Source organism: Streptomyces sp. NPDC001415 (genome assembly GCF_053597395.1).
The window spans coordinates 1-55039 of record NZ_JBSFIE010000032.1; the positions used below are offsets into that span (position 1 = coordinate 1).

Annotated in this window: 57 protein-coding genes (1 of these 57 cut by a window edge); 25 read left to right on the forward strand and 32 right to left on the reverse strand. The window is 71.3% G+C overall.

The window, feature by feature from the left end; genetic code table 11:
• Positions 1 to 80: 80 nt before the first annotated feature.
• Positions 81 to 782: an NACHT N-terminal Helical domain 1-containing protein gene (locus ACWC2B_RS30430; RefSeq protein WP_450722196.1), complete on the reverse strand. Its 702-nt coding sequence runs from the start codon at positions 780 to 782 to the stop codon at positions 81 to 83.
• Positions 783 to 1093: 311 nt separating this feature from the next.
• Between ACWC2B_RS30430 and ACWC2B_RS30435 the strand changes: the two genes are divergently transcribed.
• A complete protein-coding gene (locus tag ACWC2B_RS30435; RefSeq protein ID WP_450722198.1) occupies positions 1094 to 1747 on the forward strand; it encodes a M23 family metallopeptidase in 654 nt (217 codons plus the stop codon).
• Between the two features lie 13 nt (positions 1748 to 1760).
• On the opposite strand, the gene ACWC2B_RS30440 is transcribed toward ACWC2B_RS30435, so the two are convergent.
• The gene (locus ACWC2B_RS30440) at positions 1761 to 2324 is read right to left on the reverse strand and encodes a TetR/AcrR family transcriptional regulator (protein ID WP_450722200.1); all 564 of its coding nucleotides are present in this window, start codon (positions 2322 to 2324) and stop codon (positions 1761 to 1763) included.
• Positions 2325 to 2495: 171 nt separating this feature from the next.
• Here ACWC2B_RS30440 and ACWC2B_RS30445 point away from each other — a divergent pair, with 171 nt between their 5' ends.
• Positions 2496 to 4100, forward strand: coding sequence for an MDR family MFS transporter (locus ACWC2B_RS30445; RefSeq protein WP_450722202.1), 1605 nt, complete (start codon positions 2496 to 2498; stop codon positions 4098 to 4100).
• Between the two features lie 227 nt (positions 4101 to 4327).
• On the opposite strand, the gene ACWC2B_RS30450 is transcribed toward ACWC2B_RS30445, so the two are convergent.
• From ACWC2B_RS30450 to ACWC2B_RS30480, 7 genes are all read right to left on the reverse strand, one after another.
• Positions 4328 to 5569, reverse strand: a complete 1242-nt coding sequence (locus ACWC2B_RS30450; protein ID WP_450722204.1) for a low temperature requirement protein A — start codon at positions 5567 to 5569, stop codon at positions 4328 to 4330.
• Between the two features lie 102 nt (positions 5570 to 5671).
• Positions 5672 to 6997, reverse strand: a complete 1326-nt coding sequence (gene cseC / locus ACWC2B_RS30455) for a two-component system sensor histidine kinase CseC (protein WP_450722206.1) — start codon at positions 6995 to 6997, stop codon at positions 5672 to 5674.
• Positions 6998 to 7004: 7 nt separating this feature from the next.
• Entirely contained in the window at positions 7005 to 7709 is a 705-nt protein-coding gene (gene cseB, locus ACWC2B_RS30460) for a two-component system response regulator CseB (RefSeq protein WP_450722208.1), read from the reverse strand.
• Positions 7710 to 7829: 120 nt separating this feature from the next.
• Positions 7830 to 8492 (reverse strand): hypothetical protein, encoded by a 663-nt coding sequence (locus ACWC2B_RS30465; RefSeq protein ID WP_450722210.1) that lies wholly within the window; start codon positions 8490 to 8492, stop codon positions 7830 to 7832.
• The gene (locus tag ACWC2B_RS30470; protein WP_450722212.1) at positions 8480 to 9037 is read right to left on the reverse strand and encodes a SigE family RNA polymerase sigma factor; all 558 of its coding nucleotides are present in this window, start codon (positions 9035 to 9037) and stop codon (positions 8480 to 8482) included. Before ACWC2B_RS30470 ends, ACWC2B_RS30465 begins: the two co-directional genes overlap by 13 nt.
• Before the next feature lie 254 nt (positions 9038 to 9291).
• Entirely contained in the window at positions 9292 to 10206 is a 915-nt protein-coding gene (locus tag ACWC2B_RS30475) for an A/G-specific adenine glycosylase (RefSeq protein ID WP_450722351.1), read from the reverse strand.
• 88 nt (positions 10207 to 10294) lie between these two features.
• Positions 10295 to 10921: a phosphatase PAP2 family protein gene (locus ACWC2B_RS30480; protein ID WP_450722214.1), complete on the reverse strand. Its 627-nt coding sequence runs from the start codon at positions 10919 to 10921 to the stop codon at positions 10295 to 10297.
• Positions 10922 to 11164: 243 nt separating this feature from the next.
• Between ACWC2B_RS30480 and ACWC2B_RS30485 the strand changes: the two genes are divergently transcribed.
• Positions 11165 to 11980 carry a hypothetical protein gene (locus ACWC2B_RS30485; protein WP_450722216.1) on the forward strand — a complete coding sequence of 272 codons (816 nt, stop codon included), beginning with the start codon at positions 11165 to 11167 and terminating at the stop codon, positions 11978 to 11980.
• Between the two features lie 119 nt (positions 11981 to 12099).
• Here the strand turns inward: ACWC2B_RS30485 and disA are convergent, their stop codons facing one another.
• Positions 12100 to 13224, reverse strand: coding sequence for a DNA integrity scanning diadenylate cyclase DisA (gene disA, locus ACWC2B_RS30490; protein ID WP_450722218.1), 1125 nt, complete (start codon positions 13222 to 13224; stop codon positions 12100 to 12102).
• Positions 13225 to 13314: 90 nt separating this feature from the next.
• On the reverse strand, positions 13315 to 14712 hold the full coding sequence (radA, locus tag ACWC2B_RS30495; RefSeq protein ID WP_053729098.1) for a DNA repair protein RadA: 1398 nt from the start codon (positions 14710 to 14712) through the stop codon (positions 13315 to 13317).
• Between the two features lie 292 nt (positions 14713 to 15004).
• Here radA and ACWC2B_RS30500 point away from each other — a divergent pair, with 292 nt between their 5' ends.
• Positions 15005 to 16678 carry a BACON domain-containing protein gene (locus ACWC2B_RS30500; RefSeq protein WP_450722221.1) on the forward strand — a complete coding sequence of 558 codons (1674 nt, stop codon included), beginning with the start codon at positions 15005 to 15007 and terminating at the stop codon, positions 16676 to 16678.
• A 24-nt stretch (positions 16679 to 16702) separates the two neighbouring features.
• On the opposite strand, the gene ACWC2B_RS30505 is transcribed toward ACWC2B_RS30500, so the two are convergent.
• On the reverse strand, positions 16703 to 17518 hold the full coding sequence (locus ACWC2B_RS30505; protein WP_450722223.1) for a hypothetical protein: 816 nt from the start codon (positions 17516 to 17518) through the stop codon (positions 16703 to 16705).
• Between the two features lie 52 nt (positions 17519 to 17570).
• On the opposite strand from ACWC2B_RS30505, the gene ACWC2B_RS30510 reads away from it, so the two are divergent.
• The 3 genes from ACWC2B_RS30510 (at position 17571) to ACWC2B_RS30520 (ending at position 20073) form a co-directional block, all read left to right on the forward strand.
• Entirely contained in the window at positions 17571 to 18503 is a 933-nt protein-coding gene (locus tag ACWC2B_RS30510; protein ID WP_450722225.1) for a Ppx/GppA phosphatase family protein, read from the forward strand.
• 119 nt (positions 18504 to 18622) lie between these two features.
• Positions 18623 to 19444: a sugar phosphate isomerase/epimerase family protein gene (locus ACWC2B_RS30515; RefSeq protein ID WP_078966775.1), complete on the forward strand. Its 822-nt coding sequence runs from the start codon at positions 18623 to 18625 to the stop codon at positions 19442 to 19444.
• Complete coding sequence (locus ACWC2B_RS30520) at positions 19441 to 20073, forward strand: TetR/AcrR family transcriptional regulator (RefSeq protein WP_450722227.1); 633 nt, start codon at positions 19441 to 19443, stop codon at positions 20071 to 20073. The genes ACWC2B_RS30515 and ACWC2B_RS30520 overlap by 4 nt, the downstream gene beginning before the upstream one ends.
• Before the next feature lie 479 nt (positions 20074 to 20552).
• Here the strand turns inward: ACWC2B_RS30520 and pstB are convergent, their stop codons facing one another.
• The 8 genes from pstB to mshD all read right to left on the reverse strand — a co-directional run bounded on the left by pstB (position 20553) and on the right by mshD (position 30170).
• On the reverse strand, positions 20553 to 21329 hold the full coding sequence (gene pstB, locus ACWC2B_RS30525; RefSeq protein WP_450722229.1) for a phosphate ABC transporter ATP-binding protein PstB: 777 nt from the start codon (positions 21327 to 21329) through the stop codon (positions 20553 to 20555).
• A 79-nt stretch (positions 21330 to 21408) separates the two neighbouring features.
• Positions 21409 to 22485 (reverse strand): phosphate ABC transporter permease PstA, encoded by a 1077-nt coding sequence (gene pstA, locus ACWC2B_RS30530; protein ID WP_450722231.1) that lies wholly within the window; start codon positions 22483 to 22485, stop codon positions 21409 to 21411.
• Between the two features lie 171 nt (positions 22486 to 22656).
• On the reverse strand, positions 22657 to 23655 hold the full coding sequence (gene pstC / locus ACWC2B_RS30535; RefSeq protein WP_450722233.1) for a phosphate ABC transporter permease subunit PstC: 999 nt from the start codon (positions 23653 to 23655) through the stop codon (positions 22657 to 22659).
• A 136-nt stretch (positions 23656 to 23791) separates the two neighbouring features.
• On the reverse strand, positions 23792 to 24937 hold the full coding sequence (gene pstS / locus ACWC2B_RS30540; RefSeq protein WP_450722235.1) for a phosphate ABC transporter substrate-binding protein PstS: 1146 nt from the start codon (positions 24935 to 24937) through the stop codon (positions 23792 to 23794).
• Positions 24938 to 25217: 280 nt separating this feature from the next.
• Positions 25218 to 25646, reverse strand: coding sequence for an NUDIX hydrolase (locus ACWC2B_RS30545; RefSeq protein ID WP_450722237.1), 429 nt, complete (start codon positions 25644 to 25646; stop codon positions 25218 to 25220).
• Entirely contained in the window at positions 25643 to 26755 is a 1113-nt protein-coding gene (locus ACWC2B_RS30550; RefSeq protein ID WP_450722239.1) for a CHAD domain-containing protein, read from the reverse strand. The genes ACWC2B_RS30545 and ACWC2B_RS30550 overlap by 4 nt, the downstream gene beginning before the upstream one ends.
• Positions 26742 to 28967, reverse strand: a complete 2226-nt coding sequence (locus ACWC2B_RS30555; protein ID WP_450722241.1) for an RNA degradosome polyphosphate kinase — start codon at positions 28965 to 28967, stop codon at positions 26742 to 26744. The genes ACWC2B_RS30550 and ACWC2B_RS30555 overlap by 14 nt, the downstream gene beginning before the upstream one ends.
• A 279-nt stretch (positions 28968 to 29246) precedes the next feature.
• The gene (gene mshD, locus ACWC2B_RS30560) at positions 29247 to 30170 is read right to left on the reverse strand and encodes a mycothiol synthase (protein WP_450722243.1); all 924 of its coding nucleotides are present in this window, start codon (positions 30168 to 30170) and stop codon (positions 29247 to 29249) included.
• 297 nt (positions 30171 to 30467) lie between these two features.
• Between mshD and ACWC2B_RS30565 the strand changes: the two genes are divergently transcribed.
• The gene (locus ACWC2B_RS30565) at positions 30468 to 32282 is read left to right on the forward strand and encodes a bifunctional metallophosphatase/5'-nucleotidase (RefSeq protein WP_450722245.1); all 1815 of its coding nucleotides are present in this window, start codon (positions 30468 to 30470) and stop codon (positions 32280 to 32282) included.
• Positions 32283 to 32610: 328 nt separating this feature from the next.
• On the opposite strand, the gene ACWC2B_RS30570 is transcribed toward ACWC2B_RS30565, so the two are convergent.
• The 5 genes from ACWC2B_RS30570 to ACWC2B_RS30590 all read right to left on the reverse strand — a co-directional run bounded on the left by ACWC2B_RS30570 (position 32611) and on the right by ACWC2B_RS30590 (position 38139).
• Positions 32611 to 34008: a sensor histidine kinase gene (locus tag ACWC2B_RS30570; protein WP_450722353.1), complete on the reverse strand. Its 1398-nt coding sequence runs from the start codon at positions 34006 to 34008 to the stop codon at positions 32611 to 32613.
• Positions 34009 to 34034: 26 nt separating this feature from the next.
• Positions 34035 to 34766 carry a response regulator transcription factor gene (locus tag ACWC2B_RS30575; RefSeq protein WP_344372264.1) on the reverse strand — a complete coding sequence of 244 codons (732 nt, stop codon included), beginning with the start codon at positions 34764 to 34766 and terminating at the stop codon, positions 34035 to 34037.
• Positions 34767 to 34880: 114 nt separating this feature from the next.
• Positions 34881 to 36134 carry a S1C family serine protease gene (locus ACWC2B_RS30580; protein WP_450722248.1) on the reverse strand — a complete coding sequence of 418 codons (1254 nt, stop codon included), beginning with the start codon at positions 36132 to 36134 and terminating at the stop codon, positions 34881 to 34883.
• Positions 36135 to 36245: 111 nt separating this feature from the next.
• A complete protein-coding gene (locus tag ACWC2B_RS30585) occupies positions 36246 to 37268 on the reverse strand; it encodes a LacI family DNA-binding transcriptional regulator (protein WP_053729012.1) in 1023 nt (340 codons plus the stop codon).
• A gap of 103 nt (positions 37269 to 37371) precedes the next feature.
• The gene (locus tag ACWC2B_RS30590; RefSeq protein ID WP_450722250.1) at positions 37372 to 38139 is read right to left on the reverse strand and encodes a response regulator transcription factor; all 768 of its coding nucleotides are present in this window, start codon (positions 38137 to 38139) and stop codon (positions 37372 to 37374) included.
• A gap of 243 nt (positions 38140 to 38382) precedes the next feature.
• Between ACWC2B_RS30590 and ACWC2B_RS30595 the strand changes: the two genes are divergently transcribed.
• From ACWC2B_RS30595 to ACWC2B_RS30630, 8 genes are all read left to right on the forward strand, one after another.
• Positions 38383 to 39201 carry an alpha/beta hydrolase gene (locus tag ACWC2B_RS30595; protein ID WP_450722252.1) on the forward strand — a complete coding sequence of 273 codons (819 nt, stop codon included), beginning with the start codon at positions 38383 to 38385 and terminating at the stop codon, positions 39199 to 39201.
• Positions 39202 to 39234: 33 nt separating this feature from the next.
• The gene (locus tag ACWC2B_RS30600) at positions 39235 to 39489 is read left to right on the forward strand and encodes a MoaD/ThiS family protein (RefSeq protein WP_359002968.1); all 255 of its coding nucleotides are present in this window, start codon (positions 39235 to 39237) and stop codon (positions 39487 to 39489) included.
• A 10-nt stretch (positions 39490 to 39499) separates the two neighbouring features.
• Entirely contained in the window at positions 39500 to 40780 is a 1281-nt protein-coding gene (locus tag ACWC2B_RS30605) for a hypothetical protein (protein WP_450722255.1), read from the forward strand.
• Between the two features lie 137 nt (positions 40781 to 40917).
• Positions 40918 to 41667: an LmeA family phospholipid-binding protein gene (locus tag ACWC2B_RS30610; RefSeq protein WP_450722257.1), complete on the forward strand. Its 750-nt coding sequence runs from the start codon at positions 40918 to 40920 to the stop codon at positions 41665 to 41667.
• A 244-nt stretch (positions 41668 to 41911) separates the two neighbouring features.
• On the forward strand, positions 41912 to 41992 hold the full coding sequence (locus ACWC2B_RS30615) for an Ms5788A family Cys-rich leader peptide (protein ID WP_350751515.1): 81 nt from the start codon (positions 41912 to 41914) through the stop codon (positions 41990 to 41992).
• Positions 41993 to 42152: 160 nt separating this feature from the next.
• Positions 42153 to 42998 carry a sulfurtransferase gene (locus tag ACWC2B_RS30620; protein WP_386031879.1) on the forward strand — a complete coding sequence of 282 codons (846 nt, stop codon included), beginning with the start codon at positions 42153 to 42155 and terminating at the stop codon, positions 42996 to 42998.
• A 52-nt stretch (positions 42999 to 43050) separates the two neighbouring features.
• The gene (locus tag ACWC2B_RS30625; RefSeq protein ID WP_030362227.1) at positions 43051 to 43338 is read left to right on the forward strand and encodes a DUF1416 domain-containing protein; all 288 of its coding nucleotides are present in this window, start codon (positions 43051 to 43053) and stop codon (positions 43336 to 43338) included.
• A 54-nt stretch (positions 43339 to 43392) separates the two neighbouring features.
• Positions 43393 to 43731 carry a DUF3099 domain-containing protein gene (locus ACWC2B_RS30630; RefSeq protein ID WP_450722260.1) on the forward strand — a complete coding sequence of 113 codons (339 nt, stop codon included), beginning with the start codon at positions 43393 to 43395 and terminating at the stop codon, positions 43729 to 43731.
• A 20-nt stretch (positions 43732 to 43751) separates the two neighbouring features.
• Here ACWC2B_RS30630 and ACWC2B_RS30635 read toward each other — a convergent pair whose 3' ends face one another.
• The 3 genes from ACWC2B_RS30635 to ACWC2B_RS30645 form a co-directional block, all read right to left on the reverse strand.
• Positions 43752 to 44120: a DsrE family protein gene (locus tag ACWC2B_RS30635; RefSeq protein ID WP_450722262.1), complete on the reverse strand. Its 369-nt coding sequence runs from the start codon at positions 44118 to 44120 to the stop codon at positions 43752 to 43754.
• A gap of 113 nt (positions 44121 to 44233) precedes the next feature.
• Positions 44234 to 44494 carry a DUF397 domain-containing protein gene (locus tag ACWC2B_RS30640; protein ID WP_450722264.1) on the reverse strand — a complete coding sequence of 87 codons (261 nt, stop codon included), beginning with the start codon at positions 44492 to 44494 and terminating at the stop codon, positions 44234 to 44236.
• Positions 44491 to 45351: a helix-turn-helix domain-containing protein gene (locus ACWC2B_RS30645; protein ID WP_450722266.1), complete on the reverse strand. Its 861-nt coding sequence runs from the start codon at positions 45349 to 45351 to the stop codon at positions 44491 to 44493. Before ACWC2B_RS30645 ends, ACWC2B_RS30640 begins: the two co-directional genes overlap by 4 nt.
• Before the next feature lie 179 nt (positions 45352 to 45530).
• Between ACWC2B_RS30645 and ACWC2B_RS30650 the strand changes: the two genes are divergently transcribed.
• The 4 genes from ACWC2B_RS30650 (at position 45531) to ygfZ (ending at position 47908) form a co-directional block, all read left to right on the forward strand.
• Positions 45531 to 45689 carry a hypothetical protein gene (locus ACWC2B_RS30650; RefSeq protein WP_450722268.1) on the forward strand — a complete coding sequence of 53 codons (159 nt, stop codon included), beginning with the start codon at positions 45531 to 45533 and terminating at the stop codon, positions 45687 to 45689.
• A gap of 183 nt (positions 45690 to 45872) precedes the next feature.
• Entirely contained in the window at positions 45873 to 46445 is a 573-nt protein-coding gene (locus ACWC2B_RS30655) for an FABP family protein (protein ID WP_450722270.1), read from the forward strand.
• A gap of 49 nt (positions 46446 to 46494) precedes the next feature.
• Positions 46495 to 46932 carry a Fur family transcriptional regulator gene (locus ACWC2B_RS30660; protein WP_450722272.1) on the forward strand — a complete coding sequence of 146 codons (438 nt, stop codon included), beginning with the start codon at positions 46495 to 46497 and terminating at the stop codon, positions 46930 to 46932.
• 10 nt (positions 46933 to 46942) lie between these two features.
• Positions 46943 to 47908: a CAF17-like 4Fe-4S cluster assembly/insertion protein YgfZ gene (gene ygfZ, locus ACWC2B_RS30665; RefSeq protein WP_450722274.1), complete on the forward strand. Its 966-nt coding sequence runs from the start codon at positions 46943 to 46945 to the stop codon at positions 47906 to 47908.
• Positions 47909 to 47947: 39 nt separating this feature from the next.
• On the opposite strand, the gene dtd is transcribed toward ygfZ, so the two are convergent.
• Complete coding sequence (gene dtd, locus ACWC2B_RS30670; protein WP_189965037.1) at positions 47948 to 48373, reverse strand: D-aminoacyl-tRNA deacylase; 426 nt, start codon at positions 48371 to 48373, stop codon at positions 47948 to 47950.
• A 165-nt stretch (positions 48374 to 48538) separates the two neighbouring features.
• On the opposite strand from dtd, the gene ACWC2B_RS30675 reads away from it, so the two are divergent.
• The 3 genes from ACWC2B_RS30675 to ACWC2B_RS30685 are packed head-to-tail and all read left to right on the forward strand — an operon-like array spanning position 48539 to position 51434.
• Positions 48539 to 49129 (forward strand): RsiG family protein, encoded by a 591-nt coding sequence (locus tag ACWC2B_RS30675; protein ID WP_450722276.1) that lies wholly within the window; start codon positions 48539 to 48541, stop codon positions 49127 to 49129.
• A 60-nt stretch (positions 49130 to 49189) separates the two neighbouring features.
• Positions 49190 to 50149 carry an asparaginase gene (locus tag ACWC2B_RS30680; RefSeq protein WP_450722278.1) on the forward strand — a complete coding sequence of 320 codons (960 nt, stop codon included), beginning with the start codon at positions 49190 to 49192 and terminating at the stop codon, positions 50147 to 50149.
• Between the two features lie 25 nt (positions 50150 to 50174).
• Positions 50175 to 51434, forward strand: coding sequence for a GNAT family N-acetyltransferase (locus tag ACWC2B_RS30685; RefSeq protein ID WP_450722280.1), 1260 nt, complete (start codon positions 50175 to 50177; stop codon positions 51432 to 51434).
• Between the two features lie 160 nt (positions 51435 to 51594).
• Here the strand turns inward: ACWC2B_RS30685 and ACWC2B_RS30690 are convergent, their stop codons facing one another.
• Positions 51595 to 52569, reverse strand: a complete 975-nt coding sequence (locus tag ACWC2B_RS30690) for a zinc-binding dehydrogenase (protein WP_450722282.1) — start codon at positions 52567 to 52569, stop codon at positions 51595 to 51597.
• A 151-nt stretch (positions 52570 to 52720) separates the two neighbouring features.
• On the opposite strand from ACWC2B_RS30690, the gene ACWC2B_RS30695 reads away from it, so the two are divergent.
• Positions 52721 to 53467, forward strand: coding sequence for a class I SAM-dependent DNA methyltransferase (locus tag ACWC2B_RS30695; protein WP_450722284.1), 747 nt, complete (start codon positions 52721 to 52723; stop codon positions 53465 to 53467).
• Between the two features lie 99 nt (positions 53468 to 53566).
• A complete protein-coding gene (locus tag ACWC2B_RS30700) occupies positions 53567 to 53953 on the forward strand; it encodes a hypothetical protein (protein ID WP_450722286.1) in 387 nt (128 codons plus the stop codon).
• Positions 53954 to 54163: 210 nt separating this feature from the next.
• Here ACWC2B_RS30700 and ACWC2B_RS30705 read toward each other — a convergent pair whose 3' ends face one another.
• Positions 54164 to 54637 (reverse strand): hypothetical protein, encoded by a 474-nt coding sequence (locus ACWC2B_RS30705; RefSeq protein WP_450722288.1) that lies wholly within the window; start codon positions 54635 to 54637, stop codon positions 54164 to 54166.
• On the reverse strand, positions 54634 to 55039 hold the 3' portion of the coding sequence (locus tag ACWC2B_RS30710; RefSeq protein WP_450722290.1) for a DUF6228 family protein. The gene runs 50 nt beyond the window's last position; the window shows 406 of its 456 coding nt (coding positions 51-456); the start codon falls outside the window, past its right edge; its stop codon occupies positions 54634 to 54636. Before ACWC2B_RS30710 ends, ACWC2B_RS30705 begins: the two co-directional genes overlap by 4 nt.

The following is a 55039-nucleotide window of genomic DNA, read 5'->3' on the forward strand; positions in this document are numbered from 1 at the left end:
CCAGGGGGTACCCCCATCGAGGACCTTCCGGCGCCTTGCGATCGCACGCACCAGACGCCGCGGTCTGATCCGGACGGGGTTTAGACACAGGCTCTCAGATAGGCGGCGTCCAGGGGCCAGGTGCCGGGGGAGTTGGTGAGGTCGATGCCGTAGATCGTCACCTTGCCGTGCTTGCGGGCGACATGGGCGAGATAGCGGCGCTCGAACGCGACGTCACGGGCGTCCGCGCGCGGCGTCCGGGCCATCAACTCATCGACCTTGGCGTCGAGTTGGGCCTGACGTCGGCTCTGCTGGACGACGGTGGCCGGGACGAACGCCGTCCGCTGGCTGAAGAAGTGCAGGATGTGCAGACAGGTGGCGAGCAGCAGGCGCTCGTAGAAGTGGGCGGCGTCCGCGGAGAGGTGGCGCTCGGGGCGCTCGCCGGCCCGGCGCAGTTCGCGGGCCAGCGCCTCGTGGCCGAGCGCGACCGCCTCGACGTCGCTGAGGCCGAGCTCGCCGAGCGCGTACAGGGTCGCGGTGAGCGCGTCGGCGACGGCCTGTTCCTCGTCGGCCGGGATGGGCCGCTCGCCCGTCCGTACCCCCTCCTTCACCAGGGCGGCCGCGAGTTTGCGCAGGTCGGGTTCGGTCAGGGTGCGTTTCTCGCCGCGGAAGGAGACGTACGAGGAGATGCGGACGGGGCGCTCGACGAGGCCGGCGCCCGCCCCTTCGCTCAGGAAGAGTTTCTTCACCAGCGGGCTGACGACGCTCGTCGCGAGCTTGAGGCCTAACTGCGCGGGATCCACGACGCGAAAGCCTAGCGACGGTGGCCGGGCCATGGTCCCGAAAGGGGTGGACTTGCGGCCCGGTCGCGGTGACAAGGCGCACAGGGGTTTAGGAGCCTACTAGGCGGCTTAGGGGGCGTTGGGCGGGGTTCGGCGGTATTCCCGCTCTGATCGTTACGGCTTTCGGTAGTAGATGGGCGTTTTGGGGGGAGATGGGGGTTCGGGTTACCAAGGTGAGGCCGACCCGGTGTGCCGTTGTGCGTGCCGGGTCCTCGCATGCCGCCGGACCTCGTTCGGAGGCCGCCCCTGTCTCCGTACGGAAGAGCTCCCGCATGCCCCAGCGCACCCCGTCCAAGCCCGCCCGCCCGTCCGCGTTCCGTCTGCGCACCGCGGCCGCGGCCGCAGTCGCCGCCGGAATGGGGGGCGCGATGCTCCTCGGTACGGGTGTCGCGGTCGCCGACGAGGTGAGCGCCTCGTCGCTCGTGACCGCCTCCGCCACCACGAACGCGGTCGCCGGTCAGGCCAAGGCGCAGGCCAAGGCCGCCGCGGCGAAGCAGGCCAAGGCCGCCTCCTGGGTGCACCCGGTCGCGCGGTACACGCTGAGCGCCACCTTCGGCCTGGGCGGCTCGATGTGGGCGAGCAAGCACTCGGGGCAGGACTTCGCGGTGCCCAGCGGCACGAGCGTCGCCGCCGTGCACGGAGGCACCGTCGTCAAGGCCGGCCCGGTCGGCGCCGGTGACGGCCCCGCCTACGGCAACGCGATCGTGATCCGGCACGCCGACAACACGTACTCGCAGTACGCCCATCTCTCGCGGATCGGCGTACGGGTCGGCCAGAGCGTGGCCACCGGCGAGCACATCGCGCTGTCCGGCAACACCGGCAACTCCAGCGGCCCGCACCTGCACTTCGAGATCCGTACGACGCCGCACTACGGCTCTGCGGTCAACCCGGTCGCGTTCCTGCGGACGGTGGGCGTGACCGTCTGACCGCTCGTCCTCGTTATCCGCGCGTGTTGCGGTGGGCCTGGACAACCAGGTCATTGGCGACTTCGAGGATGCTGGCGCGCTTCTCCTCGGGGTCGCCTTCCATGTCCTTGAGGACGAACATCCCCGCGTGCATCGAGAACAGTGCCGTGAAGCAGCGGATGCGGTCGGACATGGCGGCGTCCGGGTCCTTGAGCAGGTCGACCATCGCGTGCATCCGCTCCTTGAACATCTCGCCGATGCTCAGTTCGCGCATGGTCGCCTGGTTCTCCTGCATGAAGCGGAACAGCGGCTCCGCCCCCATGAGGGCCTCGCTGTAGCGGCGCAGGATCTCCTGCTTCACGTCCAGCGTCTTCGGCTGCGTACGGCCCCACTCGATCACCTCGTCCATGGGCCTGGTGAGGTCCTGGAAGAGGCTGATGATGATGTCTTCCTTGGTCTTGAAGTGGTAGTAGAGCGCGGCCTTCGTCACATCGAGCCGCTCGGCGATCTCGCGCAGCGAGGTCTTCTCGTAGCCCTGCTCGCCGAAGAGCTCCAGGGCAACGTCCTGGATCCGCTGGCGGGTGTTTCCTCTGGCCATGCCGCTCTCCCGTAGGCGTACGGCCGCCGTCCCCCGGCGGCCGTGCCGTTTGTCATTTACTTACTTGACGCCCGGCAAGTTGGGGTCTACCTTCCCCAGTGTAGTGGCAACTAGCCGGGCGACAAGTAAGTGCCTCACCCGGTGGACGGCAGGCTCAGGGAGTTGGGGACGATGGCTACGGGGATACCGGAAGAGACGGCGGCCGAGGCGGGGGTGACCGACGGGCCGCAGCCGCGCAGCGTACGGGTCGTGCTGCTCGCTCTCATGATCGCGATGCTGCTCGCCATGCTGGACAACATGATCGTGAACACGGCGATGCCGACGATCGTGGGCGAACTCGGCGGACTTGAGCACCTGTCCTGGGTGGTGACCGCGTACACCCTGGCCACCGCCGCGTCCACGCCGATCTGGGGCAAGCTCGGCGACATGTACGGGCGCAAGGGCGCCTTCCTCACCTCCATCGTGATCTTCCTGATCGGCTCCGCGCTCAGCGGCATGGCGCAGGACATGTCCCAGCTCATCGGCTTCCGCGCGATCCAGGGCCTCGGCGCGGGCGGCCTCATGGTCGGCGTCATGGCGATCATCGGCGACCTCATTCCGCCCCGGGACCGCGGCAAGTACCAGGGCATGATGGCCGGCGTCATGGCGCTCGCGATGATCGGCGGCCCGCTGGTCGGCGGCGCCATCACCGACCACCTCGGCTGGCGCTGGACGTTCTACATCAACATCCCGCTGGGCGCGGTCGCGCTCGCCATGGTCACCGCCGTACTGCACCTGCCCAAGAAACGGGCGCGCGGGCGGATCGACTACCTCGGCACGATCCTGCTGACCGTCGGCATCACCTCGATCGTGCTGGTCACCACGTGGGGCGGCTCGCAGTACGCCTGGGGCTCGGCGATCATCATGGAGCTCATCGGGCTCGGCGTGGCCTCGATCGTCGGCTTCCTCTTCGTCGAGACGAAGGCCGCCGAGCCGATCGTGCCGCTGCACATCTTCCGCAACCGCAACTTCTCGCTGATGTCCGGCATCGGCTTCCTCACCGGCTTCGTGATGTTCGGCGCGATGCTGTTCCTGCCACTGTTCCAGCAGTCCGTGCAGGGGGCCTCGGCCACCAACTCCGGCCTGCTGCTCCTTCCGATGCTGCTCTCCATGATGGTCGTCTCGCTGATCGCGGGCCGGGTCACCACCAACAGCGGCAAGTACAAGATCTTCCCGATCCTGGGCGGCGCGCTCGTCGTGGTCGGCCTGTTCCTGCTCTCCACGATGGACACCACCACGACCCGGCTCATGTCCGGCGTCTACATGGCCGTCCTCGGCGCGGGCATGGGCTTCCTGATGCAGATCACGATGCTGGTCGCGCAGAACAGCGTCGAGATGAAGGACATGGGCGTCGCCTCGTCCTCCACGACCCTCTTCCGTACGCTCGGCTCGTCCTTCGGCGTCTCGATCATGGGCGCGATCTTCACGAACCGGGTGGGCGACGAGATGACTCGCCGCCTCGGCTCGGCGGCCTCCTCGGGCGCGGGCAAGCTGGCCAACGCCCAGCTCGACCAGGCGAGCCTCGCGAAGCTGCCGGTTCCGGTACGTGAGGCGTACCAGTACGCGGTGTCCTCCGGTACGCATGGCACGTTCCTGGTCGGTTCGATCATCGCGGTGGCCATGTTCGTGGCGGCCCTCTTCGTGAAGGAGGTCCCGCTGCGGGGCTCCGCGCCGGCCCCGGCCCCGGAGAAGGCCGCCCCGGCGGACGCGGCGGCCGTCTCGGAGCCGGTGGCCTAGGGGCTGCCCGGCGGCATCCGGCGAGGCTGGGGCTCCGCCTCGGACCTCGACGCGCCTTCCCACCCTCCGCCCGCGCGGCAGGGTGGGAAGGCGTCTTTCGTTTGCGGGGGCTCGGCTCCGCGGGGGCGGTCGGCGACGGGGCCTCTGTACACGCGAGGCCGGCCGGCCCGGACGCCCAGGGGCGGAGCCCAAGGGCACCCTTTTCGTTCCGGGCGCCCCCCGGAACGTCAGGCCGCCTCCTCCACACGGCGCCGGTGGCTCGGCGCCTCCGCTGCCACCGACGCCCCCAGCAGCAGCGCCGCCCCCGCAAGCACCGCCGAGACCGGGGCGCGGCCCGCCAGCGGGACCAGTCCCGCGATCAGCAGCGCCGTCGCCAGGCGGAGGCGTACCACCGGATCACGTACGCCCGTGAAAGCAGCCCGTACCGCCGCCGTGGACAGCAGGAACAGCGCGACCCCGCCCAGGACGCACAGCGCGAGCGCCGTGGTCAGGCGGCTGGCCGAGCCCACGACCGCCGTGCCCACCGCGCCGCCCGCCACCGCGAGGCCGAGCTGCACCGGCAGGTGGCCCAGGACGTAGATGTGCAACAGGCGCGGGTTGCCCGCGAGTTCGGCGTGTGCGCCCGGCCGGGTCCCGCTCGCGCTGAAGTACGACCACCACAGGCAGGCGCACAGCGCGAAGGCCGCCGCGCCCGTCACCATCGCCGACCCCGCCGTCCGCGCCTGGACCAGCCCGTTGGTGAAGCCGAGCACCGACTCGCCGAGCACGATGATCGTGAAAAGACCGAAGCGTTCCCGCAGATGCTCGGTGTGGTGCGGAGCCCGCGCGATCCGGCGGCCCGAGAGCAGCGGAATCGCCAGGTCGACCGCCATCCCACCCGCCCAGATCCCGTACCGCACCGCCCCGGCCGGTGCGAGCAGCGCGCCGCCCGCCCAGAACAGCGCCGAGAACGCCGACCCGGACGCGAAGGAACCCAGCAGCGGGGCGAGCCGCCGGTCCCGCCGGGCCTCAAGCGCGTACAGCGCCGCCACGCCGAGACGCGCGCCGAGGTACGACAGGGCGAAGCCGGTGTCCGCGCTGTCGGAGGTGCCCACGCTGCCCACGAACACCGCGAGCCCGCACACCGCCACGAGCCCGGCCATCGTGAGCAGGCGGTGCGAAGTGACGTCCCGGTCCGCCCGGTTGGCCCGGACCGCGTACAGCACCCACGTCCACCACAGCGGCACGAACAGGGCGGCCGCCGCCGCGACCGAGCCGAGCGTCGGCTCGGAGCTGATGCGGCGGGTGATCTGGCCGACGGCCGCGACGAACACCAGGTCGCAGAACAGCTCGAACCAGGTGGCCCGCCGCTCGGCCTCGGCCCCGGCCTCAGCCGGTGGATCGTCCAGGACGTCCGGCCGGTCCGGAACGCCCGGCGGGCCGGGTATCGGTACGGGATCGGACGGCGAAGTACGTGGGCCCTCATGCATGGTCAACAGTGTTGCCATTGTCGGCCGTTGACGCTCCCCGTACGAGAATCCCGCCTCCCCGTACGAGGGAGCAGGCTCCCGTACGCGTAACGGCTCGGACGACTACATCTGCCGCGCGTCCTTCGCCGACGGCGGCTGCACCGGGAAGCTGCCCGTGTTCGTCGGCGCGTGTTCGGGGAGCCAGAGCACCGCGATCGCGCCGCCCGCGCCCGCCGCGGCCTCGGGGGCCACGTTGCGGAACGTGAGCCGGGCGCCGAGGACCCTGGCCTGGCCCGCGGCGATCGTCAGGCCCAGGCCGTGCCCGTTGCCCGCCCGGTCGCTCGACCCCGTACGGAACCGGCTCGGCCCCTCGCGAAGGAGCGCCTCGGGGAAGCCGGACCCGTGGTCGCGGACCCGTACGACCCGGCCCTCGACGGTGACCTCCACCGGCCCGCCGCCGTGCTTGGCGGCGTTGCCGAGCAGGTTGCCCAGGATGCGTTCCAGGCGGCGCGGGTCGGTGGAGACCCACGACTCGTGGACGACCCGCACCTTCACCTCCGGGTCGAACACGGCCACCCGGCGGCTCACGAACTCGCCGAGCGCGATGTCCTGCAGCTCCGCCCGCTCGGACGCGCTGTCGAGCCGGGCCACCTCCAGGACGTCCTCGACCAGCGTGCGCATGGCCTGCGCCCGGTTGCGCACCAGCTCGGTGGGGCGGCCGGGCGGCAGCAGTTCGGCGGCGGTGAGCAGCCCGGTGACCGGGGTGCGCAGCTCGTGCGCGATGTCCGCGGTGACCCGCCGCTCGGCCTCGATGCGCTCCTGCAGCGCGTCGGTGAGCGCGTCCACGGCGCGGGCGAGCTCGTCGGTCTCGTCGCGTACGACACCGCCGATGGCGTCCCGTACCCGTACCTCCGTGTTGCCCTCGGCGACCTTGCCCGCCGCGTCCGCCGCCTTGCGGAGCCGTCGCGAGATCTGGCCGCCGATGAGGATGCCCAGCGCGCAGCCGCCGAAGACGACCGCGACCGAGCCGATGACCAGGGCGCGGTCGAGGTCGGCCATCACGTTGGAGCTGCGGTCGGTGAAGGTGGAGTGCAGCGACAGGACGTCGCCGTTGCCCACCGGCACGGCGGCCCAGATGTCGGGCGGGCCGCTGCCGTGCTCCTGCACCGAGGAGGCCTTGCGGCCCTGCAGGGCCTTGGACTTCAGCGTGGCCGGCAGCGCGGGATCGTTCAGCTTGGTGCCGAAGCGGACCCGCTTGTTGCTGGTCTCGTAGTAGTTCTGCGCGAAGGTGAGCCGCTCCATCTGCACTTCGCGGGCGTTGTCGAGCATGGAGACGCGGGCCGCGTTGTGCACGACGAGGCTCAGCGCCATCACGGTGAGCGCGCCGACCGCGGTGATGGCGATGCTGATCTTCCAACGGATGCCGGTGCGCAGAGCTGGGCGCCTCACCTGCCCGTCACGCCTTCAACTTGTAGCCGAAGCCACGGACGGTCTCGATCCGGTCCTGCCCGATCTTGGTGCGCAGGCGCTGGACGTGGACGTCCACGACCCGGGTGTCGCCGCCCCAGCCGTAGTCCCAGACCCGCTCAAGGAGCTTGTCGCGGGACAGCACGGTGCCGGGCGCCGAGGAGAATTCGAGGAGCAGCCGCATCTCGGTCGGGGTCAGCGCGACGGTCTCGCCGCGCTTGCGGACCTCCATGCCCTCGGTGTCGATCTCGATGTCGCCGAAGGCGAGCACACCCCGCTCGGGCGCCTCCTCGGGCGGCTCGGCGGCGGCGCCGGGCCCGCCCGCGTGCCCGAAACGGCGCAGCACGGCGCGGATCCGGGCGACCAGGACGGCGCCGTCGAAGGGCTTGGTGACGTAGTCGTCCGCACCGGCCTCCAGGCCGAGGACGACGTCGATGGAGTCGGCCCGCGCGGACAGCATGATGACCGGCACGGTCGACTCGTCGCGGATCCGGCGGCACAGGCTGACGCCGTCGAGGCCCGGCAGCATCACGTCGAGCAGGGCGATGTCCGGCCGGTCGGCGCGGAACGCCTCCAGGCCGGAGAGCCCGTCGGGCATGGCGGTCACGGTGAAGCCGTCCCGCTCAAGGGCGAGCTGGGTGGCTTCACGGATGACGTCGTCGTCCTCGACGAACAGAACATGGGTCTCGGCCATCGCGCTGCTCTCTCAGTTCTCCGGCGGTCTCTTCCGACGCCCGGCACTCGTGCTGCGCGTCGGACGCAGTACCAGTCTGCGGCATGACCACGGCGCCGCTCGCCGATGCGGGCGCCCGGGTCAGGGGGTGGCGGGCACGGGTGCGGCGCTCTCGTTGCCGCCGACCGCCTTGCTGTAGTCGTTCTCCACCTGGTCCTGCTGGGCGAACTTACCGCTCGCGCCGCCCGACCAGTGGTAGGTCGTCACGACCTCGCTGGACGCGAACGCCGGTTTGTCACCGGCCGCGTACATCTGCCGCGTCACCACCAGATCGCCCCGGTCGATCTCGGCGTACACGGGCGTCTCCTCGGCGGTGAAGACGTTGTCGTACGAGGAGCCGGACGCGCGGTACACGTACGCGCCGAGGCCGACGGCGTCCGCGCAGTTCATGACGTTCACGACGACGTCCTGGCCGGTCGTGCCGGTCAGGTGCCCGTACGTCACGTCGATCGGGTACTCGTCCTTGGTGCAGGGCTTGAGCTGGGCCTTGACCCGGGTGCTGACCTTCGGGTCGGCCTTGAGCAGCTGCACCGGGTCGACCTTCGTGAACGGTTCCGGGCTGGTCGCGCTCGGCGACGGCGTGGCGTGGGAGACCTTGTCGGACCGGGGGGCCTCGCCCTCGTCCCGGGTGCCGGTGCCGCCCGTGGAGCAGCCGGCCATGAGCAGCCCGAGGGCGGAGAGCCCGGCCAGTGCCGTGGTCCCCGCCGTCAAAGCGCCCCCGCTGCGCCTGCTCAGGCCGCGCACCGCTCCCGCCCCTTTACCTCGCGTACGTTGCCGTGCTCAAGGGCACGGAAGTCCAGGTCGCGGCTCTCCAGCTCCTGGCGGAGCCGGGCCAGCGCCCGGTGCAGCGTGCTCTTGACCGTGCCGGCCGACATGCCGAGGGCCGCGGCCGTCTCCTCGGTACTCATCTGCTCCCAGTGTCGCAGCACGACGACGCTGCGCTGCTTGGGGGCCAGGACCTTCAGGACGTCCATGAGCAGGGCGCGGTCGGCGCGCTGCTCGGAGCCGTCCTCGACGCGGGCGTCGGGCAGCTGCTCGGTCGGCACCTCTTCGAGCTTGCGGGCCCGCCACCACTCGGTCCGGGTGTTGATCATGACCCGGCGCAGGTACGCGTCGGCGAGCGTCTTGTCGGCGATGCCGTCCCAGCGGCCGTAGGTGCGGGCCAGCGCGGTCTGCAGCAGGTCCTGTGCGTCCACGGGGTCCGGAACGAGCCGCCGGGCACTCCGAAGAAGCGCGTCCTGCCGGGTGCGTACGTACTCCTCGAACTCAAGCACCTCGCCCTGCGCCATACCCAACCGCCTCCGTCGTCCCCGTGAGCTGGTCCCGCTCGTCCTGCTGGTCGCTTACCTGAATGAAGCTACGGAGGACTTGTCACGGGCCTGTGCGGAGGAGCCGTCGGCAGACGCACGGAGAGCCATCGGTTGTGTAACAGCCGAGGTTTACCGCCGTTTTCCAGGGGTAACGCCGCGCTTTCGGACGTTACGGACACACTCGGGCAGGACGGCGCCGGTCGGTGGGGTCAGGACTGGGGCAGGCGTCGCGATCAGGACTGGGGCAGCCGATAGAAGCTGTCTTCGAGCGGCTCCACCAGACCGTCCGCGACGAGACCGTCGAGCGCCCGGGCCCGCTGCACCGGCTCGTGCCACACCGCGTCGAGGGCCGACTGCGGTACGGCACCGGTGGCGTCGCGCAGCACCGCGAGGAGCCGGCCGCGCACCTGCCGGTCGGTGCCCGCATAGGTCTGGCCGCGCCGGGCCGGGCCCTCATGTGCGGGCTTTCCGGCAAGGCGCCAGGCGCACTGGGCGGCGATCGGGCAGCGCAGGCACGTCTCGTTCTTCGCGGTGCAGACCAGCGCGCCGAGCTCCATGGAGGCGGCCGCCCAGCGGGCCGCCGTCGTCTCGTCCTCGGGCAGCAGCGCGCGGGCCAGGCGCCGCTCGGCGGCGGTGGTCGCGGTCGGCGGGTACTGCACCCCGGTGACGGCGCGGGCGAAGACCCGGCGCACGTTGGTGTCCAGGACCGCGTGCCGCTGCCCGTAAGCGAACGAGGCGACCGCGGCCGCCGTGTACTCGCCGATGCCGGGCAGCGCGAGCAGCTGGCCGTGATCGGCCGGTACGTCGCCGCCGTGCCGTTCCGTTATGGCGAGGGCCGCGCCGTGCAGCCGCAGCGCCCGGCGCGGATAGCCGAGCCGGCCCCAGGCGCGGACCGCCTCGCCGGGCGCCTCGGCGGCCAGGTCGGACGGGCGCGGCCAGCGCGCCAGCCACTGCTCGTACACCGGGAGCACCCGGCTGACGGGGGTCTGCTGGAGCATGAACTCGCTGACCATCACGCCCCAGGCGCCCGCCTCGGGGCGTCGCCAGGGCAGGTCGCGGGCGTGCTCGCCGAACCATCCGATGACGGATTCGTGCAGGACGGCGGGCTCGGCCTTCGGGTTCGTCGTGTTCTTCTCGGTCATGGGCATGCTGGGCACGGTGGGCATCGTCGGCAGAGTGTTCATCGCAGAGCCGATCCTGGCATGTTCGGCCCTCGAAGGGGGCGCGCAGCGGCTCTCAGCGGCGCGCGTGCTGCCTGGCGTGGACGCGTGCGCCGGGTCCGGCGAACCAGGCGACCGCGGACACGTCGCTCGTACGCATCGACTCGGCCAGCGACCGCACCGGCCGGGTGCCCACCCTCACGACGAGCAGCGCGACCAGGGTGCCGAGCACCAGGCCGACCGCCACGTCGTGCGGGTAGTGCACCCCGACGAAGACCCGGGAGAAGGCCATCGCGAGCGCCATCGGCACGGTGAGCAGCCAGATCCGGGACCACGCCAGAGCCAGCGCGAGGGCGGCGGCGCCCGCGATGGTGGCGTGGTTCGAGGGGAACGACCAGTCGCCGTGGGCGGGGCAGGCGATCAGCGAGGTCGCCGCGCCCGCCACCGCCCGGCAGGGCCGTTCCTCGTCGATCAGCGACTTGATCACCTCGCTGCACACATAGGCGACCGCCGTCGCGACGGGCGCGAGCAGCGCGAGGGCGAACGACGTCGTGTCCCGGCGGCGGGCCCGCCACCAGGCGCAGACGAACAGCACGCCGAACAGGAGCAGCCCGAGCTCCGTCCAGACCTCGACGAAGCTCTGCACCCAGGACGGCATGTCGTGGGCGAAGTCGGTGATGTTGCGGTAGAGCTCACTATCCATGGTGACCGACAGTATGAATCATGAATGGGCGGCGACAGCGAGCCGACCATGACCTGACCGCGAGGCGACCACGAGCTGAACGTCGAGCCGACGGTGAGCCGACCGCAGGCCGACCGCAAGTCGACCGCAGGGCGGCGACCTCTCCGCGGAGGAACCCGCTCCGGAATGATGATCAGGAAAACTTGGGCTCAGTGGCGGCGGGTGGGGCGGGAGTTGCCCCCGATCTCTCGTAAGGTTCGGTGCGTGGGATCTCTGCGCAATCCGGTCGGGCCGCTTCCCTCCTCCATCTATTGGCGACGGAGGGCGGTCGCGCTGTCCTTGTTCGCGCTGCTCGCGCTCCTCGTCCTATGGGTCGTCACTTCCGGTGGCGGCAGCGGAAACAAGAGCGGCAGCAACGACAAGGGCCCCAACCCCACGCAGTCCATCACCCCGGGCCCGTCGGGCTCCGGTCCCGCGATCAGCACGGCACCGGGCGGCCGCGACGAGTCCAGCGGCTCGGGAGGCTCGTCCGCTTCCGGAGGTTCGGGCGGCTCCAACTCCACTGGCGGCGGTACGAGTACGGGCTCGGGCGGCTCCGGCGGCTCCAACTCCCGTTCCAGCGGCGGTAGTTCGGGCGGCGGCAGCAGCACGGGCATCCGGGTCCCGGCCGAGTCCGGCCTGCCGACCTGCGCGCCGGGCTCCCTGACCCTGACCCTGCGCAGCACCAAGACGTCGTACCGGCCGGGGGAGAAGCCGAGCATCGAAGTCGTCCTCAAGAACAACTCGGCGTCCACGTGCAAGGCGGACCTGGGGCCGAAGGGGGCGGTGGTGACGGTGACGTCCGCCGGGAACGACCGGGTGTGGTCCACGGACGACTGCCCGCCGGGTGACGCGGACGTCTTCTACCAGGTGCCGGGGAGCTCCGCGATCACCCACACCGTGGAGTGGAACCGCGCGAAGTCCGCGCCGGGGTGTGCGACGCCGGGGGCGGGGGCGGTGACGCCGGGCACGTACCTGGTGGAGGCCCACTTCCCGGGCCTCCCGGTGGCGAGGACGTCGTTCGCGCTGTCCCAGGACTGACCCCGGGGCTCCGCCCCAGACCCCGGGAGGCCCGGAGCCATCCAGCCCCGCGCATACGGGATGGGACCCCTGCTCGTTAAGAGCTTGGGGGAGGGTGGGCAAACGCCCCCCGGCCCCACCTACACGTACCGCTCCAGGATCGAAGACTCCGCCAACCGCGACAGCCCCTCGCGCACGCTCCGCGCCCGCGCCTCGCCGACGCCGTCGACGGTCTGGAGGTCGTCCACCGAGGCGGCGAGCAGCTTCTGCAGGCCGCCGAAGTGCTCGACCAGGCGCTCGATGATCGCGCCCGGCAGGCGCGGCACCTTCGCCAGGAGGCGGTACCCCCGCGGGGACACCGCCGAGTCCAGCGTTTCGGGGGAGCCGCTGTAGCCCAACGCCCTTGCCACTATGGGCAGTTCGAGGAGCTCCGCGTGCGTGAGGTCGTTGAGTTCGCGCAGCGCCTCGTCGACCGTGCGGGAGCGCTTGGCGGTGGGCTCGGGCACGTAGTCCCGTACGACCAGCTCCCGCTCGGGCTCGACCCCGGCGATCAATTCGTCCAGCTGGAGGGAGAGGAGGCGGCCGTCGGTGCCCAACTCCACCACGTACTCGGCGATTTCCGTCGCGATCCGGCGCACCATCTCCAGGCGCTGGGCCACCGCCGTCACGTCCCGGACCGTCACCAGGTCCTCGATCTCCAGGGCGGACAGCGTCCCGGCGACCTCGTCCAGGCGGAGCTTGTAGCGCTCAAGCGTCGCGAGCGCCTGGTTCGCGCGGGACAGGATCGCCGCCGACTCCTCCAGGACCCGGCGTTCCCCGTTCACGTACAGCGCGATCAGGCGCATGGACTGCGAGACCGAGACGACCGGGTAGTTGCACTGTTTCGAGACGCGGTCCGCCGTGCGGTGGCGGGTGCCGGTCTCCTCGGTGGGGATGCCCGCGTCCGGCACGAGCTGCACGCCGGCCCGGTGGATCTTGGTGATGTCCTTGTCGAGGACCAGCGCGCCGTCGAGCTTGCACAGCTCGCGCAGCCGCGTCGCGGCGAACTCGACGTCCAGGACGAAGCCGCCCGTGCACATCGAGTCGACGGTCTTGTCGAGGCCGAGGACGATCAGACCGCCCGTGTTGCCGCGCAGGATGCGCTCCAGGCCGTCGCGGAGCGCGGTGCCGGGCGCGACTGCGCTCAGCGCGGCGCGCATCAGCGCTTCGTTACCGGAGCCTGTGCCGGACTTTCCGGGTGCTGATGCCCGGTCGTTGGCTGCCACTGCACTCCTCCGGTGTTGCTCATACGGCGCGTACTGCTCGCGTACTGCTCGTACGGACGGGCGAGACCAGGGCAAAGTCTACCGGCGCGGCTACTCCTCCCGTGGGGCCTGTGCACGACGCCCGCGCGGGAGCACCCGCAGCGCGTCCCCCATGTCGGCGACTTCCGTGACCTTCATACCGGCCGGGACCTTGCCCGGGTCGGTCGGGACAAGGGCGTGGGTGAAGCCCAGGCGGTGGGCCTCGGCCAGTCTGCGCTGCACGCCGGTGACCCTTCTGACCTCGCCCGCGAGGCCCACCTCGCCGATCGCGACCAGGTTCTTGGGCAGCGGAGTGTCGCTGGCCGCCGAGGCCAGGGCCAGCGCGATCGCCAGGTCCGCGGCCGGCTCGGAGAGCTTCACTCCGCCCACCGTCGCGCTGTAGATGTCGCGCTTGCCGAGCGCGGTGATCCGGCCCCGCTGTTCGAGCACGGCGAGCATCATCGAGACGCGGGAGGTCTCCAGACCCGAGGTGGTGCGGCGCGGGGAGGGGATCTGCGAGTCCACGGTGAGCGCCTGGACCTCGGCGACCAGGGGACGGCGGCCCTCCAGGGTGACCGTGAGGCACGTGCCGGGCACCGCCACGTCGCGCCGGGTGAGGAACAGGCCGCTGGGGTCGGCGAGGCCGGTGATGCCCTCGTCGTGCAGCTCGAAGCAGCCGACCTCGTCCGTCGCCCCGTACCGGTTCTTGACGCCTCGTACGAGGCGCAGGCGCGCGTGCCGGTCGCCCTCGAAGGAGAGCACCACGTCCACCAGGTGCTCCAGGAGGCGGGGGCCCGCGATCGCGCCGTCCTTGGTGACGTGGCCGACCAGGAGCGTGGACATGCCGCGCTCCTTGGAGGCGCGGATGAGCGCGCCCGCGACCTCGCGGACCTGCGCCATGCCGCCGGGGGCGCCGTCGATCTCGGGGGAAGCGACGGTCTGGACGGAGTCGAGGACGAGCAGGGACGGCTTCACCGCGTCGAGGTGGCCGAGGACGGCGGACAGGTCCGTCTCGGCGGCCAGGTACAGGTGATCGTTGAGCGCCTTGATCCGGTCGGCGCGCAGCCGGACCTGGCTCGCCGACTCCTCACCCGTGATGTAGAGCGTGCGGTGGTCGTCGGTGGCCGCCTTGGCCGCGACGTCCAGGAGCAGCGTCGACTTGCCGACGCCGGGCTCCCCGGCGAGCAGCACCACCGCTCCCGGCACGAGACCGCCGCCAAGCACCCGGTCGAGCTCGTCGACGCCGGTTGTGCGGGCGGTCGCCTGGCGGCCGTCCACCTGGCCGATGGGCAGCGCGGCCGTGGAGACCCGGCCCGCCGCCGTGGTGCGCACCGCGGGCGCGCCGTACTCCTCGACCGTCCCCCACGCCTGGCACTCGGGGCAACGGCCGAGCCACTTGGCGGTGGTCCAGCCGCATTCGGTGCAGCGGTAGGACGGCCGGTCCTTCGCGGATTTCGTACGGGCAGCCATGGCGTCACCGTATAGGGGGCCACTGACAATCCCGTACGGGCCGGGAAAGCGGGCCGGGAAGCGGGCCCCTGCGCGCGGGCCGGTCTTCCGCGCCCCGCCGTTCGGGTGGATGCGGCCGGGCCCGCGTCGCCCCGACCGGTCGCATCCGTTTGCACAGTGCGTAGCCGGTCTGCCATGGAATGCCAAGGAATTCCGGATTCCTGTCCCCTTTTGAGGGATACGTTCACCCGTAAGGATTAAATGTGCTCAACCGGTACGAAGAAGCCCGCATGCTGCCCCTACGGTCGCTCGCGTGACGAGCAGCAGACTGGATCAACCAGCGCACAACACCGGCGCACACCGGGCGCAGCACCGTGCGCCCCGTACGTTGGCCCAGCGCCCGCCCGCGCGTTACGAGGCCTACCTGGACGGACTGTTCACGTACTGCCTGTCCGTCCTGTGCGACCACGACGAGGCGACCGCCGCCCTCGGCGACATACTCGCCGTCTCCGAGCGCCAGTACGCGCGCTGCCCCTCGGGCGAGGCCGAACGCAAGGCCTGGCTGTACGCGCTCGCCCGCTGGGCCTGTCTGCGCAAGCTGGCCGAGCGCAAGCGCAACCGCCAGGGCGCCCACACCGGACGCCCCGCCCGCACCGCCGAAGAGGCCCCCGCCGTCGAGGTGTCCGAAGAGGAGCAGGAGCGGCGGCAGCGCGAACTCGCCCTGCTCGCCTGGCCCGAGGCCGCCGGCACCACCCCCGAGCAGCGCGAGGCGCTCGAACTCGCGGTCCGCCACCAGCTCGGCGCCCGCGAGGTCGCCTCGGTGCTCGGTATGAACTACCCGGCCGCGCGCGAACTGCTCGCCGCGGGGGCCTGCGAGGTCGAGCGGACCCGCGCCGCGCTCGCCGTCGTCGAGATGGGCGGCTGCCCCACGGTCGCCCAACTCACCGGCGATCACCAGGTGTTGCTCTCCGCGGCGCTGCGCCGCGAACTGGTCCGGCACGTCGACGACTGCCCCCGCTGCCGCCGCGCCGCCGAGCGCGCGGGCGCGTCCGGGCCCTGGCCCGGGTCGACCGTCACCCCCGCCGCGCTGCCGCTGGCCGAGGCGCCGCGGGCCGCCGCCCAGGCCGCGATGCTGCACGTGCCGCGGACGCGCGGCGGGGTCCCGCGGTTCGACCGCGCCGGGTTCCCGATGGACCCCAAGGACCGGGCGGCCCGGCGTGACCGGCTGCGGGCCAGAGCCGTGACCACCACCGTCGTCGCGACCGTCGTCGCGGCCCCCGTCTTCGCGCTCTGGGCCGCCTACCGCGGCGCCCCCGCGACCGGCGAGCCGGAGGGCGGCGCGAAGGTCACCGCCAGCGAGGCCGACGCCCCGGGCGGCCTGAACGGGCATCCGCACGACCTCTACGAGAACGCGGGCAACGCCCGCAGCGAACCCGACACCCGCTTCACCGCGGGCAGCCGCGCCCCCGACGTGTCCGTCGAGGTCATCAGCCCCACGACCGCCCCGGCCGGCCCCGCCCGGCTCGCCGTCGCGGCGAGCTCGGCGGGCGACACGACCGTGCTCACGCTCACCTCGACCGGCGGCGCGCCCGTCGACTGGTCGCTGCGCAGCCACGCCCGCTGGCTCACCTTCAGCCAGAGCGCGGGCAGGCTTGAGCCCGGCCGGAGCGTCACCGTGTACATCGGGGTCGACCACGCCCAGGAGCCGCGCCACGCCTGGTCGGTGCGGGTCGAGGTGGCGCCTTCGGGTGCGGCGGTACGCATCGCGGGCGACGGCACCCCCATCGCGACGCCGTCCTCGCCCGACCCCGGCAGCACGGGCCACCCCGGCCCGGGCGGATCCAGCGCGCCCGCCCCGACCCCGCCCCCGCAGAGCCCGAGCAGCCCGGCGCCCACCCCGACGACGAAGCCGCCGAGCCAGAGCCCCACCCCGACGGCGCCGCCCACCCCCACGGGGACCCCGCCGTCACCGACCCCTAGCGGCTGACAACTGCCGTACGGGACAAGGGAGTTACGGCTTCGGGTCGGCCGGGTGGGGGGCGACGAGCGGCAGCTGGGAGGCGAGCCGCGCCTCGCACTGCTCGACAAGGACGTCGTACGCCTCCTGGCCCATCAGCTCGGTCAGCTCCGGCTTGTACGTCACGTACACCGGCTCGCCCGCACCGTGGGCGGAGGTCGCCGAGGTGCACCACCAGTGCAGGTCGTGGCCGCCGGGGCCCCAGCCGCGGCGGTCGTACTCGCCGATCGAGATCTGCAGCACCTTGGTGTCGTCGGGCCGCTCGATCCAGTCGTACGTCCGGCGCACCGGCAGCTGCCAGCAGACGTCCGGCTTGGTCTCCAGGGGCTCCTTGCCCTCCTTCAGGGCGAGGATGTGCAGTGAGCAGCCGGCGCCGCCCGCGAAGCCCGGCCGGTTCTGGAAGATGCACGAGCCGTTCCAGCGGCGGGTCTGGCGATCGCCGTCCTCGTCGGTCTGGATCCAGCCCGACTCCGTACCGACGTCGTGGAACTGCCACAGCTCCGGAGTGAGCCGCGCCACGTGCCCGGCCACCCGCTTCTCGTCGTCCTCGTCGGAGAAGTGGGCGCCGAGCGTGCAGCAGCCGTCGTCGGCCCGGCCCGCCTCGATGCCCTGGCAGCCGCTGCCGAAGATGCAGGTCCACCGCGAGGTGAGCCAGGTCAGGTCGCAGCGGAAGACCTGCTCGTCGTCGGCGGGGTCGGGGAACTCGACCCAGGCGCGCGGGAAGTCGATCCCCTGCTCGTCCTGAGCCTTGTTCACGGGGTTCTTCGGGGCCTTGGCTTTGCCCGGCTTCGCCTTTTTCGTCTTTGGCACACCACCAGCGTATGTCCGAGGCCGTGTCCGGATGCGCAGTAGCGTTCAGCCCATGAGACTCGGAGTCCTCGATGTGGGGTCGAACACGGTTCATCTGCTGGTGGTGGACGCGCACGCCGGTGCCGCGCCGCTGCCCGCGCACTCGCACAAGGCCGAGCTGCGGCTCGCCGAACTCCTCGACGAGGACGGTGCGATCGGACCGGAGGGCATAGACCGCCTCGTCTCCACGATCAGTGGCGCGCTGCTCTCGGCCGAGGACAAGGGTGTCCAGGAACTGCTCCCCTTCGCGACCTCCGCGGTGCGCGAGGCCAGCAATGTGGACGAGGTGATCGCCCGGGTCCGCGCCGAGACCGGGGTCGACCTGGTGGTGCTCTCCGGCGAGGAGGAGGCCCGGCTCACCTTTCTCGCGGCGCGCCGCTGGTACGGCTGGTCGGCCGGGAAACTCCTCCTGCTCGACATCGGCGGCGGCTCCCTGGAGGTCGCGTACGGCATCGACGAGGAGCCGGACGCGGCGGTCTCGCTGCCGCTCGGCGCCGGGCGGCTCACCGCGGGCTGGCTGCCGGGCGACCCGCCGGACCCGGCCGACGTACGGGCCCTCCGCCGGCACGTACGGGCCCAAATCGCGGGCACCGTAGGGGAGTTCACCCGCTCGGGGCGGCCCGACCACGTGGTCGCCACGTCGAAGACGTTCAAGCAGCTTGCGCGGATCGCGGGGGCCGCACGGTCGAGCGAGGGCGCCTACGTCCAGCGCACTCTGAGTCGTAAATCACTGGAGGAGTGGGTGCCCAAGCTCGCCGCCATGACCACCGAACAGCGCACCACGCTGCCCGGCGTCTCGGAGGGCCGGGCGCCGCAACTGCTCGCGGGGGCGCTCGTAGCGGAGGGCGCGATGGACCTGTTCGCGGTCGATGAGCTGGAGGTATGTCCCTGGGCGCTGCGCGAGGGCGTGATCCTGCGCCACCTCGACCACCTGCCGGTGGGCTGACGGAGCGACGGGGCGGGGCGGGCGCGGGAGTCGGACCCGGAGTTACCGGTGAGTGTGACGTTCGTCGGGCTCACCGGACCGCCTCCCCCCTCGGCGGTGGCGGCCCGTACCCTGTCTCCGTGGCAGAACCAGTGGTGCGCATCCCGGATGCGAAGGTCGCCCTGTCCACGGCCTCGGTCTATCCGGAGTCGACGGCGACGGCCTTCGAGATCGCCGCGCGCCTGGGCTACGACGGCGTCGAGGTCATGGTCTGGACCGACCCCGTGAGCCAGGACATCGAAGCCCTGCGGCGGCTCTCCGACTACCACCAGGTGCCGATCCTGGCCGTCCACGCGCCGTGTCTGCTGATCACGCAGCGGGTCTGGTCGACCGACCCGTGGGTGAAGCTGCAGCGGGCGCGGGCGGCGGCGGAGAAGCTCGGCGCGTCGGCGGTGGTGGTCCATCCCCCGTTCCGCTGGCAGCGCCAGTACTCCCGCGACTTCGTGAACGGCATCTGGCGGATGGCCGATGAGACCGACGTCAGATTCGCCGTAGAGAACATGTACCCGTGGCGCTACCGGGACCGCGAGATGCTGGCGTACGCGCCCGACTGGGACGTGACGAAGGACGACTACCGCCACTTCACCGTCGACCTGTCCCACGCCGCGACCTCTCGTACGGACGCGATGGCCATGGTCGACCGGATGGGCGACCGGCTCGCCCACGTCCACCTCGCGGACGGGCGCGGCTCGGCGAAGGACGAGCACCTGGTGCCGGGCCGCGGCACGCAACCGTGCGCGGAACTCCTGGAGCGGTTGGCGTTGACCGGCTTCGACGGTCACGTCGTCATCGAGGTGAACACCCGGCGGGCCATGTCGGCGGCCGAACGCGAGGCCGACCTCGCCGAGGCACTCGCCTTCACCCGGCTGCACCTGGCGTCCGCGCCGGCCCGCCGCGCATGACGGACTCCGGAGGCGGTACGGGGCCGGCCACCCCGCGCCGCCGCGGCCGCCCCCCGCGGGCCGCCGCCGAAGCGGGCCCCGGCGCCCGCGAACGCATCCTGTCCGCCGCGCGCACGGAATTCTCGGACCGGGGCTACGACAAGACATCGATGCGCGGCATCGCCAAGGCGGCGGGGGTGGACGCGGCGCTGGTCCACCACTACTTCGGCACGAAGGACGAGGTGTTCGCGGCGGCCATCGAGGTCGACTTCGAACCGGCGCTGACCGTGGACGCGATCCTCGGCGACTCCCTGGACGGCGTCGGCGAACGCCTGGCCCGCCACTTCCTGGCCATCTGGGAGAACCCGGCGACCCGCACCCCCCTGATCGCCGTACTCCGCTCGGCCCTCACGCACGACGCGGCGGCGAAGGTGCTGCGGGGCTTCGTCCTGCGCCGCCTGCTTGAGCGGGTGGCGGCCGACCTGTCGGTCCCCGACCCCCGCTTCCGCGCGGAGCTGGCGGCGTCGCACATGATGGGGATCGTGATCATGCGGTACGTGCTGGAACTGGAACCGCTCGCCTCCGCGCCGGCGGAGCGGATCGTGGACCTGGTGGGGCCGACGCTGCAGCGGTACCTGACAGAGGGGTAGCCCCTGGGGCTCCGCCCCCGGGCCCCCGGTTTTCGGCTGCGGCCCGCACGTGGCTGGTCGCGCGGTTCCCCGCGCCCCTAGCAGCGTCCATGCCGGCCCGCACCGGGCACTTCAGCCTGTCCGGCGATTGAGGACGAGCGCCCTTAGAGCCTGTGTCTGAACCCCGCCCGGGCCCGTGACGTCTGGCACGCACTCCCCCAAGGCCTTAAGGGCCAGGGGGGACCCCCATGCCGCGTTGCCGAAACGCCCTAGTAGCTCCTCCCCCAAGGTCTTGAAGACCAGGGGGTACCCCCATCGAGGACGCTCCGGCGCCTTGCGATCGCACGCACCAGACGCCCCGGCCTGATCCGGGCGGGGTTCAGACACAGGCTCTGAAAGCGCAGGCGTACGGAAATGGGCCCGCCCCGGGGTTCCCGGGGCGGGCCCTTCGTCTTGCGGTGGCACCGCCATGCAGCACCGCAGACGTGCGAGGGGGGCGCCTATCCGAAGCGGCCCGAGATGTAGTCCTCCGTGGCCTGCACGGACGGGTTGGAGAAGATCCGCTCGGTCTCGTCGAGCTCGATGAGCTTGCCGGGCTGGCCCACCGCCGCGAGGTTGAAGAACGCCGTACGGTCCGAGACGCGCGCCGCCTGCTGCATGTTGTGCGTCACGATCACGATCGTGAAGCGCTCCTTCAGCTCGCCGATCAGGTCCTCGATCGCGAGGGTGGAGATCGGGTCGAGGGCCGAGCACGGCTCGTCCATCAGCAGCACGTCCGGCTCCACCGCGATCGCCCGCGCGATGCACAGACGCTGCTGCTGGCCGCCCGACAGGCCCGAACCGGGCTTGTTGAGGCGGTCCTTGACCTCGTTCCAGAGGTTCGCGCCCTTGAGCGACTTCTCGACGACGTCCGCCAGTTCGCTCTTCTTGAACTTGCCGTTCAGCCGCAGGCCCGCCGCCACGTTGTCGAAGATCGACATCGTCGGGAACGGGTTCGGACGCTGGAACACCATGCCGACCGTACGGCGCACCGCCACCGGGTCGACCGCGGAGCCGTACAGGTTCTCGTCGTCCAGGAGCACCTTGCCCTCGACGCGGCCGCCCGGGGTCACCTCGTGCATGCGGTTCAGGGTGCGCAGGAACGTGGACTTGCCGCAGCCGGACGGGCCGATGAAGGCCGTCACCGAGCGCGGCTCGACCGTCATCGAGATGTCGTCGATCGCCTTGTGGGAGCCGTAGTAGGCGGAGAGGCCGCTTACGTCGATTCGCTTGGCCATAACAATCACTGCTTCTTTCGAGCGTGGCGAGAGAGGTCGCTGGGTTGGCCGCACGCGCGGTGGAGCCGCAGATGTCGCCTCAGCGACCGTGCTTGGGGGCCTTCCAGCGGGCGATGCCGCGAGCCACCAGGTTGAGGATCATGACGAACGCGATCAGGACCAGGGCGGCCGCCCACGCGCGGTCGTACGACGCGTCGCTGCCTACCTTGTACTGCTCCCAGATGTAGAAGGGGAGCGAGGACTGGGCGCCCGAGAACGGGTTGGTGTTGATCAGCTGGCTGCCGAAGACGAGCAGCATGATCGGGGCGGTCTCGCCGGCGATGCGGGCGATCGCGAGCATCACGCCCGTGGCGATGCCGCCGATCGCGGTCGGGATGACCACCTTCAGGATGGTGCGCCACTTCGGCACGCCGAGGGCGAGGGAGGCCTCGCGCAGCTCGTTCGGGACGAGCTTGAGCATCTCCTCCGTGGAGCGGACCACGACCGGCATCATCAGGATGGCGAGTGCGAGCGAGCCCATGAAGCCCGAGGGCTGAAGGTCGAACATCAGCATCAGCGTCAGGATGAAGAGGCCGGCGACGATGGACGGGATGCCCGTCATGACGTCGACGAAGAAGGTGACGGCCTTGGCGAGCGCGCCCTTGCCGTACTCCACCAGGTAGACCGCGGTCAGCAGGCCGAGCGGCGCCGAGATGAGGGTGGCGAGACCGATCTGCTCCAGGGTGCCGATCAGCGCGTGGTAGACGCCGCCGCCCTTCTCGAAGCCGGGCACTCCGGCCATCGAGTGGCTCAGGAAGTACCCGTTGAGGACCTTGGTGCCGCGGCTGATCGTCGTCCACAGGAGGGAGAACAGCGGGACCACGGCGATGATGAAGCAGACCCAGACCAGGGAGGTCGCCACCCGGTCCTTGGCCTGCCGCTTGTTCTCGACGGCCGAGGTGACCGCGTACGAGATGAGGATGAAGAGCAGGGCGGCTATGAGGCCCCACTGGACCTTGCTCTGCAGGTCGAAGGCGAGGCCGATGACGACGGCGAGGGCCACGGCGGCCACCGCGAACCCGGCACCCGCCCAGCGGGGCAGGGACCGTGCGCTGAGGCCGCCCTTGCGGGGCGCCGGAGCGGCCGGCCGTGCTTCCTGTACGGCGGTGTGGCTCATGCGGGGCTCCCTTCGGGGGCTCGGCCTGCGGGGTGGGGGTTTCGGCGGGGCCGGCCGCGGTGGGCTGCGGCCGGGGGTCCGGGGGTTGTCCCCCGGAAGGTCGCAGCGCTCATGCGGGGCTCCCTTCGGGGGTTCGGCCTGCGGGGTGGGGGGCGGGGGGAGTTACAGGGCTCATGCGTTGGCCCCCGAGTACTCCTTGCGGCGGGCGATGATCATGCGGGCCGCGCCGTTCACCAGCAGGGTGAGGACGAACAGGACGAGGCCCGAGGCGATCAGGGCGTCGCGCCCGAGCTGGTTGGCCTCGTCGAACTTCGCGGCGATGTTCTGCGCGAAGGTGCCGCCGCCCGGGTTGAGCACGTGCAGCGACACGAGGTAGCTCGGGGAGAGCACCGTGGCGACGGCCATCGTCTCGCCGAGCGCGCGGCCCAGGCCCAGCATCGAGGCGGAGATCACGCCCGAGCGGCCGAAGGGCAGCACGGAGAGGCGGATGACTTCCCAGCGGGTCGCGCCGAGGGCGAGCGCCGCCTCCTCGTTCATGCGCGGGACCTGGAGGAAGACCTCGCGGCTGACGCTGGTCACGATCGGCAGAATCATGATCGCGAGCAGGATGCCGACGGTGAAGATGGAGCGGGCGACGCCGACCTCGGTCTTTTCGAAGACGTACGTCCAGCCCAGGTAGGTGTCGAGCCACTCGTTGAGGCCGCCGAGGTAGGGCACCAGGAACAGGGCGCCCCAGATGCCGTAGACGATCGACGGGACGGCGGCGAGCAGGTCGACGACGTACGCGAGGGGTGCGGCCAGCTTGCGCGGCGCGTAGTGCGAGATGAACAGGGCGATGCCGACCGCGACCGGGACCGCGATGACCATCGCGATGACCGAGCTGACGACGGTGCCGAAGAGCAGGACCGCGATGCCGAACGCGGGCGGGCTGCCGGCCGGGTTCCAGTCGAAGGTGGTCAGGAAGTTGCCCTGGTCCTTCGAGATCGCTATGCCGGCCCGCACGCTGAGGAAGATGGCGATGGCCGCCATGACGACGAGCAGGAGGATGCCCGAGCCCCGGGAGAGCCCGAGGAAGATCTTGTCGCCCGCGCGGCCGGTGGACTGCTTGCGGCGCGCTGACGGGGCGGGAGCGGGTGGCGGAGGTGTGTCCGTTGCTATGGAAGAAGCCATGATCTTTCCGGTCTGTGGGCGGGGGCCGGAGGGCCCCCTGGCGGCGGTGCACCGGATGGTGTGTGGCGGGGGCCGGATCGGGGGCCCCGCCCCACGCGAGCCGCCGGGTCTTCGGCCCGGCGGCTCAACTGGGTTGCTACTGGAGCGAGTTGACCGTCGAGACGACCTTGGCGTTGATCTCGGACGGGATCGACGCGTAGCTGGCGTCGGTGAGCAGCTTCTGCCCGTCGGCGCCGGCGGCGTAGGAGAGGAAGGACTTGACCGTGGCGAGCGTGGCGGGCTTGTTGCCCTTGTCGCAGGCGATCTCGTACGTCACGAGGACGATCGGGTAGGCGTTGTCGGCCTTGGTCGCGTAGTCCAGCTTCAGCGCCAGGTCCTTGCCGGTGCCGGCGATCTTCGCGGCGGCGATGGCGGTGGAGGCGTTCGCGGAGCTGGCCTTGACCGGGGCGGAGGCGCCGGTGTTGATGTCGACGGTCTTGATCGACTGGGACGAGGCGTAGGAGAGCTCGAAGTAGCCGATGGCGCCGTTGGTCTGCTTGACCTGGGCGGCGACGCCGGCGGAGCCGGAGGCGGCCTGGCCGCCGGGGGCGGCCCACTTCTTGGCGGGCGCGTACGTCCAGTCGGCCTTGGCCGTGGCGCTGAGGTACTTGGTGAGGTTCTCGGTGGTGCCGGAGTCCTCGGAGCGGTGGAAGGCCTGGATCGCCAGGTCCGGGAGCTTGGCGCCCGGGTTCAGCTTGGCGATCGCCTCGTCGTTCCACTTGGTGATCTTGCCGCTGAAGATCTTGGCGATGGAGGAGGCGTCCAGGACGAGGTTGTCGACGCCCTCGACGTGGAAGCCGATCGCGATCGGGCCGCCGACCATCGGGAGGCTGATGCCCTGGCCGCCGCCCGTGCAGACCTTCTTGGAGTCCTCGACCTGCTGGGCGTTGAGCGGCGAGTCGGAGCCCGCGAACGCGACCGTGCCCTGGGTGAAGGCGACGATGCCCTCACCGGAGGACGAGGACTTGTAGTTGATCTGCGCGTCCTTGCAGGCCGCCATGTAGTTCTTGACCCAGAGGTCCATGGCGTTCTTCTGCGCGGAGGAGCCGGAGGCCAGGAGCTGGCCCTTGGCGCCGTCGCACTTCACGTTGGAGGCGGCTCCGGTGGACGTGCCGCCCGTCCCGCCCGTGGTCCCGCCGCCGCTGTTGTTGTCGCTGCCGCACGCCGTGAGGGCCAGGGCGCTGGACACGGCGATGACGCCGAGGGCGGTGGCGCGGAGCCGGTTCTTGCGCTGAAGCTTCACTTTCGGGTGTTCCTTCCGGGAGCCGCCGGTTTCCGTTCGTTGTACGGCGGCGTGCGTGGATGGGCGATGAGGGCGGGATGCCGTGCACCGTGTAAGGCCGAAATTAGGCAGGACAGGTGAAGCGGTCGGCGGGGGAGAGTTAACGGAAGGTGAACCGTGGCGGGCAGTGCGGTGCCGACCGTTACCGGTTCGTGTTCAGCAGGCATACGGAACCGATTCCGCGGCCGGGCGCGACGCCGTTGGGGCCTGCTTGCAGGCGGAATCCGCCCGCGGCCGGGGCTCAGGCGGAATGCAGCGCGTCGAGCAGCGCCAGGACCAGCTGGCGGTCGCGGGGCTGGGTCAGGCGGTGGTGGGCGGCCGCCGGGGGCAGCCAGAGCAGCCGGTCGACCTCGGAGCTCGCGGTGAACCGGCCCTCGCCCGCCTCGGCGGCCCAGTAGTCGACCCGCTTGGGGCGGCCCTGACCGTCGGTGTAGTGGGCGGTGGGCAGCGGAGCACCGGGCGTGCACTGGTACCCGGTCTCCTCAAGCACCTCGCGCAGCGCACCCGCGAGCGCCGCCTCGCCGCGCTTCAGCTTGCCCTTGGGGTGCGACCAGTCGTCGTACTTCGGGCGGTGGACGAGGCAGACCTCAAGGCCGCCGTCGCCCCAAGGAGAACGGCGCCACAGCACGCATCCCGCCGCGAGGACGGTTCCGTCGGGTGCGGTGCTCATGGTGCGACCGTGGTCGCCGTGGGTGCTGAAGACGTGGGAGCTGAAGACGTGGGTGCTGAAGACGTGGGTGCTGAAGACGTGGGTGCTGAAGACGTGGGTGCAGAGGACGTGGGTGCTGAAGACGAGGGTGCTGAAGTCACCGCCACAGGCTGCCAGATCCGCTGGAAGGCGAAGCGGGCCGCCTCCACGTCGTGCCGTTGGTCGGCGTGGAGCACGCCGAGCGCGTACGCGGTGGCCGGCGCGATCCGGGGGGTGCGGGCCGCGGCGGACGCGGCCGACGCGGCCTCGGCCGCGTCCCGGTGCCGGTCGAGCGCCCTCCCGGCGGCAAGGAGCCGCTCGGGGGAAGCCGGGTCGCCGAGGCCGTGGTGCAGCACTTCCTGGGCGTACCGGTGCAGCCGGAGCAGCAGGCGCACCTGGTGCCAGGGGCTGTCCTGGGACTCGCTCTCCTGGACTAGGGCCTCCGCGTTGTACGGATGGGCGGCGCGGGCCAGCGGCAGCGCGGCCACTGCCCGCTCCAGACGGTCCTCGGCGTCCAGGGCCGCCGGCGCGAGCACCTCGCAGGCGTGGGCGGCGGCCGCCGACGCCAGCGGCACCTCGCTGGCGAGCAGCGCGACCGCGTCCGCCACGGCGTGGAACCGGGACGAGCCGAGCGCCTGGAGCGCCGCCGAGTGGGCCCGGGTGCGGGCCAGGGTCAGCTGGCGGTCGAGCAGCGCGCCGGCGCGGGCGGCGCCCACCGTGAGGGTGCCCGTGTCACCGCGCGGCGGCGGCACCCGGGTGCCGGACAGCCGGTGCAGGGCGTCCATGAGCCGGGTGAGCCGGGCCGAGCAGGCGTGCTCGCCCGCCAACGTGCCGGACAGCCAGGCGAGTTCGGTACGCAGCTGGTCGGCCCACGCCGGGTCGAGCAGCGGGCGGAAGGTGTGGAGGGTGCCGCTGATGCGGCGGGCGGCCGCGCGCAGGGCGCGGGCGGCCTCCTCGGTGGAGTGGTTGTCGGGCCCCGCCTCGCGGTGGAGGCGGAGGCCGCGCAGGAATTCCCCCGCCTGCGCGTGGAGGTAGGGGGCCAGGACCTCGCCCGCCGACTCCTGTCCCGGGATGTTCTCAAGGCGTTGCACGCCGGCGCCTCCGGGCGTCTATCAGCATCTCCTGTACGTTCCGCAGCGGCTGTCCCTCGGCATCGGTCGAGTGCCGGTTCCAGTTCCCGTCGGCGCCCAGGTGCCAGGACGACGTGGTGTCCGACATCCCGGTCTCCAGGAGCCGGCTCAGGGCCGCGCGGTGGGCCGGGTCGGCGACCCGGACCAGTGCCTCGATGCGTCGGTCGAGGTTGCGGTGCATCATGTCGGCGCTGCCGAACCACACTTCGGGCTCGCCGCCGTTCCCGAAGGCGAAGACCCGCGAGTGCTCCAGGAACCGGCCGAGGATCGAACGGACCCGGATGTTCTCGGAGAGCCCGGTCACGCCGGGGCGCACCGCGCAGATGCCGCGTACCCAGATGTCGACGGGCACGCCCGCCTGCGAGGCCCGGTAGCAGGCGTCGATGACGGCCTCGTCGACCATCGAGTTGACCTTGATGCGGACGTAGGCGGGCCGCCCGGCGTGCTGGTGGGCGATCTCCTTGTTGATCCGCGAAATCAGGCCGTCCCTGAGGGACTTGGGGGCGACGAGCAGGCGTCGGTAGGTCTCGCGGCGGGAGTATCCGGACAGCCGGTTGAAGAGGTCCGAGAGGTCCGCGCCGACCTGCGGGTCGGCGGTGAGCAGCCCCAGGTCCTCGTACAGACGGGCCGTCTTCGGGTGGTAGTTGCCGGTTCCGACGTGGCTGTAGCGGCGCAGTGTCTCGCCCTCCTGCCGCACCACGAGCGAGAGCTTGCAGTGGGTCTTGAGGCCGACGAGCCCGTACACGACGTGGCAGCCGGACTCCTCCAGCTTGCGCGCCCACTTGATGTTGGCCTGCTCGTCGAAGCGCGCCTTGATCTCGACGAGGACGAGCACCTGCTTGCCCGATTCGGCCGCGTCTATCAGGGCGTCCACGATCGGCGAGTCGCCCGAAGTCCGGTACAGGGTCTGCTTGATGGCCAGCACGTCCGGGTCGGAGGCGGCCTGTTCCAGGAAGGCCTGCACCGAGGTGGAGAACGAGTCGTAGGGGTGGTGCAGGAGTACGTCGCGTTCGCGCAGCGCCGCGAAGATGTCGGGCGCGGAGGCGGACTCGACCTCGGCGAGGTCGCGGTGGGTGCCCGCGACGAACTTGGGGAACTTCAGCTCGGGACGGTCGAGCGCGGAGATCCCGAACAGACCGGTCAGGTCGAGCGGTCCTGGCAGCGGGTAGACCTCGGCGTCCGAGATCTTCAACTCCCTTACCAGCAGGTCGAGTACGTACGGGTCGATGGACTCCTCGACCTCAAGGCGCACCGGCGGGCCGAAGCGGCGCCGCATGAGCTCCTTCTCCAGCGCCTGGAGCAGGTTCTCGGCGTCGTCCTCCTCGACTTCGAGGTCCTCGTTGCGCGTCACCCGGAACATGTGGTGCGCGAGCACCTCCATGCCGGGGAACAGCTCCTCCAGGTGCGCCGCGATGACGTCCTCAAGGGGTACGTAGCGCTGCGGCGAGGCCTCCAGGAAGCGGGAGAGCAGCGGCGGGACCTTCACGCGTGCGAAGTGGCGGTGGCCGGAGACCGGGTTGCGCACCACCACGGCGAGGTTGAGCGAGAGCCCCGAGATGTACGGGAAGGGGTGCGCGGGGTCCACGGCCAGCGGGGTCAGGACCGGGAAGATCTGCTGCCGGAACAGGGTGAAGAGGCGGGCCTGTTCCTTCTCGGTGAGCTCCGGCCAGCGGATCAGGTGGATGCCCTCGTCGGCCAGGGCGGGGGCCACGTCCTGCTGGTAGCAGGCGGCGTGCCGGGCCATGAGTTCGCGCGAGCGGGTCCAGATCAGGTCGAGGACCTCGCGGGGCTGGAGGCCGGAGGCGGAGCGGGTGGCCACGCCGGTGGCGATGCGGCGCTTGAGTCCGGCCACCCGGACCATGAAGAACTCGTCCAGGTTCGAGGCGAAGATCGCCAGGAAGTTCGCCCGTTCGAGGAGCGGGGTCGCCGGGTCCTCGGCCAGCTCCAGGACGCGCTCGTTGAACGCGAGCCAGCTGCGTTCGCGGTCCAGGAAGCGGCCCGAGGGCAGCTCGTCGCCCTCGCTCTCGTCCTCGTAGGCGTCCAGGTCGGCGTCGATGTCCGGCTCCAGGTCGGACACGGCGGCCGCGAGGGTGTGCGGCCGGTGCGCGGCTATGGAGCCGACGGACGGCTGGGCGGGCTGGAGCGGGACCTCGGCGCTGGGCTGCTGGCTCATGTCCCCATTGTTCCGCGCACCGAGGGTGTCCAGCGCGTCGGAGAGGGCGGGAGTAAGGGCCCGGGGGGATCTCGTGGGCGGAACTGTTCCGTTCCGGGTGGCGGGCGCCGGCGGCTTCATTACGCGAGCGTCGCAAGCGTGTCTGAATAGCCGGTTACGAGGACATGACGTGCGGGCAAGCGAACCCCGGCCCCCGGGCGTCGCCCAGGGGGCCGGTCAGCGGGGCGCGGCCACCAGGATGCGGCGGCCGGCCCGTCCGGGCAAGGGGGCGGGAGGCCCTCAGGACTCCGCGCGGTACATCAGGTCCACCTCGTGGGTGGTGAAGCCGAGGCGCTCGTAGACCGTGACGGCCGCGGTGTTGTCGGCGTCGACGTACAGCATCGCGGTGGGCAGGCCCTCGGCCGCCAGGTGGCGCAGGCCGGTCGCGGTCAGCGCCTTGCCGAGGCCGCCGCCCTGGGCGTCCGGCCGGATCCCGACGACGTACACCTCGCCGAGCCGCTCCTCGGCGTGCACCTTGGTCCAGTGGAACCCGACGATCTCGCCGTCGCGCTCCGCGAGGAAGAAGCCCTTGGGGTCGAACCACGGCTCGGCCTTGCGGTCGTCGAGGTCGCGCTGGGTGAGGGAGCCCTGCTCGGGGTGGTGCGCGAAGGCCGCCGCGTTCACCGCGAGCCAGGCCGCGTCGTCCTCGCCCGGCGTGAAGGCGCGCACGGTGACGCCCTCGGGCCAGACGGGCTCGGCGATGTCGAGGGGGCTCAACGGGCGCCGCAGCTGGCGCAGTTCGCGGAACAGGGTCAGGCCCAGGACCTGCGCGAGGTGGCGGGCCGCCGAGTGGCCGCCGTGCGCCCACACCCGCAGCCGCTTGCCGGTCGCGCCGAGCAGCGCGCTGCCCAGCGCCCGGCCGTGCCCGTGGCCGCGGTGCGCGGGGTGCACGACGAGTTCGGCGGCGGGCGCCTCGACGGGGTCGGTGTCCTCCAGCTGGGCGTACCCGACGAGCGTGTCGCCCACGGTCAGCAGAAAATGCCGCACGCCCTCGCGCCGGCCCCCGCGCAACTGGAGCCGCCCCTGCTCGGAAACGGCCTGCTGCCCGTCGCCGCGGGCGGCGTCGGCGATGAGGTCGAGGACGGCCTGCGCCTGGGAGTGACTGAGCTCGTCGAGCGTCTGGATCTCGCGGGAGGACGGGGCGGGGGCGGCTGCGTCTGTCATGTCTACGAGGGTACGGCGGGGGGTGTCGCGGACGGGGTGCGCGAGCGGACCTGATCGCGTTCGGGTCGCGGACCGGGCCGCCTCCGGGTGCGCGGCTCCCCGTCAGGGCGAGCGGCCCGGGTCACGGTACGACTCGCCTCCCGGCCGTACCCCGCGAGAGCGGCCCCACCGTCCTCCGCCCCGTACGTGATCAAAGGCAACCAGCTCGTGACCCGCCACCCCCTGTTGCGCTACGCGCGTTGACCTTAGGCTGCGCCGAAACCTCACCGGAAACTCACAGGGGACTCGAACAACAACATGCCAGCGAAACCCCACATGAAGCGTGCCGCCACACGAATGTGGGCGGGGGCCGCCGGACTTGCCACCGTCGGAGCGCTCGTCGCCGCGATGCCCGCCGACGCGCACGAGCACGGACACGGGCACCACCCGAAGCCGGACCGTACCGTCGACGTACAACTGCTGTCCTTCAACGACCTGCACGGCAACCTGGAGCCCCCGGCCGGTTCGGCGGGCGCGGTGACAGAGCGTCAGGCGGACGGGACCACCAAGTCCGTGCCGGCCGGCGGGATGGAGTACCTCGCCACCTCGCTGCGCACCGCCCGCCAGGGCCACCCGTACTCGATCACCGCGGCCGGCGGCGACATGATCGGGGCGAGCCCGCTGCTGTCCGGGCTCTTCCACGACGAGCCGACCATCGAGGCGCTCAACAAGCTCAAGCTGGACGTCACGGCCGTGGGCAACCACGAGTTCGACGAGGGCGCCACCGAACTCGCCCGCATGCAGAACGGCGGCTGCCACCCCACCGAGGGCTGCTACGAGAAGGGCAAGAAGTTCCGCGGCGCGGACTTCCCCTACCTCGCGGCCAACGTGACCAGCGAGAAGACCGGCAAGCCGATCCTCAAGCCGTACACGGTGTGGCAGAAGAACGGCGTCAAGATCGGCTTCATCGGCGTGACGCTCGAAGGCACCCCGAACGTCGTCACCGCGTCCGGCGTCAAGGGTCTCAAGTTCGCCGACGAGATCGAGACGATCAACAAGTACGCCAAGGAACTGGACCGCCAGGGCGTCAAGTCCATCGTCGCGCTGATCCACGAGGGCGGCATGCCGTCCACGAACGCGTACAACGACAGCTGCGACAGCCAGGGGCCCGGCAGCGGCATATCCGGCCCCATCGTCGACATAGCCAAGGGCGTCTCGCCCAAGGTGGACGCGCTGATCACCGGCCACACCCACCAGGCGTACGTCTGCACCGTCCCGGACCCGGCGGGCAACCCGCGCATGGTCACCTCGGCGGCCTCGTTCGGCAAGCTGTACACCGACACGACGCTCACCTACGACCGGCGCACCAACGACATCGTGCGTACGGCGGTGAAGTCGCCGAAGTCCGCGAACCACGTGGTCAGGCGGGACCAGCCCAAGGCCGCGGACATGACCCAACTCATCGCCCGCTGGGGCAAGTTGGCGGCGCCGGTCGCCAACCGGCCGCAGGGTTACATCTCCGCCGACATCAACGGCCGCGGCTCCGAGGCCCCCGAGAAGCCGCTGGGCGACCTCATCGCGGACGCGCAGCTGGCGGGCCTGTCCGCGCCCGACAAGGGCGGTGCGCAGATAGCCCTCATGAACCCGGGCGGGATCAGGTCGGACCTGGTCTACAAGGCCTCCGGCGGCGAGGGCGACGGGGTCGTGACGTACGGCGAGGCCTTCACGGTGCAGCCGTTCACCAACATGATGAACGTGGTCGACCTGACCGGGGCGCAGCTCGTCACCGCGCTCCAGCAGCAGGTCAGCGGGCCGAACGCGGCCGACCCGAAGATCCTCCAGGTGTCCAAGGGGCTGACGTACACCCTGGACATGACGAAGTCGGGGGCGGCGCGGGTGGTGGTCGACACGGTGAAGCTGAACGGCGTCGCGCTCGACCCGGCGAAGACCTACCGCGTCGCTATGAACGAGTTCCTCGCGGGCGGGGGTGACGGGTTCCCGGCGCTGGTCGGCACGAACAAGCTGGTCGGGGCGTCCGACCTTGACGTCTTCGACGCGTATCTGGCTGCGAACTCTTCGGCTTCCGCGCCGATGGCTCCGCCGGCGTCGGGGCGGATCACGGTGTTGAAGTAGCAGTCCCCTGCGGGGGGCTGAGGGGCGGCGGGGCCTGTGCGGCCCGCCGCCCCTCTTGCGATCACGGCACTCCGTGCCGGGAGTTGCGGCTGCGGCCCGGTGGGGGCTGGTCGCGCAGTTCCCCGCGCCCCTAACAGCGTTGGTTCCGGCCCGCACCGGTGCATTTCAGCCTGTCCGGCGTTTGAGGACGAGCGCCCTTAAGGCGCGATACGGGGTCTGGGGCGGAGCCCCAGAAGACCTGGCTTCACCCTTTCCAACCCCCGGAGGGTTTCGGGAAGGGGTGGGGTGGGGCAATCCGGGGCCTGGGGCGGAGCCCCAGGGGTGGACCCTACGGGGCCTCCGGTGGCGGGGTCGGCGCGCCCGGCAGGGTGATGGTGGCCAGGGTGCCGCCTCCCGGGGCCGCGGACAGGGTGACCTCGCCCCCCGCGTGCCGCACCGTGCGGGCCACGATGGACAGGCCCAGGCCAGACCCGGGGAGGGCCCGCGCCGAGGGGGAGCGCCAGAAGCGTTCGAAGACGTGCGGGAGGTCCTCGGCGGGGATGCCGGGACCCTGATCGCGGACGGTCAGGACGCCCCGGTCCAGGGCGACCGTGACCGTCCCGCGCGGCGGGCTGAACTTCACCGCGTTGTCCAGGACGTTCACCACCGCCCGCTGCAACGCCGCCGGCTCGGCCCGTACGTACCAGGGCGCCAACTGCGCCGTAATGGTCAGCTCGGGGCCGCGCAGCCGCGCCCGGTCGAGCGCGAGCCGGGTGATGTCGTGCAGGCCGACGACCTCCAGCGGGCCCTCCCGGACCGCGTCCGGGCGCGACAGTTCCTGCAAGTCCCCGATGAGCGAGGCCAGTTCGGACATCTGCGCCGTCACCGACGCCATCAGCGCCTTGCGGTCGGCGGGCGGAATGGCCCGCCCGGTCTCGTCGCTCCGGGCGAGCAGCTCGATGTTCGTACGCAGTGAGGTGAGCGGCGTACGCAGCTCGTGCCCGGCGTCCGCGATGAGCTGCGCCTGCCGGTCCCGGGAGGAGGCGAGGGCGGCGGTCATCGCGTTGAACGAGCGGGACAGGCGCGCGATCTCGTCCTCGCCCTCGACGGGGATGCGGACGGTCAAGTCCTCGGTGCGGGCCACGTGCTCGACGGCCCCGGTCAGCTTGTCCACGGGCCGCAGCCCGGTCCGCGCGACCCAGAGGCCGGCGGCGCCTGCCGCGATCACGCCGATTCCGGCGAGGCCGAGCAGCACCAGCGCCAACTGGTTGAGCGGCTTGGTCACCTCGGTCAGCGGCACCGCGATGGAGACGGCGATGCGCTCTTGGGCGAGACCGCTCTGCACGTTGGCGTACTGGGTGAACACCCGGCGTTCCACACCCGAGCTGTCGGTCGTGGTGTGCATGGCGTCGTTTCGGAAGCCTTTGGCCACCTGAATGTCCGAGTGCTGCACGGGCAGTCGGGCGGACTTCGGGTTGGCGCACACCGAGCCGTCGGCGTACACGACCTGGGTGAGAGGTGTGTTGCCGGGAAGCAGGATGGGACGGGGGTTCACACTGCGGCAGTTCTGGATCAGCTGGGAGGCGTAGTCGGTGCTGGCGCTGCTTCGGCTTTCGGCGCTCAGCCGGGCGTCCAACTGGCTGGTCAGCACGCCGCGGGTGAAGAACCAGCACGCCACGGCGAGCCCCGCGACCGCGACTGCGACCGCGACGGCCACCAGCATCGCGAGCCGGGACCGCAGCGGCATCGCGCGGTACCGGCGCAGCACTGCGTTCACTCCGCGCCGCCCGGCCGGAGCGCGTACCCCACGCCCCGCACCGTGTGCACGAGGCGCGGCTCGCCGCCCGCTTCGGTCTTGCGGCGCAGGTACATGACGTACACATCGAGGGAGTTGGAGGACGGCTCGAAGTCGAAGCCCCAGACGGCCTTGAGGATCTGCTCGCGGGTGAGCACCTGGCGGGGGTGGGCCAGGAACATCTCCAGGAGGGTGAACTCGGTGCGGGTCAGCTCCACCACCCGGGTGCCGCGGGTGACCTCGCGGGTGGAGAGGTCCATCCTGAGGTCCGCGAAGGTGAGGACGTTCCCCGCGTCCTGCCCGGCCGCCCCCGCGTCGACCGCGTACGAGCTGCGGCGGAGCAACGCCCGGATGCGGGCGAAGAGTTCGTCGAGTTCGAAGGGCTTGACCAGGTAGTCGTCGGCGCCCGCGTCGAGCCCGGTGACGCGGTCGCCGACCGTGTCGCGCGCCGTCAGCATCAGGATGGGCGTGGTGGAGCCGGCCGCGCGAAGCCGACGGGCCGCGGTGAGCCCGTCCATCCTCGGCATCTGGATGTCGAGGACGATCAGCTCGGGCCGGTACGCCTCCGCCTTCGCGAGGGCGTCGAGGCCGTCGACGGCGACCTCGGTGCCGTATCCCTCGAAGGCGAGACTGCGCTGCAGCGCCTCGCGGACGGCGGGCTCGTCGTCGACGATCAGGATGCGCTGCGGGTCGTCCTCGGCGGGGCTCATGAGCGGGTTCCTTCTTCTGCGTCTTGCGGCTCGGTGACATCAGCCTCGCATGCGGGCGGTGCTGTGCGGGGCGGCTCGCTGCCCCGCACGGATCGGTGCCGGATCAGGACCGGATCAGTAGCTGCCGGCGAAGCCGCTGCCGGAGCTGTCGCTGCCCTGGTTGCTGTTGCCGCCGGTGTCGCTGCCGCCGCTGCCCCCGCCGCGCAGGCTCGTGAGGTCGGACTTGACGGTGTTGATCGGGATGGCGAAGCCGAGCCCGACACTGCCGGCCGACGAACCGCTCGCGGCGCTCGAACTCGGCGAGTACATCGCGGAGTTGATGCCGATGATGTTGCCGTTCATGTCGATGAGCGCGCCGCCGGAGTTGCCCGGGTTGAGCGAGGCGTCGGTCTGGAGCGCCTTGTACGTGGTCTTGGAGGAGCCGGTGTCGCCGTTGAACTGCTGCCCGCCGAACTCGAACGGCCAGCCGCCGTTGCCGCGCCCCCGGCCCTGTCCTTGGCCCTGGTTGCCCTGCTCCTTGGCGACGGTGACATCGCGGTTGAGGGCGGAGACGATGCCGGAGGTGACGGTGCCGGTGAGGCCCTCGGGGGAGCCGATGGCGACGACCTGGTCGCCGACCGCGATCTTGCTGGAGTCGCCGAGGTGGGCGGGCTTGAGGCCGCTCGCCCCGTCCAGCTTGATCAGCGCGAGGTCCTTGTCGGGGTCGGTGCCGACGACCTTCGCGGTGTAGCTCTTGCCGTTGCTGAGCTTCACCTTGATCGAGGTCGAGCCGGAGATGACGTGGTTGTTGGTGATGATCTCGCCGTTGGCGGTGATGATCACGCCCGCGCCGGTCGACTCGCCCGAGCCGGACGTCGCGTTGATCTCGACGATGCTCGGCATGACGGCCTTGGCGACGCCGGAGACCGTGCCGTTGGTGCTGTTGGAGGCGTTGGTGCCGCTGACACCCGAGCTGACACCGGCGTTGTCGTTGCCGACGTAGTGCTCGACGAGGCTCGCGGTGCCGCCGCCTATGGCCGCCGCGATGATGGCGACGGCGGCGAGGAGCCCGACCGAACGCTTGGCGCGCGGGGGCTTGGGGGCGCCTGCCTCGCCACCGGCGAGGTGCGCGGTCCCGCCGCCGTGACCGCCCCCGTGGAACCCGGCGGGGCCGGGCTCGGGGTGGGCGGCCGCGTTTCCGGGCCACACCGTGGTGCCGGGGCCGGTGGTCACCGGGGTGGCCGGCTGGTACGGGGGCGGCGGCGGATAGGCGGCCGCGTAGGTCTCGGCCTCTCGCCGGGCGTCGTCCTTGGCTCGCTGCCAGGACTCGTCAGAGAGGTTCGGCTGCTGCTCGGGGTACTCGCCGCTGTGGCGGGGGCTCTCGGTCATGTCTATGACGATCGGACGCGTTCATGAGAGCAGTCTGAGGACCGCTTAAGAAGCCCGGCAGAACCGTGTTTGCCCGAAATAAAGACGCCCCGGCGCCCGGCAGTTGGCGGGTTATCCGCAACCGCAGGAGCGGCGTACGACGAGCCGTGAAGGGAACTGCTTGAGGCGTTCGCGGCGCGAGCCCGCCACCCGCAGCCCGTCGTCCAGGACCAGGTCGACGGCGGCCCGGGCCATCGCGGGCCGGTCGGAGGCGATCGTGGTCAGCGGCGGATCGGTCAGGGCCGCCTCCTTGACGTCGTCGAAGCCCGCCACGGCGAGCTCGCCCGGCACGTCGATGCGCAGCTCGCGGGCGGCCCGCAGCACGCCGATCGCCTGGTCGTCGGTCGCACAGAAGATGGCCGGCGGCCGCTGGGGCCCGGCGAGGATCTCCAGGGCCACCTTGTAGGCGTCGTACCTGTTGTACGGGGCCTGGAAGAGGCGGCCTTCGAGGGAGCGGCCGGACTCCAGCATGGCCCGGCGCCAGCCCTCGACGTGGTCGGCCACCGGGTCGCCGACGGCCGGGGTCGACTCGATCCCGCCCAGGCAGGCGACGTACTCGTGGCCGTGTTCGAGCAGGTGGCGGGTGGCGAGCTGGGCGCCGCCGATGTCGTCCGTGACGACCGCGACGTCGTCGATCGCCTCGGGCCGCTCGTGCAGCAGCACCACGCGGGCGTCCCAGGCGTCGATCTCGGCCGCGGCCCGCTCGCTGGGGCCCTGGCTGACCAGGATCAGCCCGGCGACCCGCATGCCGAGGAAGGCCCGCAGGTAGTGGACCTCGCGGTCGTCGATGTAGTCGGAGTTGCCGACCAGGACCATTTTCCCGCGCTCGGACGCGGCCTGCTCGACCGCGTGCGCCATCTCCGCGAAGAACGGCTGACGCGCATCCGGGACGATCATGCCTATGAGGTCGGTACGCCGCGACGCCATCGCCTGGGCGACCCGGTCCGGCCGGTACCCCAGCTCCTTGATCGCGGCGAGGACACGCTCGCGCGTGGCCGGGGCGACCGGCCGGGGTCCGTTGTTGATGACGTAACTGACGACGGCGGTCGAAGTACCCGCAAGTCGTGCAACGTCGTCCCGCGTCACCTTGGCCACGCGCGGCAGTCTACGCGGGGTGACCCGCCTCTGGGCAGGCCATATCGCAGGTCGTACCCCACGCGTGATCTGCCGTTCGGGTTACCCCGCCGAGGAACGCGATCTACCGCTTGTGGGAGCGGGCGGCCGCTTCCTTCGCCTCGGCGGTGGCCGCGTCCACGACCGCCTTCGCCTTGGCGTCCTCGGAGGTGCGCTCGGGCTTCTCGGGCGTCACGAAGCGGTAGCCGACGTTGCGGACGGTGCCGATCAGCGACTCGTGCTCGGGGCCGAGCTTGGCCCGCAGCCTCCGTACGTGCACGTCGACCGTACGGGTGCCGCCGAAGTAGTCGTAGCCCCACACCTCCTGCAGCAGCTGGGCGCGGGTGAACACCCGGCCCGGGTGCTGGGCGAGGTACTTGAGCAGCTCGAACTCCTTGAAGGTCAGGTCCAGGACCCGCCCCTTCAGCTTCGCGCTGTACGTCGCCTCGTCGACCGAGAGGTCGCCGTTGCGGATTTCCATGGGGGAGTCGTCCGAGGTGGCCTGCGCCCGGCCGGTCGCGAGCCGAAGCCGCGCCTCGACCTCGGCGGGGCCCGCGGTGTCGAGCACGACGTCGTCGATGCCCCAGTCCGCGGTGACGGCGGCCAGACCGCCCTCGGTCACGACCAGGATCAGAGGGCAGCCGGGGCCCGTCGAGCGGAGGAGCTGGCACAGCGACCGCACGTGCGGCAGGTCGCGGCGGCCGTCGATCAGGATGACGTCGGCACCAGGGGTGTCGACGAGGGCCGGGCCCTCGGCGGGGGCCACCCGCACACTGTGCAGAAGCAGGCCGAGGGCGGGGAGCACCTCCGTCGACGGCTGAAGGGCATTGGTCAGGAGCAGCAGAGAGCTCATCGCACCCCACCTGCCCAGGTAGTCCGCTTCGGATCGTGCACGGTTCGCTCGCCCATAACGTCGGTTCCTCCTCGGTCCCTGCGAGGACGTTGCGGCACTGCTTCGTACTGTGGTTCTGACGCTCAGGGCCTACTCTCAGGCCCTTTGTGAGCGTTTGTTCACCCGTCCGTAACAACGACCGGGAAACACAAAAGGACCCGGGGGCTACGTTGCCCGGATCCTCTGCCAAGGAGAATAGCCCACATGAATGCCGAGGCAGAGGGCCGATTTCACACTTCAGCTGTTTCCTCGATCACTCCCGGACCTCGGCGCGCAACCCTGTGTACCTCTGACGGTGTCCGGATCGAGGCGGTTTACGCGCCCTGTGTGAAGGGCGCCCGCGACACCGCGATCGTGGTCGCGCACGGGTTCACCGGATCGGCCGACCGCCCCGCCGTACGAAGGGCCGCGGGCGTGTTCGCGCAGTACGCGGCCGTGATCACTTTCTCGTTCCGCGGGCACGGAAAGTCCGGCGGCCGCTCGACGGTCGGCGACCGCGAGGTGCTCGATCTCGCGGCGGCCGTCGAGTGGGCGAGATCACTCGGGTACGAACGGGTGGTGACCGTCGGCTTCTCGATGGGCGGCTCCGTGGTGCTGCGGCACGCGGCGGCGTACGGGGGGAGCGCGAGGGGGCGCACGGATGCAGTGGCGGCGGTCAGCGCACCCGCCCGCTGGTACTACCGGGGCACGGCCCCCATGCGGCGGGTGCACTGGCTCATCACCCGGCCCGCCGGGCGCCTCGTGGGCCGCCTCGGCTTCGCGACCCGCATCCACGCCGAGGACTGGGACCCGGTGCCGCTCTCGCCCGTCGAGGCCGTCCCGCTGATCGCGCCGACCCCGCTGCTCATCGTGCACGGCGACCGCGACCCGTACTTCCCGGTGGACCACCCGCGCATGCTGGCGGCCGCCGGACCTGCGCGGTTGTGGCTCGAACCGGGCATGGGGCACGCCGAGAACGCGGCCGGCGAGGAGCTGCTCGGGCGGATCGCGGGCTGGCTGCTCGCCGCACGGCCCGCCGCGTAGCCCATCATGGAGGGCGACGAAAGGAGCCTCACCATGGCAGCGGGAACCATCCGCTTCTGGGCCGCGGCGAAGTCCGCGGCCGGTGTCGCCGAGGAACCGTACGCCGCCGGGACGCTGGCCGAGGCACTCGACGCGGTGCGCGAACGGCACCCCGGAGAGCTCACGCGCGTACTTCAGCGGTGTTCGTTCCTTGTCGACGGTGACCCCGTCGGGAAGCGGAACCATGAGACCGTACGCCTTGCCGAGGGCGGCACGGTCGAGGTGCTCCCGCCGTTCGCAGGAGGGTGACCCCCACGTCATGAGCGAGCAGTACCCGTATCAGCAGCAGCCCCAACAGCAGCCCCCGTACGACCAGTTCGACCAGTACGGGCAGCCTGTGCAGCCCCAGCCGCCGTTCCCGTACGAGCCGTACCAGGATCAGCAGCAGTACACGCAGACCTGGGAGGGGCAGACCTGGGACACCCAGTACCAGCCCACGATCCCGCCCGCGCAGCAGCCGGTGGATCCCGCGCCGCGCCGGGGCCGCCACGCGCAGCCCGCGCCCGGGCAGCCCTGGCAGGAGGGTGCGGCGGAGCCGGGGTACGCGGCGGACACCGCGTACCTGCCGCCGCAGAACGGCGCGCAGAACGGTGCGGGGACGACGTCCGTGCCGCTGCCGCCGGAGGTGCCGATGACGTCCGGGCCCGCCCCGGCGCCGGTGTACGAGCCGGCCGCGGCCCCCACCCACGTGTCCGTTCCTGTTCCCGATGCGGCCTCTGCTTCCGCCTCCGCTTCCGGCGAGGGGGCGGGGTACAGCTCGCCCAGGACCGCCGGCAACGCGCGGATCACCGACGCCCAGCGGGCCCGCGCCGAGGGCCGCTCGCCGGTCATCGCGCCCGGGATGCAGCCCGCGGTGCTCACCGCCGTACTGGGTCTCCTCCTCGCGGTGGCGGCGCCCGTGGGCCCGTACGCCCTGGCCGTACCGCTCGTCGCCCTCCAGGCCGTGACGGCGGCGGGCTGGTTCCGGCTGAACGGGATGTGGCCGGCCCGGCAGGGCATCGCGCTCGCCTTCGCGGGCGGCCTCGTGGCCGACGTCGCGCTGCTGGCGCTGGGCAGTGAGCACGCGCCCGCCGCGATCCTGGGCACGCTCGGGGTCTGGGTGCTGCTCACGCTCGTACTTCAGCTGCGCTCGCACGCAGAGCCCGACGAGCGTATGTACGGCCTGATGGCGACGGTCGCCTCGGCGGCGCTCGCGATCCTGGCCGGCGGTTACCTCGCGGCGCCGCCGCACGCGGTGTCCGTCGGCGCGGCCGCCGTGGCCGTCGCGGCCCTCGCGCGGGCGCTGCCGCTGCCGTCGGCCGCCTCCGTGGTGGTCGCGCTGCTCGCGGCCGCGGGCGTGGGCATCGCGGTGGGCGGTGCGACCGGCATCGGCGCGAGCGGCGCGCTGCTCGGCCTCGCGGCCGGCGGCTGTGCGCTGATCGGCCTGCGGGTCGCCTCGTACGACTACCCGTCCCGGTTCGTCCACATGACGGCGGGCGTCGCCCTGCCGCTCACCGCGGCCGTGCCTGTGCTGTATCTCATTGGGCGGGCCGTGGCGTAGGGAACCGGGGCTAGGCTCGCGATCGTCATTCCGGAAGATCGATCAATGAGTAATCGATGTATCGATCTTCCGGGGATCGATCGAAAGTGATCGACGACATCGAGGGTCGAGGCCGACTGGTGGGGGACACGTAGGCAATGCGAGCACTGCGAATACTTTTGATCATCGCGATTGTTCTGGGCGGCATCTTCGTCGCGGCGGACCGCATCGCGGTCAACATCGCCGAGTCCAAGACGGCCGACAAGATCAAGAGCAGTCAGCGGCTCAGCTCGACCCCTGACGTCGACATCAAGGGCTTCCCCTTCCTGACCCAGGTGCTCGCCAAGGAGCTGGACGAGGTCGACGTCTCGCTGTCCGGGGTCACCGCCACGGCGGGTGGCCACTCGGTCAACGTCACCGAGGTGACGGCCGAGCTGCACGCGGTGAAGATCGACAGCTCGTTCTCGTCGGCGGTGGCGGGGCGGGCCGAAGGGGCGGCGCAGATCACGTACGCCGATCTGTCGAAGGCGGCGCCCAAGGGGGCGACGGTCGGCTATGCCGGGCCGGAGCGGGCGGCGAAGGGCCAGGTCAAGGTGACCGGCCCGCTCACCGACCTCCTGGAGGGCCAGGGCGTTGTGCTGCCGGCCGCCATCAAGACGCTGCTCCAGGGGCGGACGGTGTCGGCGTACAGCACGGTGAGCCTGAACGGGTCGGGGTCGGTGCAGCTGCGGGCGGAGTCCCTGCCGAAGCTGCCGGTGCCGGGGTTCGACCAGCGGCTGCGCAAGGCGGTCGACTACGACCTGAAGATCGACGGGATGCCGTCGAGCATCAAGCTGAACAAGGTGACGGCCACGGAGGCGGGCCTGCGCTTCTCGGGCGAGGGCACGGACGTCCGCCTCGCCGGCTGACCCGGGGCCCCGCCGAACGCGGGTCGGCCTCGCGAGGGGGCTGCCCGGGGCTCCGCCCCCGCACGCCCCCCGCCCGCATCGTGAGACACCCCTGTCCGCAGGGCAGAAAACGCCTCCGGGATCCGCAACCCCGGAGGGGGCGGGGGTGCCCCGAGGCGAATCTCATATCAGCATGTGGATGATCGAGTCTCAGCATGCGACACACCGGTGACACGCCCCGGTATGCGTCCCTACGATCGGACGCATGAAGCGACAGGCGGACCTCACGAAGCGGCGGGCAGTAGACCTGTGCCGCGTCGCCGCCATGCTCTGTCGCCCCTTCTGAGCGGGACGCTCAACTCCCGCATTCCCCGGGCCCTTTGGCCGTGAGCGACCGCGATCGGGTCGACCGGATCAGGGCCACCCCCGTGCCGCCGTACGCGCGCCGCAGACGCGTATCCGCACACCTGTACCGCCCCCGCAGACTGCCCCGGAGGAGACACAACATGAGCCGCAGCGACGTCCTGGTAGACGCCGACTGGGTCGAGGCCCACATCGAGGACCCGAAGGTCGCCATCGTCGAGGTCGACGAGGACACCTCGGCGTACGAGAAGAACCACATCAAGAACGCGATCCGGATCGACTGGACCAAGGACCTCCAGGACCCGGTCCGCCGCGACTTCATCGACCAGGAGGGGTTCGAGGCCCTCCTCTCGGCCAAGGGGATCGCCAACGACACCACCGTCGTCCTCTACGGAGGCAACAACAACTGGTTCGCCTCGTACGCCTTCTGGTACTTCAAGCTCTACGGCCACCAGGACGTCAAGCTCCTCGACGGCGGCCGCAAGAAGTGGGAGCTCGACTCCCGCGACCTCGTGGACGGCGACCAGGTCCCCAGCCGCCCGGCCACCCAGTACAAGGCCAAGCCGCAGGACGCCTCGATCCGCGCCTTCCGCGACGACGTCGTGAACGCGATCGGCACCAAGAACCTCGTCGACGTGCGCTCGCCCGACGAGTTCTCCGGCAAGCTGCTCGCCCCGGCCCACCTTCCGCAGGAGCAGTCGCAGCGCCCGGGCCACGTCCCGTCCGCCCGCAACATCCCGTGGTCGAAGAACGCCAACGACGACGGCACCTTCAAGTCGGACGACGAGCTCAAGGCCCTGTACGAGGCCGAGCAGGTCGACCTCGCGAAGGACACCATCGCGTACTGCCGCATCGGTGAGCGCTCGGCCCTGACCTGGTTCGTGCTCCACGAGCTGCTCGGCCAGACCAACGTCAAGAACTACGACGGCTCGTGGACCGAGTACGGCTCCCTCGTCGGCGTGCCGATCGAGCTCGGCGCCAACAAGTAGAACCCCGCACAGCCCGCTCAGCCCCCAGACCGTAGACCGTAAGGAAGAACCCATGTGTGGAGCGAAGGCCGGCGGCCCCGACGCCTCGACGATCAAGCCCGGTGAGACCACCATCCAGGGCCAGGTGACCCGCGACGGCGAGCCCGTCACCGGTTACGTGCGCCTGCTCGACTCGACCGGCGAGTTCACCGCCGAGGTCCCGACCTCGGCCACCGGACAGTTCCGCTTCTACGCGGCCGAGGGCACGTGGACCGTGCGCGCCCTGGTGCCGGGCGGCAGCGCGGACCGTACGGTCGTCGCCCAGACCGGTGGCCTCGCCGAGGTCGCCATCGCCGTCTGACCGACGGCACACCGCAGTACCGGCCGGAGGGCCGCACCCCGGGGGTTGGACGCCTTGGAATGGGGTGCGGCCCTTCGTGCCGTCCGCCCGCGTGCCGTTTCCGGCCGGGCCTCGCGGTCGTACGCTGGATTCATGTTGGCCCGGCGCCGGCGCGGCTATTTCTGGATGATGGGCGGCTGCATCCTGCTCTTCGTGTCCGCCTGGGGTTTCGTGCGCCTGTGGTCGATCCCGGTGGCGGTGGGGATGTGCGTGGTCGCCATGGTCATCCCGCCCATCGCCGCCATGGTCGCCAACCGGCGCGGCCCCGACGACCGCTGGTGGGACGACCCCTCCGGCGACCCGAAGTCGGACGAGTGGTGGGACGAGCTGGACGGCAAGAAGCCCCGCCAGTGAGCTGCCCCGGTTGGCCCCGGTCAGTACACGAGGGCCTGTACGTCGTCCCCCATGATCTCCTGCACGAAGACCTGCGCGCCCGCGATCCGCACGCCCTCCAGGACGTCCTTCTCCGTGATGTCCCGCCGGGTCGCGCACTGCGTGCACAGGGTGATCCGCCCGCCCGCGCCCTGGATCGACTCGATGAGGTCGGGCAGCGGCGCGGCATGCGGGAGTGAGAACTCCGCGGCCCGGCCCGGCAGTGCGAACCAGGACGATTCGCCCGTCAGCCACAGCGAGACCTCCACCCCGCTGGCCGCCGCCACCGCCGCGACGGTAAAGGCCTGCGAACACCGCTCGGGTGCGTCGGCACCGGCGGTCACCTTGATCACGAGCTTGTTGTTCGGCATGGGTCGAACTGTAATCCGCAGCGCCGCAACCCCGTGATCAGGTGCCCCATCGCGCCTATCTGCGCGACCTCTTAGTTCTTCGTCAACTCTCTGCGGATGCAGGCGTGTACACCTCACACACGGATGGCAAACCCGAGGAACGCCTCCCAGGCGGCGGCAGGCACCGCGAGGGTGGGGGCGATGTCGGGAGCCTGTTTGGAGTCCCGGATGTGGATGATGGAGGGGCAGGTGGCTATCTCTACGCATTCGCCTCCGTCGCCGCTGCTGTAGCTCGACTTGCGCCAGGTGAGGGCGACCTCGACGCATGCGCCTCCTTCGCCGCTGCTGTAGCTGGACTTGAACCAAGCCAGCTTGGACGGCGCTTCGGTGTTCATGTCTCTCCCCGCAGCTTCTCGACGAATTCCAGCGACTCGCGCGGAGTCAGGGCCTGCGCCCGGAGGATGCCGTACTGCTCCTCCAGCTCTCTGACCGTTGGCCGATCCGTGTAGAGACGACTGTGCTTGTACGCCTCCACGTAGGCGATCCTGCGCTCTTTGCTCGTCTCGATCAAGATGAATGGGCCTGAGAGTCCCGCGTGGTCCTCCCTGTCGTTGGGCATGACCTGGATTTGCACGTTGCGCTGGTGGCCACGGAGCAGGATCTGCTCCAACTGCCCGCGCCAGACGGCACGTCCACCCAGAGGCTTGCGGAGGACCGCCTCCTCAAGCACGAAGCTGATCGTGGGCGAGGGAGTACGAGCGAAGATTTCTTGCCGCGCCATGCGGGCCGCCACTCGCTGCTCGATCGTCTCCTCGTCCAGCAACGGACGCCGCATGGTGAACACTGCTCGTGCGCAGTCCTCGGTCTGCAGCAGACCGCTCAGCACATGCGTGTCGTAAACATGCAGCTCGACCGCCTTCTTCTCCAAGCCCGCCGCATCCTGGAAGAACGCCGGAAACTGCGCCCTCTCCATTTCCTCGATGAACTCGGTCAGCACCCCATGCGCGCCCAGCACCTCGTCGAGCTGCGTGATGCACTTCCCCGACGGAATGCGCCTGCCCTGTTCGTACGAGGCGATGGTCGACGCCGAGTACCCGGTGCGGGAGCCGAGCTGGGCGCGATCCATGCCCGCCCGCACCCGGAACCGCTTCATCTGCCGCCCGAAGATGTGCGCTACGCCCGAACCCGACTCGCCCCCCTCCTCCGTCTCCGTGCCCGTCTCCGGCTCTTGCGTTTCAGCCTCTTCGCTCATGCTCACCCCATTGCCCTCGCACCATGACCGGTCACGGCTCGCGCGCGTACAGCTCGCACCCGTACGCGTACAGCGGGTGAAGGTCGCGGCATCGTCGATGTTCAACGCTACGCACGACCCGGGAGCGTGAGGGCAGGAAGTCGGCAACTTCCCTGGATCGGAATATGTCCCAACTGCCCATGCCTGTGCGTGAGTTCGCGATGTGGTTCACATCCACCCCGAGCGGCGCGCGGCTCGCCGAGGTGGCATCGGGGTCCGGGACGCCGTACGCCGTACGCCTGGAGGCCACCGCCACCGGCGGCGTACCTCACAGAGAGGGCCGGGCTCCCACCCATTAGGCTGGGGGGCGGCCCTGACCGCCCCTACACCCGCTCATGCGAGGAGCCCCCCGTGCTTGAGGCTGTTTTCTCCACCCTCCTTGTCCTGGTCTGCGTCGGCGTCCTCGCCTTCGCCGGGCTGACCGTGAAGAAGCTGTACCAGGGCCAGCGCTAAACCCCCCGCAACGAAGAGATCGCAGCCTCATGATCGAGATTCCGTCCGACCTCCACCCCGACCTGGTCCCCCTGGTCTTCCTCCTCGGTACGTGGGAGGGCGCCGGCGTCACCGACTTCCCCGGTGCCGAGAAGGCGAACTTCGGGCAGTCCGTGACCTTCTCCCACGACGGCCGTGACTTCCTGGAGTACACCTCGCACTCCTGGATCCTGGACGCCGAGGGCAACAAGGTGAAGCCGCTGGAGTCCGAGTCGGGCTACTGGCGCATCGACAAGGACCGCAAGGTCGAGGCCGTCATGGTCCGCGACCAGGGCATCGTCGAGATCTGGTACGGCGAGCTCGCCCACCAGAAGCCTCAGATCGACCTCGTGACGGACGCCGTGGCGCGCACCGCCGCCTCCGGCCCGTACACCGGTGGCAAGCGGCTCTACGGCTACGTCAAGAGCGACCTGATGTGGGTCGGCGAGAAGGCGACCCCCGAGGTCGAGCTCCGCCCGTACATGTCGGCGCACCTGAAGAAGGTCGTCACGCCGGAGGAGGTCGCGGAGATGGCCCGGGGCCTGGGCGACCTCCCGGACGACGGCATCGCCTTCTTCAAGTAGGCCGCTCCCGTCCGGCGGGTGTCGCCTGGATCACTCCTACACTGGGAGCGTGGTGACCACCGACTGGCAGAGCGACCTCCGCAGGCGCGGGTACCGGCTGACCCCCCAGCGACAGCTCGTCCTGGAGGCCGTCGACGTACTCGAACACGCGACGCCCGACGACATCCTCACCCAGGTGCGGAAGACGGCGGGCGGCGTGAACATCTCCACCGTGTACCGGACCCTTGAGCTCCTGGAGGAGCTGGGTCTGGTCTCGCACGCCCACCTCGGCCACGGCGCCCCGACGTACCACCTGGCCGACCGCCACCACCACATCCACCTGGTGTGCCGCGACTGCACCAAGGTGATCGAGGCCGATGTGGACGTGGCCGGTGACTTCACCGCGAAGCTCAGGGACACCTTCGGCTTCGAGACGGACATGAAGCATTTCGCCATCTTCGGGCGCTGCACCGACTGTGCCAAGAAGGCCGCGAGTACGGGGTCGTAGGCTTGCCTGCATGAAGAGCCCTCTGTTGTCCCAGCCCGGCGCCGTCCCCGCCGAAGGGCGCGACGAAGGAGTCGCGGCGCACTACGGCGACCTGTTCCGCGAGCAGCGCGCGCTCGCCGGCGGCACCGGTCTCGTCGATCTCTCGCACCGCGGTGTCATCACCGTCACCGGCGACGACCGGCTGAGCTGGCTGCACCTGCTGCTCACCCAGCACGTCAGCGAGCTGCCCGCCGGGCAGGCCACCGAGGCGCTCATCCTCTCCGCGAACGGGCACGTCGAGCACGCCCTGTACCTCGTCGACGACGGCACGACCGTGTGGATCCACGTCGAGCCCGGCACCGAGGGCGAGCTGATCGCCTACCTGGAGTCGATGAAGTTCTTCTACCGGGTCGAAGTCGCCGACCGCACCGAGGAGTTCGCGGTCGTCCACCTGCCCGCGGGATCCATCGCCGAGGTGCCGGACGGCGTGGTCGTACGCGAGACCGCGTACGGCCGCGATCTCTTCCTGCCGCGCGCCGACCTGGAGAAGTACGCCGCCGAGGCGGGCCCGCTCGTCGGCATCCTGGCGTACGAGGCGCTCCGCGTGGAGGCGCACCGGCCGCGGCTCGGCTTCGAGACCGACCACCGTACGATCCCGCACGAGGTGGGCTGGATCGGCTCGGCCGTCCACCTCCAGAAGGGCTGCTACCGGGGCCAGGAGACGGTCGCCCGTGTCCACAACCTGGGGAAGCCGCCGCGCCGCCTGGTCTTCCTGCACCTGGACGGCAGCGAGGTGCTGCTTCCCGGGTCCGGCACGCCGGTGCGGCTCGCGGCCGACGGCGCCGAGGGCCGCCAGCTCGGCTTCATCACGACCTCGGCCCGCCACCACGAGCTGGGCCCGATCGCGCTGGCCCTGATCAAGCGGAACGTCCCGGTCGACGCGGAGCTGCTCGCGGGGAACACGGCGGCGGCACAGGAGGTCGTGGTCGAGCCGTAGGGCCCTCAGAGCCCGGGGTTCAGGCAGAACCCGAGGGCCTCAGACCTCGACGAGCACCGTGAACGGGCCGTGGTTGGTGAGGGACACCCGCATGTCCGCGCCGAAGCGGCCCGTCTCCACGTGCGCGCCGAGGGCCCGCAGCTGGGCCACCACCTCGTCGACCAGGGGCTCGGCCACATCGCCGGGGGCGGCCGCGTTCCACGTGGGGCGGCGGCCCTTGCGGGCGTCCCCGTAGAGAGTGAACTGCGAAATCACCAGCAAGGGCGCATTCACGTCCGAGCAGGACTTCTCGCCCTCAAGGATGCGAACCGACCACAGCTTGCGGGCGAGCTGCGCCGCCTTGCCCGGATTGTCCTCGTGGGTCACTCCGACCAGGACACACAGGCCCTCGCCCGCGATCTCGCCGACCGTCTCACCGGCCACGACGACCTTCGCGCCGTCGACTCTCTGCACCACCGCTCGCATGCGCCCCAACCTATGCCACCGGTCGCTCCGATTTCCGAGCGGCTGAACGGGTGCAGTGCACCTGCACGTGCCGTACCCGGAGTGGCACGATGCGTACAGGCGGTGCACACCTCGGCCCTCGGGGCCGGGGAAACCCGAGCACCGGTCGAGGGGACGGAAAGACCCATGAGCACATCAGGCGCCGGGCAGTCGCCCGGTCCCGTATCGCTGAGCCGGACCAACCCGCGTGCCGCCGTGCGACCTCCGGTGCAGCGGGCCGGCCACCTGCCGCCCCAGCGCGACCACGACCTGGCCGCGCTCCGGCTCGCCGAGCTGCGCACCCTGCGCCGGCAGTCGCAGCGCGACGAGGCCGACCTCAGCTATGTGCGGCGGCTGCTGCACGGCAGGATCGACATCCTGCGGGCCGAGCTGGCCCGGCGTACCGGGCCGCAGGCGCCGGTGGTGGAGCGGCTCGCCGAGATCCTCACGGACGCGCCGTCCTCGCACCGCGCCTCCGCCCGCCACGTCACGCTGTCCGCGCCGCGCAGCGAGGAGTACCGCCTCCTCGCCGCCGAGATGGACGCCGAGGTCGAGCTGTCCGACCTGGCCGCCCGCACGGACGAGGAGCTGCACACCGCGACCGGACGGCTGATCCGCTACGAGCAGCAGGTCTCGCGGCGCCGTCAGCAGCTCCAGCGCACCGCCGACGATTGCAGTGCCGAGATCGCCCGCAGGTACCGTGATGGTGAAGCACAAGTAGACGATCTGCTCACCTGACCCGCCCGCATCGGAAGCGACCCTCCGGGGCAGGTCACCTGCCCGGAAGGCCGCACCGCCATGACCGCCCTGACGTCCCCGATACCCCCGGTCCTCGCCGAAGTCGTACGTTCCGGATTCGTCGAGGGCCACCATCGGGGCTCGCTGGTGGTGCTTGCGGAAGACGGCAGTGTCGAGTTCGCGCTCGGCGACCCGGCCGCGCCCGTCTTCCCCCGCTCGTCCAACAAGCCGATGCAGGCCGCCGCCGTGCTGCGGGCGGGCCTCGACCTGTCCGGCGAGCGCCTGGCGATCGCGGCCGCCAGCCACTCGGGCGAGGGCTTCCACCTCGATCTCGTACGCAAGATGCTGGCCGAGCACGGGCTGACCCCGGACGACCTCCAGACGCCGCCCGACCTGCCGCTCGACCCGACCGAGGCCGAGACGTACCTGGCGGCGGGCCGCGTCCGCGAGCGGATCACCATGAACTGCTCGGGCAAGCACGCGGCGATGCTCGCGGCCTGCAAGCAGAACGGCTGGGACCTGGGGAGCTACCTCGACCCGGCGCACCCGCTGCAGCAGCTGGTCCACGACTCCGTCGAGGCGGCCGCGGGCGAGAAGGTCGCCTCGGTCGGCACCGACGGCTGCGGGGCGCCCCTGATGGCGATCACCCTGACCGGCCTCGCGCGCGCCTTCCGCACCTTCGCGACGGCGGACCCCGGCTCGGTCGAGGGCCGGGTCGCCGAGGCGATGCGCGCGCACCCCGAGTACGTGGCCGGCACCCGGCGGCCCGACACCTGGCTGATGCGCGAGGTGCCCGGCACGCTGTCGAAGATGGGCGCCGAGGCCGTGCAGGCGGTGGCCCTCGCCGACGGCCGCGCGCTCGCCTTCAAGGTCGACGACGGAGCGATCCGCTCGCTCGGCCCGATCCTGGCCCGCGCCCTCCAACTCCTGGGCGTGGACGGTCCGGTGGTGGACCGGATCGGCCGTGCGCCGCTGTTCGGCGGGGCCGCCGAGGTCGGTGAAATTCGGGCGACATTCTGACCCGTACCGACCTAGCTTGGCCTGTATGAATACCCCCGCCCAGGACGCCATCGAGGTCCGTACCGTCGCCGACGCCGAGTTCACCGACTGGATCAAGGCGGTCAACGGGGGGTTCCTGCGGCCGCCGGTGGTGAGCGAGGAGTACGCGCGGGGCCTGCGGGCCAACAGTGATCTGAGCCGGATCCAGGGTGCCTTCGACGGCGGCCGGTGCGTGGCTACGTTCCGGTCGTTCGCGCAGGAGCTGACGACGGTCGGCGGCGCCGCGCTGCCCGTGACCGCGGTCAGCGGCGTCACCGTCTCGCCCACGCACCGCAGGCGCGGGCTGCTGACCCGCATGATGGCCACCGAGCTGTCGGCGGCCCGGGAGCGCGGCGAGGTGGCGTCCACGCTGATCGCCGCCGAGTACGCGATCTACGGCCGCTACGGGTACGCCCCGGCCACCTGGCTCGCCGAGTGGGAGATCGACACGGGCCGCACCGGCCTCGACCCGCGCTGGTCGGGCCCGGCCGACGGCGGCCGCGTCGACCTGGTGGACCCGGCCGAGATGGCCAAGGTGGGCCCCGAGGTCTTCGAGCGGTTCCGGGCGGCGCAGCCCGGCGCGGTCAGCCGCGACCGGCGCTGGTGGGAGGTGGCCACCGGCGCGGCCCGCCGCGACGGCCCCTGGATCGAGCCCTTCTTCGCCGTGTACCGCACGGCCCAGGGAGAACCGGCCGGCATCGCCGCGTACACGGCCGACGAGCGGTGGAGCGACGCCAAACTCCCCGAGAACACGGCGACGGTGCAGGGCCTGATCGGCCTGACCCCCGAAGCCGACCGCGCCCTGTGGCACTACCTGTGCTCGATCGACTGGATCCGCAAGGTACGCACCGGCTACCGCGCCCCCGACGACCTGCTGCCCCTGTACCTGCCGAACCCGCGCGCGGCCGCGGTCGTGACCCACTCCGACTTCCTGTGGCTGCGCCTGCTCGATGTCGTACGCGTCCTGGAGGCGCGCACGTACGCCACCGAGGGCACCCTCGTCCTGGAGGTCGAGGACGCCGCGGGCGTGGCGTCGGGCCGCTTCCTCCTGGAGACGAGCGGGACGGGTGCGCACTGCACTCCGACCACGCGTACGGCCGAACTGACGCTGGACGTAAGGGAGTTGGCGTCCCTGTATCTGGGCGACGAGTCGGCGACGCGGCTGCTCGCGCTCGGCCGGGTCGCGGAGGAGCGGGCGGGGGCCGCGGCACGCACGGACGAACTGTTCCGCACGGCGCGGCGGCCGTGGTGCCCGGACATGTTCTGACGCCGGAACGGCCCCGTGTTCCGCCCCGGGGATGCCCCCGTGCCCTGACTCCGGCATGCTCCGACCCCCACCCCCGTGGGGGATCGGTGGCATGCCGGGGGTGCTGCGGGCGGGGCTCTTGCGGGAGGCCGACGGCAAGCTGGGCGGCGTCCTGCGGGGGTTAGTGGGTGCTGAGCAGCACCTTTCCCACCAAGGTCCGCCCCTCGATCGCCGTGTGCGCGTCGGCGGCGCGCTCCAGTGGGAACACCTCGCCGATGACCGACCGCAGCCGTCCGGCCGCCGCCTCCGCGAGCACCCGGTCGAGGAGCGCGGTGCGCCGCTCGGGCGTCAGCTGTACGTCGCCGATGCCGAGCAGGGTGATGCCGCGCCGCCGGGCCTCGTCCGGGTCGACGGCGGCGAAGCCCGTGCCGGAGGGGGCGCCGTGTGCGGAGAAGCGTCCGCCGTCGGCGGTCAACGGGAAGGCGGCGAGGCCGAGTCGGCCGCCGACGCCGTCCAGTACGAGATCCGCGCCGCCCTCGCCGAGTGCGACGCGGGCGCGCCGCCCCCAGCCGGAGTCCGAGGCGTCGACAGCCTCATCGGCGCCCAACTCCCGTACCAGCGCGGTCTTTTCTGGCCCGCGCGCCACGCCCACCACCTTGGCGCCGAGCCCGTGGGCGAGCTGGACGAGCAGGGTGCCCATGCCGCCGGAGGCGCCGGTGATCAGGACGGTCTCGCCCGGCTTGAGCGCGGTGTTCTCCAGGAGGGCGAGGGCGGTCACCCCGTCGTGGACGAGGGCGGCCGCCTCACGCAGGCCGACGCCGCCCGGGACGGGGGAGAGGCGGGCGGCGGGGACCGCCATGAGCTCGGCGTAACTGTCGGCCTGGCCGGCCGCGGCCACCCGGCGGCCCACCCAGGCAGGGTCCACGCCGGGGCCGGTGGCGGTGACCGTGCCGGAGGCGCCGCCGCCGGGCACGTAAGGGGGCTTGACGTCGAAGAACTCGCCGAAGGATCCCGCGCGGATCTGGGTCTGTACGAAGAGGGTGTCGATGTGGTCGACGGCCACGAGGACCTCGCCGGGCCCGGCGACCGGATCCGGCGCCTCGACGGTGCCCAGCACCTCGGGCCCGCCGAACTCCCTGACCTGTGCAACACGCATGACGATCACTGCTCCCGCCGTTGGCCGCGCCGGTGCGCGGTTCGTACGGCGAGTCTTCAACCTCAACAGGGCTTGAGGTCAAGGACGTTCCAACGTGCGGTGTCAACGGTGCTGGGCCCGGTGTCAGTGACAGGTCCTAGGCTCGACGCCCATGACCACGCAAGAGACTGCCGCCGGGGGCGAGTTGCCCGCACCCCACCCGCATGCACCTGACCTGCACGCACCCCACCCGCATGCACCTGACCTGCACGCTCCCCATCTGCACACGACACGCACCTTCTACGACGCCATCGCGACCGAGTACGCGGACCTCTTCCGCACCGTGCTTGAGGACAGGCCGCTGGACCGGGCGGTCCTGGGCGCGTTCGCGGAACTCGTCCTCGCGGCGGGTGGCGGACCGGTCGCGGACCTGGGGAGCGGCCCGGGCCGGGTGACGGCCCATCTGCACGGGCTCGGCCTCGCGGTGTCCGGTCTCGACCTGTCGCCGCGGATGGTGGAGCTGGCCCGCGCGGAGCACCCCGGGGTGCGCTTCGAGGTGGGCTCGCTGACAGACATCGACGCGGCGGACGGGACGCTGGCCGGGGTGGTGGCCTGGTACTCGCTCATCCACACGCCGAGGGAGCGGCTGCCGGAGGTGATCGCGGAGTTCCACCGGGTGCTGGCCCCCGGAGGCCATCTGCTCGTCGCCTTCCAAGTGGGCGAGGAGCCGCTGCACTTGGCGAACCCGTTCGGCAAGGAGGTGGCGCTGGACTTCAACCGGCTGTCCCCGGACCACATCGCGACCCTCCTGACGGAGGCGGGCTTCACGGTGACGGCGCGGGTACGGCGGGAGCCGGAGGGTACGGAGCGGGTGCCCCAGGCTTCCCTCCTGGCGCGGAAGGAGTGCGAAGCGGCGTAACTGGCGATCAACCCCCGGCGTTGGTCTGCGGGGGGCCCGAACAGCCCCCGTGGATCAGGCCCTTTCTGCGCGGGCCGGGATGAAACCAAGTGAGGCCACATGCACTCCATCACCAAGAAGCTCGCCTCGGGAATCGGGGTGGCGGCCGCGGCGCTGAGCTGTGTCATCGCGGCGGGGCCGCCGGCGGCGGCGGAAGGCAAGTGGTGCAACAACGCGGTCTGCATCGAGACGTACGACAGCGGCGACTACCTGGGCAGGGTGGAGGTGTCGGTGATCAACACGAACCAGCCGCACACGATCAGCGCCCGGGTGTGGACGACGAACGGCTGGAGCGCCAACACGAAGGTGGAGGACGTGGCCAAGTTCCGGACCTACCGGGACCAGGCCTACCCGCAGCGCCATTTCCCCGCAGGCACCCGTCTGTGCGCGGAGGGCTTCCGCGGCGGGGAGAGCGTGGGGCTGCCCTGCGTGACGATCACGAACTGAGGGACTGGTCCGGGCGGTTCGCGCCCAGCCGGCCGCCCGCGCCGACCCGGCAGTGAGTGCCTACCAGGCGGTTCGCACTCACCTGGCCGTTCGCGCTCACCCGGCCGTTCGCACTTGCCCGGCCGTTCGCGCTCACCCGGCCGCGAGCGGCCGGTACCGCACGTTCACAGCGGCCCTTGCCAGGCTCCGCCGTAGATACCGCCGGGATCGCTATGTGTCATCGCCGCGATGCTGGGCGTGCCAGAGGTGCCTGAGGGCTTCGAGTTCGGCCCGGGGGAAGTGTTCGCCCCACTTGCCTCGATAGCCGCTCTCGCCATAGGTCTGCGCGACCTCGTCGAAGCAGCGGATCACGGTGCGGGCGAGCTGGTCGACGCCGAGTCGGCTGGACCAGATCTCGGTTCCCTTGTTGTCGTGATCGCTGCCATGACGCAGTTCCAGCACGCGGGTCCAGGTGTCCGCGCCTTCGCGGTGGAAGATCCACCGGTAGGCGGTCGGCTCGGCCTCGAACTGGGCCCGGGTCTCCGTCTCGCCCGCGACGAGCCGGGCCATGGCCGTCAGGAGATCCTCGGGCGCGCTGGTGATGTAGGACGCGATGAGCTCGACCTTCGCCTGGCGATCTTCAAGAGTGCACCCGGCCCACCCGGACCCCACCAGCGTCCAGCTGATGCGCACGCCGGACGTCACCGATCCTCCTTGGCGAGGAAGGCGCGGACATCGGCCGCCAGGGAAGCCATCTGCTCGCCGGCCTCCAGCCAGGTGGTCACCGAGGCGCCCCAGCCGCCGGCGGCCTGAGGCCACGGCCGCAAGGTCCAGGTCAGCCCGACGTAGCCGCCGGACCGGAAGACCGCCGACACCGTCAGGTCTCGGTCGTTGGTCTGCCAGCTCCGTTCGCCGTCCCAGCCCCGGTAGTCGGCGGCGAGCTCTTCCAGGAAGACGGTGAGATCGCGGTCCCAGATCCAGGCGACAACCTCGTCGACGCGAGCAGTCAGGCCCGGGGCCCGCAGCTCAACGGCATAGTGCACAGAGTCGGCGTCGAAGCTGAACCGGTCGCAGAACGTCACGCCGACGGCCGCGTTGTCCTGGCAG

Coding starts and splice junctions, on each gene's coding strand:
- ACWC2B_RS30645 (WP_450722266.1), bottom strand. CDS start 45,351: ATGAGCGAAGAGGCTGAAACGCAAGAGCCGGAGACGGGCACGGAGACG.
- ACWC2B_RS30470 (WP_450722212.1), bottom strand. CDS start 9,037: ATGGCGCAGGGCGAGGTGCTTGAGTTCGAGGAGTACGTACGCACCCGG.
- ACWC2B_RS30650 (WP_450722268.1), top strand. CDS start 45,531: ATGCCTGTGCGTGAGTTCGCGATGTGGTTCACATCCACCCCGAGCGGC.
- ACWC2B_RS30565 (WP_450722245.1), top strand. CDS start 30,468: ATGCCAGCGAAACCCCACATGAAGCGTGCCGCCACACGAATGTGGGCG.
- ACWC2B_RS30700 (WP_450722286.1), top strand. CDS start 53,567: ATGCACTCCATCACCAAGAAGCTCGCCTCGGGAATCGGGGTGGCGGCC.
- ACWC2B_RS30440 (WP_450722200.1), bottom strand. CDS start 2,324: ATGGCCAGAGGAAACACCCGCCAGCGGATCCAGGACGTTGCCCTGGAG.
- ACWC2B_RS30675 (WP_450722276.1), top strand. CDS start 48,539: ATGAGCACATCAGGCGCCGGGCAGTCGCCCGGTCCCGTATCGCTGAGC.
- mshD (WP_450722243.1), bottom strand. CDS start 30,170: ATGACAGACGCAGCCGCCCCCGCCCCGTCCTCCCGCGAGATCCAGACG.
- ACWC2B_RS30575 (WP_344372264.1), bottom strand. CDS start 34,766: ATGAGCCCCGCCGAGGACGACCCGCAGCGCATCCTGATCGTCGACGAC.
- pstB (WP_450722229.1), bottom strand. CDS start 21,329: ATGGCCAAGCGAATCGACGTAAGCGGCCTCTCCGCCTACTACGGCTCC.
- ACWC2B_RS30625 (WP_030362227.1), top strand. CDS start 43,051: ATGTGTGGAGCGAAGGCCGGCGGCCCCGACGCCTCGACGATCAAGCCC.
- ACWC2B_RS30615 (WP_350751515.1), top strand. CDS start 41,912: ATGAAGCGACAGGCGGACCTCACGAAGCGGCGGGCAGTAGACCTGTGC.
- ACWC2B_RS30480 (WP_450722214.1), bottom strand. CDS start 10,921: ATGGATAGTGAGCTCTACCGCAACATCACCGACTTCGCCCACGACATG.
- ACWC2B_RS30640 (WP_450722264.1), bottom strand. CDS start 44,494: ATGAACACCGAAGCGCCGTCCAAGCTGGCTTGGTTCAAGTCCAGCTAC.
- ACWC2B_RS30690 (WP_450722282.1), bottom strand. CDS start 52,569: ATGCGTGTTGCACAGGTCAGGGAGTTCGGCGGGCCCGAGGTGCTGGGC.
- ACWC2B_RS30475 (WP_450722351.1), bottom strand. CDS start 10,206: ATGCCCATGACCGAGAAGAACACGACGAACCCGAAGGCCGAGCCCGCC.
- ACWC2B_RS30595 (WP_450722252.1), top strand. CDS start 38,383: ATGAATGCCGAGGCAGAGGGCCGATTTCACACTTCAGCTGTTTCCTCG.
- ACWC2B_RS30600 (WP_359002968.1), top strand. CDS start 39,235: ATGGCAGCGGGAACCATCCGCTTCTGGGCCGCGGCGAAGTCCGCGGCC.
- cseB (WP_450722208.1), bottom strand. CDS start 7,709: ATGGCCGAGACCCATGTTCTGTTCGTCGAGGACGACGACGTCATCCGT.
- pstA (WP_450722231.1), bottom strand. CDS start 22,485: ATGAGCCACACCGCCGTACAGGAAGCACGGCCGGCCGCTCCGGCGCCC.
- ACWC2B_RS30555 (WP_450722241.1), bottom strand. CDS start 28,967: ATGAGCCAGCAGCCCAGCGCCGAGGTCCCGCTCCAGCCCGCCCAGCCG.
- ACWC2B_RS30445 (WP_450722202.1), top strand. CDS start 2,496: ATGGCTACGGGGATACCGGAAGAGACGGCGGCCGAGGCGGGGGTGACC.
- ACWC2B_RS30520 (WP_450722227.1), top strand. CDS start 19,441: ATGACGGACTCCGGAGGCGGTACGGGGCCGGCCACCCCGCGCCGCCGC.
- ACWC2B_RS30655 (WP_450722270.1), top strand. CDS start 45,873: ATGATCGAGATTCCGTCCGACCTCCACCCCGACCTGGTCCCCCTGGTC.
- pstC (WP_450722233.1), bottom strand. CDS start 23,655: ATGGCTTCTTCCATAGCAACGGACACACCTCCGCCACCCGCTCCCGCC.
- ACWC2B_RS30510 (WP_450722225.1), top strand. CDS start 17,571: ATGAGACTCGGAGTCCTCGATGTGGGGTCGAACACGGTTCATCTGCTG.
- ACWC2B_RS30545 (WP_450722237.1), bottom strand. CDS start 25,646: ATGAGCACCGCACCCGACGGAACCGTCCTCGCGGCGGGATGCGTGCTG.
- ACWC2B_RS30435 (WP_450722198.1), top strand. CDS start 1,094: ATGCCCCAGCGCACCCCGTCCAAGCCCGCCCGCCCGTCCGCGTTCCGT.
- ACWC2B_RS30570 (WP_450722353.1), bottom strand. CDS start 34,008: ATGCCGCTGCGGTCCCGGCTCGCGATGCTGGTGGCCGTCGCGGTCGCA.
- ACWC2B_RS30695 (WP_450722284.1), top strand. CDS start 52,721: ATGACCACGCAAGAGACTGCCGCCGGGGGCGAGTTGCCCGCACCCCAC.
- ACWC2B_RS30635 (WP_450722262.1), bottom strand. CDS start 44,120: ATGCCGAACAACAAGCTCGTGATCAAGGTGACCGCCGGTGCCGACGCA.
- ACWC2B_RS30590 (WP_450722250.1), bottom strand. CDS start 38,139: ATGAGCTCTCTGCTGCTCCTGACCAATGCCCTTCAGCCGTCGACGGAG.
- radA (WP_053729098.1), bottom strand. CDS start 14,712: ATGGCTGCCCGTACGAAATCCGCGAAGGACCGGCCGTCCTACCGCTGC.
- ACWC2B_RS30685 (WP_450722280.1), top strand. CDS start 50,175: ATGAATACCCCCGCCCAGGACGCCATCGAGGTCCGTACCGTCGCCGAC.
- dtd (WP_189965037.1), bottom strand. CDS start 48,373: ATGCGAGCGGTGGTGCAGAGAGTCGACGGCGCGAAGGTCGTCGTGGCC.
- ACWC2B_RS30680 (WP_450722278.1), top strand. CDS start 49,190: ATGACCGCCCTGACGTCCCCGATACCCCCGGTCCTCGCCGAAGTCGTA.
- ACWC2B_RS30450 (WP_450722204.1), bottom strand. CDS start 5,569: ATGCATGAGGGCCCACGTACTTCGCCGTCCGATCCCGTACCGATACCC.
- ACWC2B_RS30610 (WP_450722257.1), top strand. CDS start 40,918: ATGCGAGCACTGCGAATACTTTTGATCATCGCGATTGTTCTGGGCGGC.
- ygfZ (WP_450722274.1), top strand. CDS start 46,943: ATGAAGAGCCCTCTGTTGTCCCAGCCCGGCGCCGTCCCCGCCGAAGGG.
- ACWC2B_RS30580 (WP_450722248.1), bottom strand. CDS start 36,134: ATGACCGAGAGCCCCCGCCACAGCGGCGAGTACCCCGAGCAGCAGCCG.
- ACWC2B_RS30620 (WP_386031879.1), top strand. CDS start 42,153: ATGAGCCGCAGCGACGTCCTGGTAGACGCCGACTGGGTCGAGGCCCAC.
- ACWC2B_RS30605 (WP_450722255.1), top strand. CDS start 39,500: ATGAGCGAGCAGTACCCGTATCAGCAGCAGCCCCAACAGCAGCCCCCG.